Genomic DNA, 57671 nt, shown 5'->3' with positions numbered 1-57671 from the left:
TGGTTCCCGACCTATCTCGCCACCGAGCGCCACATGGCCTGGCTCAAGATCGGCTTCTTCGCGATCATGCCGTTCATCGCCGCCTCGATTGGCGTGATGTTCGGCGGCACCTTCTCCGACTGGATGCTGCGACGCGGCTTTTCGGCCAACGTGGCGCGCAAGCTGCCGATCATCGCCGGGCTGCTGCTGGCCTCGACGATCATCCTGGCGAACTTCGTCGAGAGCAACGTGACGGTGATCGTGATCCTGTCGATCGCGTTCTTCGCGCAGGGCATGGCGGCGCTCGGCTGGACGCTGGTGTCCGATATCGCGCCGGCCGGCATGCTCGGCCTCACGGGCGGCATCTTCAACCTGGCGGCCAATCTCGCGGGCATCATCACGCCGCTGGTGGTTGGGCTGATCGTGGGCGCGACGGGCTCGTTCGTCTGGGCGCTGGTGTTCATCGGCGTGATCGCGCTGATCGGCGCGGCGTCGTATATCTTCATCGTCGGCGACATCAAGCGGATCGAGCTGGCCTGAAGCACGGGGCGGGCGCGGCGGCATCGCAACATCGATGCCGCCGTGCCGAAAGCTTCCGAAATCGCGTGCTGAAATCGCGCGCCGAAAGCGCGGTGCAACATCGACGAAAACCCGGCGAAATCTCGCCGAAATGCGGATGAAAAGCGGCGGCCGAACCGCCGCGATTCGCACGCAACGCAGGCGCGCCAGACAGCATCGGCAACACCGGCCGGCTTCGCCCGGTCAGGCGGGACGCGGCGCCCGCCATGCTAGAATCGGCCGCATCCCTCCCTCCCTGCGGTCCACAACAACGATATGGCAAGACCGGCGGCTTCGCCCGAACGCAACGACGCTCAATCCGAAAGTCGGCGCAAGTACGATCCCGAGCAGACCAAGCGCAACATTCTGGAAGTGGCGACCGCCGAGTTTTCGGCGATGGGGCTCTCGGGCGCGCGCGTGGACGCGATCGCCGAGCGCACGAACACCACCAAGCGCATGCTGTATTACTACTTCGGCAGCAAGGAAGGGCTGTACGAAGCGGTGCTCGACAAGGTCTACGGCGACATCCGCGCGCTCGAGCAAGACCTGCACATCGACGAACTCGCTCCCGAGGAAGGCCTGAAGCGCCTCGTCGAATTCACCTTCGACTACCACGACCGCCATCGCGACTTCGTGCGCCTCGTGACGATCGAAAACATCCACGGCGCCAAGTACATCGAGCGGCTCAAGACGTTCCGCACCCGCAACGCCAGCGTGATCCGCACGATCGAGGATCTGCTCGCGCGCGGCGTGGCGGCGGGCGTGTTCCGCACCGACATCGATCCGATCGACCTGCACCTGCTGATCAGTTCGATGTGCTTTCACCGCGTGGGCAACCGCCACACCTTCGGCGCCGCGTTCGGGCGCGATCCCTCGCATCCGCGCCTGCGCGCGCGTCATCGCGAGATGGTCGTCGACGCCGTGGAGCGCTTCGTGCGCAAGGCCTGATCGAGCGCCGATCAATCGTCGAGCAGACATCGATCAAGCGCCGATTCTGGCTCGATCGCGCGCCGATCCCGCCCGGATCAGCGCCGATTTTCCTGCCGATTGCGCACCGCGAGCGCGCCAACCGCGCTCCGCCGCTGTATCGAAAAACGCGACAACCGTTGCCAGGCCGCCTCGCCTGGTAATCGCCTCATCGCATAAAAGTGCTCAAACGCATTACACTACGCCCCGGAAGCCCGTGTGACGGGCCTTCGCCGGGGCGTCTGTACGCTCGCGCACCTTGCGCGTCCGGCAAACGCCGCCTCTCGCCGCCAACCGGAAAAGCCCAAGCCTAATGAGCACAGCCATGCCCCGTTCCGGCTCAGCCGGCCTGCCGCGCCAGACCCAGGGTCGCTACACACTCGGGACACGCATCGTCGTGAGTTTCGGCCTGCTGTTCGTGCTGATGCTCGCCACGGCCGCGATCTCGTGGGAGCGCCTGCGCGCCATCGACGACGAAGCCCTCAGCCTCACGCACGATTCCGTGCCGGGCCTGTTCTATGCGACTTCGTTGCGCGCCTCCGCCAACCAGACTTACACGCTCGTCGAGCGCGCCGCCTTCGTGGAAACCGATCCGGCCGGCGTGGCGCGCGCGCTCGCGCAACTGCCGGCGGCCGTCAATCAGACCGAGCAGAACGCCGGGCATTACGAGGCCTCGGTGTTCAGCGCCGACGACCGCGCGCGCTTCCAGCGTTTTCGCGACGCCTACGGCCGCTATCTGCCGCAATTGATGGCGATCGTGCGCGAGCTGCCCACGCAGCGCGCCGCCGCGCAGGCGCAGTTCGTGCAGCTCGACGGCACCTGGCGCGAGGTGATCGACGCGGCCAACGCGGTCGTCGACGAGAACCGCAAGCGCGCCGACGAGTCCGCGCTCGCGATCCGCAGCTCGGTCACCGGCACCGAAATCACGCTCGCCACGGCGCTCGGCATCGTGCTGCTGGCCTCGCTCGGGACCGGCTATCTGCTCTATCGCGCGATCACGCGGCCGATGGGGCGGCTCGTCGAAGTGCACGATGCGATGCGCATGGGCAATCTTTCGCAGCGTCTGGAACTGGGACGCCAGGACGAATTCGGCGTGCTGGAGGACGGCTTCAACCGCATGAGCGACGAACTCGCGAGCCTCGTCGCGCAGGCGCAGAAGTCGTCGCTGCAGGTGACGACCTCGGTGGCCGAAGTGGCCGCGACCTCGAAGGAGCAGCAGGCGACCGCGAGCGAGACGGCGGCGACCACGACCGAGATCGGCGCGACCTCGCGCGAAATTTTCGCCACGGCGCGCGACCTCGTGCGCACGATGGGCGAGGTGGCGACCGTGGCCGAGCAGTCGGCGGCGCTCGCCACGACGAGCCAGAGCGGCCTCACGCACATGGAGGACACCATGCGCAGCGTGATGGAAGCGGCGGGCTCGGTGAACGCCAAGCTCGCGATCCTCAACGAGAAGGCCGTGAGCATCAACCAGGTCGTGGCGACCATCACCAAGGTCGCGGATCAGACCAATCTGCTCTCGCTGAACGCGGCGATCGAGGCCGAGAAGGCCGGCGAATACGGCCGCGGCTTTGCCGTGGTGGCGACCGAGATCCGCCGTCTGGCCGATCAGACGGCGGTGGCGACCTACGACATCGAGCAGACCGTCAAGGAGATCCAGTCGGCGGTCTCGGCGGGCGTGATGGGCATGGACAAGTTCGCGGAGGAAGTGCGCCGCGGCATGCACGACGTGCAGCAGGTGGGCGCGCAGCTTTCGCAGATCATCGGCGCGGTGCAGACGCTCGCGCCGCGCTTCCAGGTCGTCAACGACGGCATGCAGGCGCAGGCCACCAGCGCCGAGCAGATCACCCAGGCGCTGATCCAGTTGTCCGAGGCCGCGCAGCAGACGGCGGAGTCGCTGCGCCAGTCGTCGCAGGCGATCGACAATCTGACGCTCGTGGCGAACGAGCTGCGCACGGGCGTGTCGCGTTTCAGGATCGAGGCGTGATGCCCATGACGACGCACGCGACGATGCCCACGACAGCGCGCCGCTGACCGGAGCCGCGATGCTCTTTCTCGTCTTCGAGCTGGATGGCGAACGCTACGCGCTCGACGCGCGCGAGATCGTGCGCGTGCTGCCGCTGCAGCCGGTGCGCGCGTTCGCGGGCACGCCACCGTATATCGCGGGCGTGATCGACCACGACGGCGCGCCGGTGCCGGTCGTCGATCTGGCGATGCTGGCGCTCGGGCGGCCGTCGCGCGCGCTGATGTCGACGCGGCTCGTGCTGGTGAACGACCGTGACGGTGCGATCGCTGCGTCGGGCGTCGATAGGTCGAGTGCCGATACGTCGGGCGTCGATACCTCGCCGCGCTGCCTCGCGCTGCTGCTCGAAAGCGCGACGCGCACCCAGACGATCGCCGCCGAAGCCTTCGCCGAAGGCGGCATCGCCACGCCCGAGGCGCGCTGGCTCGGCCCCGTGGCCGGCGACGCGCACGGCTTCGTGCAATGGGTGAAGGTCGATCAGCTGCTCGACGCACGCGTGCGCGCGCTGCTGTTTCCCGATCCGCCTTCGTGGCGCGGCGCGGCCACTCCCGGCGAGTTTGCGCGATGAAGGCCACCGATCCGCGCTTCGCGACGTGGCTGCTCGACGAGACCGGCATCGACGCCGAATCGCTCGGCTCGCACGCACTCGCGCGTGCGGTGGCGTCGCGCGCGGCGGCGATGATCGCGTCGATGCTGGCGGCCAGCGAGGGCAGTGACGTTTCCGCGCCGGATCACGCAGTTCATCACAGCGCGCATCACGGAACCCATCACGGCGCGCATCGGACCTCGCATCACGGCAAGGATCGCGCGTCGCACACGCACACGCCCGCGCCCGTTCCCGCGCAATGGGAAGGCGGCCTCGCGCTGCCCGAAAAAGTGCGCGACGCCTACTGGACTTACCTGACGACCGCGCCCGCCGAACGCCAGGCGCTGATCGACGCGCTGGTCGTGCCCGAAACCTGGTTCTTCCGCGAACGCGAGGCCTTCATGGCGCTCGCGCGCATCGGCGCCGAGCATCTGGCGAAGCGTCCGGGCGAGGTGCTGCGCGTGCTCAGCGTGCCGTGCTCGACGGGCGAGGAGCCGTATTCGGCGGCGATGGCGCTGCTCGACGCCGGGCTTTCGCCCGCGCAGTTCGGCATCGATGCGCTCGACATCAGCGCCGCTTCGATCGAGGCTGCCGCGCACGCCGTGTACGGACGCAATGCGTTTCGCGGCGATGCGCTGTCGTTTCGCGAGCGCTATTTCCACGCGGGCCCGGACGGCTGGCGGCTCGCGGACAGCGTGCGCCGCGCCGTGCATTTCGAGTGCGCGAATCTGTTCGAATGGCTCGCGGCGCATCCGGTGCGCTACGACTTCATCTTCTGCCGCAACGTGCTGATCTATTTCGACCGCGCCGCGCAGGACCGCGCGATCGGTCTGCTGCGCGGGCGTCTCGCCGATGGCGGCATGATCTTCGTCGGCCCCGCCGAGACCGGGCTGATGATGCGCCACGAATTCCAGTCGGCGTATATCCCGCTCGCGTTTGGTTTTCGCGCGCCCGACACGACGCGCGCCGAGGGCGAGGCGGCGGGCTCGGAGGCGCTGGCGTCGTCGCTGGCGGTGGGCTGTCTGCCGGGCGCGGCCATGACGGCGAGCGCGCGTGCGCCGGTCGCGAGCGCGCCCGGCGCGGTGCCGCCGGCCGCGCTGCGTCCGCTGCACGCCGCGCCGCCCGCGCGCGCGGCCGGGATCGTCGGCGTGGTGCCGGGCGGAGCCGGAGCGTTGTCGTTGACGGCACGCGCGGGTGCGCCGGTCAGCGGTTTGCCGCCCGCGAACGCGCCATCCAAAAACGCCGCGCCGCTGGCATCGTTTTCCGCGCTCGCGACGCGCACGCAGCCGAGCGCGCCGACGCCCGAGGCGGCCTTGCGCGAGGCCCAGCGTCTGGCCGACGCGGGCGCGCTCGACGACGCGCTTCGCCTCGCGACCCAGGCCGCCCAGGCCGCGCCGCACGATGCGCAGACGTGGTATCTGCTCGGTCTGATCGCCGACGCGCAAGGCAACGGCGCGCTCGCCCAGGAACACTATCGCAAGGCGGTTTATCTGGAACCCGGTCATTACGAAGCGCTCACGCATCTGGCCGCGCTGCTCGAAGTGCAAGGCGACGCCGAGGGCGCGCGCCGCCTGATGCGCCGCGCCGAACGCGCCGCGCAGCGCGCGCCGGGCCGAGGAGACGCCGATGCGTGAAGCACACGCGATGGACGATGTGGACGATCTGAACGCGCCGCAAGACGCGTCGCAGCGCGTGCCGTTCGACGCCTGCTGGAAAAGCATCGGCGTGCTCGGCGACAACTCGTGTCCGAAGCTCGCGGAATACATACGCTGCCTCAATTGCCCCGTGTTCGAACAGGCGGCCGCGCGCATGCTCGACCGGCCCGCGCGGCACGATCTGCGCGACGATGTGCGCGATGTACGCGATGTACGCGATGTACGCGATGTACGCGACAGTCATCGGCAGGGCGAATCATCGGGATTGCGAAATAATCATGCGTCGCGCAGTAGCGCAGGGCAGACCGGCTCGCTGGTGTTCCGCGTCGGCGCGGAATGGCTCGCGCTGCCTGCGCAGGCGCTGCGCTACGTGGGCGAATCGCGGCCCGTGCATTCGTTGCCGCATCGGCGCAGCCCGGCCGTGCTGGGCGTCGTGAACGTGCGCGGCGTGCTCACGCTCGCGGCGTCGCTGGCGGAGTTGCTGCATATCGACGCCAGCGCATCGGCGACGACGTCGGCAACCGCGGCGCGCGCGGCCACGCCCCGTCTGCTCGTGACGGAATGGGGCGGCGAGACCACGGCGTTTCCCGTCGACGATGTCGACGGTGTCGCGTGGTTCGGCGCGGAGGAACTGCTGCCCGCGCCCGCCACGCTCGCACACGCGGCGGGCCGTCACGTGCGCGGCGTGTTCGTGTGGCGCGGCCGCTCGGTGGGCGTGCTCGAACCCGACGCGCTGTTCGGCGCGCTTGCGAGGAGTCTGCGATGAGCGGCCACCACGACGATCCGAACAACGACAGCGCCGACGACCTGAGCCGGCGCTCGCTGCTCGACCTCTTTCACGAGGAAGCGCAGACGCAGACGCGCACGCTGTCCGCCGGTCTGCTCGCGCTCGAAGCGGCGCCCACGGATGCGTCCACGCTCGAAGCCTGCATGCGCGCGACGCACTCGCTCAAGGGCGCGGCGCGCATCGTCGGGCTGCCCGAGGCGGTGGAGGTGGCGAGTGCGATGGAGGATTGCTTCGTCGCGGCTCAGCATGACGTGCTGACGATCGGCGCGGCGCACATCGACGCGCTGCTGGTCGGCATCGACATGCTGCTCGCGGCGGGCGACCCGAATGCGCCGCCGCTCGCGCGCGACGCGGTCGAGGCGTTCGTGACGCGGCTCGTGGGCGCGGCGCAGGTTCAGCCGGAGCCGCGGGCTTCGAACGTGCCGCAAACCGAAACGCGAGGAACGCAAGAAGCGCAAGAGGCGCAAGCGCGGAAGGCCGCCGCGCCCGGCGATGCGGAAGCGCTGCTGGCGGCGAGCATCGCGGCGCTGCAATCGACGCAAGCGACGCAAGCGACGCAAGCGACGCAAGCGACGCAAGCCGAACACGCGGATGAACAGGCGCCCACGCCGCCCGATGCAGCACACGCCATAACGAACACGGCATCGATAGAAACCGCGTCGCCGTCGCCGTCGTCATCGGCATCGAATGCAGCGTCAGGCGCGCCCCACGAAAGCCACCGCATGCTGCGCGTGCGCGCGGGCACGCTCGACCGGCTGCTCGGGCTCGCGGGCGAGTCGCTGGTGGAGTCGCGCCGCATTCGTCCGTTCGCCGACGGCCTGCTGCGCGTGCGCCGCGCGCAGAACGGCGTGCTGGCCGCGCTCGGCCAGTTCCACGAACGCCACGGCGACACGCTCGACGCCGACGCGCGCGCCTCGCTCGCCGACGTGCGCGCGGCGCTCGGCGCGCTCGAACGCCAGCTCGCCGAACGTTTCGACGACCTCGACCGCATCGACCGGCGCGGCACCCAGCTCGCACAGCGTCTCTACGACGAAGCCCTGCAATGCCGCATGCGTCCGTTCGGCGACGCGGCCCACGCCTGGCCGCGCATGGTGCGCGACCTCGCGCGTTCGCTCGGCAAGCGCGTGCGTTTCGTCGTCGATGGCGAAACCACTCAGGTCGATCGCGACATCCTCGAACTGCTCGACGCGCCGCTCGGCCATCTGCTGCGCAACGCGCTCGATCACGGCATCGAAGACCCGGCCACGCGTGCGCGCGCGGGCAAGCCCGAGGAAGCGCGCCTCACGCTCGAAGCGCGTCATAGCGCGGGCAAGCTGCTGATCGCCGTGGCCGACGACGGCGCGGGCGTCGATCTCGACGCGCTCAAACGCGCGATCGTCGCGCGCGGGCTCGCGCAGGCCGAGGCCGTGGCGGTGATGTCCGAGCCGGAGTTGCTCGACTTCCTGCTGCTGCCTGGCTTCACGATGCGCGAGCGCGTCACCGATGTGTCCGGGCGCGGCGTGGGTCTGGACGCCGTGCAGAATTTCGCCAAGGCCGTGCACGGCACGGTGCGCATCGAAAGCGCGGCGGGGCGTGGCACGCGCTTCGTGCTGCAATTGCCGCTCACGCTGTCGGTGGTGCGCAGCCTGATCGTCGATGTCGCGGGCGAGGCCTATGCGTTCCCGCTCGCGCACGTGCGGCGCGCCTTGCGCGTGCCGCGCAGCGCGATCGAAATGCTCGAAGGCCAGCAGCACATCGCCTACGAAGGACGGCCCGTGGGCCTCGTGACCGCGCGTCAACTGCTCGGCGCCGATGGCCGCGGCATCGCCGAAACGGACGCCGACGACGTGAGCGTCGTGCTGGTCGGCGACGGCGCGGGCCACGAAGCCGCGCTCTACGGCGTGGCCGTCGACGCCTTCGCGGGCGAGCGCACGCTCGCGGTGCAGCCGCTCGACGCGCGCCTGGGCAAGGTGCGCAACGTGGCCGCCGCGTCGCTGCTCGAAGACGGCACGGTGGCGCTGATCGTCGACGTCGAGGATATCGTCGCGTCGGTCGGTCGGCTCGTGCGCGACGGGCAGCTCGCGGGCGTGGCGCGCGGCGCCCAGGCCACGGCGCGCGAACGCAAGCGCATTCTGGTCGTTGAGGACTCCTTGACCGTGCGCGAGCTGGAGCGCAAGCTGCTCGAAGAACGCGGCTACGCGGTGACCGTGGCGGTGGACGGCATGGACGGCTGGAACACGCTGCGCAACGGCCAGTTCGATCTCGTCATCACCGACGTGGACATGCCGCGCATGGACGGCATCGAACTCGTCACGATGATTCGCAACGATGCGCAGCAGCGCGCGGTGCCCGTGATGATCGTCTCGTACAAGGACCGCGAGGACGACCGCCGGCGCGGTCTCGACGCGGGCGCCGACTATTACCTGACCAAGGGCAGCTTCCACGACGAGGCGCTGCTCGACGCTGTGAACGACCTGATCGGAGAGGCGACCTGATGAACATCGGCATCGCGAACGACATGCCGCTGGCCGTGGAGGCGTTGCGTCACGCCATCGCCAGGCGGCCGGGGCATCGTGTGTTGTGGGTGGCGCAGGACGGCGAGCAGGCCGCGGACTTTTGCGCCGCGCAGCCGCCCGACGTGATCCTCATGGATCTCGTCATGCCGAAGCTCGACGGCGTGGAAGCCACGCGCCGCATCATGGCGCGCTCGCCGTGCCCGATCCTGATCGTCACGAGCAGCGTCGGCGCGAACGCGTGGCGCGTGTACGAGGCGATGGGCGCGGGCGCGCTCGACGCGGTCGATACGCCCACGCTCGCGGGCCCGGACGCGCGCCGCACGATGGACCTGCTGCTCGCGAAGATCGAACAGATCGGCCGCGTGAACGTGGTGAGCGACGTGGCGCGCGCGCCGGGCGCGGGCGTCGTCGGCACGGACGCGCGCACGCCGCTGGTGGCGATCGGCGCGTCGGCGGGCGGCCCCACGGCGCTCGCGACCGTGCTCGGCGCGCTGCCGGCCGGCTTCAACGCGGGCATCGTGATCGTGCAGCACGTCGACCAGTCGTTCGCGGCGGGCATGGCCGACTGGCTCGACGGCCAGACCACGCTGAAGGTGCGCGTCGCCAACGAGGGCGACCGGCCCACGCCTGGCGAGGCGCTGCTCGCGGCCACCAACGACCATCTGTGCATGACAGCGGTCGGCAAGCTCGCTTACACTCGCGAGCCGGCGGACACGCCGTACCGGCCTTCCGTCGATACCTTCTTTCACAGCGTGGTGGAGCACTGGCGCGGGACCGCGATCGGCGTGCTGCTGACCGGCATGGGCCGCGACGGCGCGATCGGCCTGAAGGCCATGCGCGCCAAGGGCTATTACACGATCGCCCAGGACGCCGCGACGAGCGCCGTCTACGGCATGCCGAAGGCGGCCGCCGCGCTCGATGCCGCGCGCGCGATCCTGCCGCTGCCCGCCATCGCCGCCGAACTGCGCCATTGCGTCGGGTTGCCCGGCGCGGGGCGCCCCGAGTAACGAGAGAACCGGAGCCGAGGCGCGTATCGATGCCTGACTCGACCCAATTCATGCGACCGAAATCATGACCGAGAAGCCGAACCCGACACCCGGAGCCGAGTCCGCACTGGCCGATGGCGGCCCCGACGAGGCTTCGCTCGAACGGGCGCTGGACGCCGTGCGCAACGCGCTCGCGCAGCCCTTGCCGAACGCGGACGTGCCGATGATGGTGCTGCTCGTCGACGACCAGGCGATCGTCGCCGAGGCCGTGCGGCGCGCGCTGGCCGCCGAGCGCGAGATCGATTTCCACTACTGCGCGCATCCCGACCAGGCCGTGCGCATGGCCGAGGAAGTGCGCCCCACGGTGATCCTCCAGGACCTCGTGATGCCGGGCACCGACGGCCTCACGCTCGTGCGCGCCTACCGCGCCAACGACGCCACGCGCGACGTGCCGATCATCGTGCTCTCGACCAAGGAGGAGCCCGCGATCAAGAGCGCGGCGTTCGCGGCGGGCGCGAACGATTACCTCGTGAAGCTGCCCGACAGCATCGAACTGATCGCGCGCATCAAGCACCATTCGCGCTCGTTTGTGAACATGCTTCAGCGCGACGAGGCGTATCGCGCGCTGCGCCGCTCGCAGCAGGAACTGCTGAAGGCGAATCTCGAACTGCGCCGCCTCACGCATTCCGATGGCTTGACGGGGCTGTCGAACCGCCGCTATCTCGACGAATTTCTCGGCGCGGAATGGCGCCGCGCACAGCGCGAGAGCACCGAGGTGTCGCTGCTGATGATCGACGTCGATTACTTCAAGCCCTATAACGACACCTATGGCCACGTGGCCGGCGACAACGTGCTGCGTTCCGTGGCCACGACGATCCGCCGCGAGGTGAAGCAGCCGCGCGATCTGGTGGCGCGTTTCGGCGGCGAGGAATTCGCCGTGGTGCTGCCGGGCGCGGGCAGCGTGTTCGCGCGCATGGTCGCGGAGAAAATGCGCCGCGACGTGGCCGCGCTGCAACTGCCGCACGTGGGCTCGAAGGTGAGCGAGCATCTGACGATCAGCGTGGGCGTGGCGACGCTGACGCCCACGGCGGGCGTCGCTGAGACCGCGCTGATCGAGGAAGCCGACGCCGCGCTGTATCGCGCCAAGCGCGAAGGGCGCAACCGTGTGGTGTTTTCGACGGGCGGAGCAGGGCGCGGATGATGCGTTGATTGACGTTGCTTTGTTTTGTTGCTTTGTTTCATTGCGTTGGCAACGAGACATTGCGATGAAAGAAAAGCCCGCATTTTGCGGGCTTTTCTGTTTGCGCGAGGTGCTCGCACGCGTATCAGGCTTTGTCCGCGAATGCCTTCGCGAGCGCCTGCAAGCCATCGCGATAGATGCCTTCGAACAGCGCGCTCGCCTCGGCGTCGCTCACGCCGACGGGCGTGAATTCGCCGAACCATTCGACCTGCGCGGCGCGGCCGTCTTCGATCTCGCGCACCTGCAAGGTCGAGCGATACGCGGTGACCGGAAACGGCGCTTCGAGAATCGGATAACTGTAGCTGCGCGCGCGCTGATCGAACGCTTCCAGACGCTCGACGATCACGTCGCCGCCCGGCGTCGCGAGACGGCGCACGCGGCCGCCTTCGCTCAATTCGCTCGACGGAATATAGGGCAGCCAGTCGGGCAGCGAATTGAAGCCGCCGATCAACTGCCACACGGCGTCGGGCTTGGCGGCAATGCGGATGGACGATTGGGCTTGTGCCATGGCGCGCTCCTTATGCGTTGGCGTGGGCGTTGGCGTTGGCGTTTGCATCGGCATCGCCCGGCAGCGGCGCGTTCGCCGCCACGAGGTTTTGCTCGCGCAGATCGCGCCAGAAACCGGCGGGAATCGCTTCCTTCACGGCGGCGTGATCTTCCGCGATGCGCGCGGGCTTGCTCGCGCCCGGAATCACCGCGGCGACCACCGGATTGGCGAGCACGAATTGCAGCGCGGCTGCCTTCACGCTCACCTGATGACGCTCGGCGATGGCCTTGATCTTCGCGACCCTGGCGAGAATTGCCGGCGACGCCTTCTGATATTCGAAGTTCGCGCCGCCCGCGAGCACGCCCGAGCTATACGGCCCGCCCGCGACGATCTCCACATCTTGCGCGGCGGCGGCCGGCATCAGGCGTTGCAGCGCGCGTTCGTGATCGAGCAGCGAATAGCGGCCCGCGAGCAGGAAGCCGTCGGGTTTCGTTTCGGCGAGATCGAGCAGCAGTTCGCACGGTTCGACGCGGTTCACGCCGAGTCCCCACGCCTTGATGACGCCTTCGTCGCGCAGACGGGACAGCGCGACGAACGCGCCTTTGCGCGCGGTCTCGAATACGCTCAGCCATTCGTCGCCGTAGAAGTCCTGCGCAACGTCGTGCACCCAGACGATATCGAGCCGGTCGGTCTTGAGGCGCTTGAGGCTGTCTTCGACCGAACGCAGCGTGGCGTCGGCCGTATAGTCGTTGACGATTTTGTTAGGACGGCCAAATGCAAAGACGCCGCCTTTTTCGCCGAGATCGCGTGCGCTCGCGTCCTCGATTTCATCGAGAATCACGCGGCCCACTTTCGTGCTCAGCACGTAGTCGTCGCGACGGTAGGCGGCGAGCGCGTCGCCCAGACGCATTTCGGAGAGACCCGCGCCGTAAAGCGGGGCCGTATCGAAATAACGCACGCCCTGGTCCCAGGCGGCCTTGACGGTCGCCAGCGCCTCGTCTTCGGGGATGTTGCGGAACATGTTGCCCAGCGGCGCCGCGCCAAAGCCCAGAAGGGTTCCCGCCGGCAATTTATCCTTGATACTCATCGACTTGCTCCTTGTGTTCGAGTCGTTAGGGCAAGTCTAGGTTGGCGAGTTGAGTCTGTCTAAGACATAATTCGACACAGTTGAGTCCTGAGAGGTCTGATATGTTGGACATTCGCCAGTTGCATTATTTCGTGGCGGTCGCGGAGGAAGAACACGTGGGCCGCGCGGCCGAACGGCTGCATATTTCGCAGTCGCCGCTGAGCCGCCAGATCGCCCAGCTCGAAGAGAACCTGGGCCTGACGCTGTTCGAGCGCTCGCAGCAGCGCATTCGTTTGACGACCGACGGGCGCACGTTTCTCGCCGAGACCCAGGCGTTTCTCACGCACGCGAAGCGGCTCGAATCGCTTGCGCGGCGGCTCGGGCGCGGCGACGAGGGCGGGCTGTGCATCGGCTATCTGGAGAACGCGATGCATTCGGGCGTGTTGCCGGATGCGTTGCGGCATCTGCGTGCGCAGCGGCCCGACGTGCATATCGCGCTCTACAACCAGCATTCGGAGGAGCAGTTGACGGGGCTGCGTCAGCGCAGTCTCGACGTTGCGCTGGTCTGCGATCCGCCCGCCGCGGACGATCCCGATCTCGAAGCCGCGCAGGTGCTCGACGATCCCATGCTGCTCGCGATCCCGCAGGGGCATCCGCTCGCGCATGCCGAAGCGATCACGCCCGGCGATCTGGCCGCGCAACAGTGGATTGGCGTGACGCATACCGAAGGCGCGCTGCGTCATGACAACTTCGTCGCGGCGTGCGCGAAGGCGGGCTTCACACCCACGATCGCGCTCGAAGCGACGGAGCCGCTGGCGGCGCTCGGGCTGGTGGCGGCGGGACTGGGTTTAACGATGATCCAGCAGAGCTTGCGGCATCAGGCGCCGGCCGGCGTCGTGCTGCGCGAGCTGTCGTGGTTCAGCTATCGCACGGCGTTGTGGGCCGCGTGGCATCGGGTCAATCTGCGGCCGCTCGTCGAGCACTTCCGCACGACGTTGCTGGATAACGGCGCGCCCGGCGCGACAATTCCAGGCTGATTGAAACACTGCACCCGCGCGGGCGGTTAGGCTTTCGCATTGCCCGCGCATTCTCCGAATTTTTTACCGGCGCATATTGTCACGCATATTGTCATTCAGCGCCATTCAAAGCCGTTCTTTCACGCGATAAACAAGCGTTTCGCATACGCCGTGCCCTGTCAATTTTGCAGGGCGCGGCTTTATATATTGGCGCTTTTACCGTCTTTTAATCCAGTGCGCAAAAAAACATTTAAATCTGGATTTAAAGCTTGAAGTAAGCAAGCTTTTGTCTATGCTCTGGATGACAGTCAATGATGTGAACAAATCATCCATGAGAATACACCGGGAGGCATCCTCCATGAAACCGCGCACCAGCCCATCCTGATTCGTGCGGCGAGTGTTGCAGGCTCGTTGCACGCTTGTTCCTCGCTCGCCGCCCGCTATCCGTTCGTCCCGATCGCCGATCGTCGTTCGCCCGCAAAGCGCCCGTGCGCCTTGCGCCGCGTGCCCGCGCGCGTCGCCTTGATGGCTGACGCTTGCGCGCGCAACCATCGGCTTTCAGATCGACTCGCGCCTGCCGCCTGTGCGGGGTGGATTGGCACGCGCTCGCGAAACGGATATCGACGCGGATGCTTGAACAAGACCGCTTGAACAAGGCAGAGGCCGATTCACGATCTTCTAAGGGGAAAGGGCGTGAGGGAATCGAACGGTATTGGCGCGCCACGCGCAATTAACTGGCCTGTTTTATATGGCGTTATTGTTGCCGCGATGGCGGTGTTTTTATGCCTGATGGCGCCAGGCCGCGCGCAGGCGACGACTTGCACGACCGCGGGTTCCACGGTGTCTTGCACCGGCGCCGCTAATCCACTCGCGCCGAACTATGCCAATACGAACAGCAACATCACCGTTAACGCCGATTCCACCAGTACCTTTGGCGTCCTGCTCGGCGTGGGCGGCACGGCGGTTTCACTCACGGGCAGCAACGTCACCTTCAACAACAGCGGCGTTATTGATCCTTCTCTTTTAGGCATCCTGAGCGTGTTGTCGAACGGCACGGTGATCGGCAACAGCAGCGCGAGCACGATCAACGTGACCAACAACGGCACGATGAACGGCACCGCGCAGCTCGTCACAGTCAATCTGTCGAATCTCACCGGGCTCGCGCTCGCGGTGCAGAACGGCGCGGGCGGCGTGAGCACGATCGTCAACAACGGCACGATTGGTTCGAGCGCCATCGCGGGCGTGACGGTCGCGCCCGCCGACCGCGTCACGGCGGCGGTGTACGGCGGCGGCCAGGTCAACTTCACCAACAACGGCACGATCTCGGGCCGCGTGGGTTTTCAGGCGTCGACGGCGGGCAACATCTTCAAGAACACGGGCAGCGTGATCGGCAGCGTCTCGATGGGCGCGGGCAGCACCAACAACTTCTATGCGTACACGGGCTCGTCGGTGTCGGCGGGCGCGGGCGCGTCCGTGGGCGTGCTGGGTGTCGTCGGCGTGAATCTGGGTTTCGCGCAGGCCGGTTACGTCGATGGCGGCAGCGGCGGCAACAACACGTTGCATCTCGCGCAGGTCGCGGGCGGCCCGGCGGCCGGGCAGGTCACGCTCTCGAACTACATCAACTTCAATCACCTCGCGCTCGAAAGCGGCACGTGGACGCTCAACGGCCCCTCGGGCGCACTCGACGCGACGCTCGCGAGCGGCGCGACGGCCATCGTCGATAACGCTGCGAGCCTCGGCACCGGCACGATCACGGCGACGGGCGGCGCGCTGGAGGCTGCGGCGGCGGGACTGACTATCGCGAACACGATTTCGCTCGGCACGGGCGGACTCGTCGCGCAAGGCAGCAATGCGTTCACGCTCTCGGGCGTGCTTTCGGGCAGCGGCGCGTTGACCAAGAGCGGCACGTCGGCGCTCACGCTCACGGGCACGAACACGTACTCGGGCGGCACGAACCTGAACGGCGGCTCGCTCGTCGCGGGAACGTCGGCGGCGCTCGGCAGCGGCGCGCTCAACGTGGGCGGCGCGGCCACGCTCGACACGGGCGCGGCGGGCCTCACGCTCGGCAACGCCATCAATCTGGGCGCGAACACGCTCACGCTCGGCGGCAGCAACGCGGCCACGCTTAGCGGCGTCATCGCCGGGACTGGCGCGCTGGTGAAGAACGGCGCGGCCACCGTCACGCTCACGGGCCTCGATACCTACACAGGCGGCACGACGATCAACGCAGGCACGCTCGCGCTGGGCGCGGGCGGCGCGCTGGCGTCGACCGGCGCGGTCAATCTGGCGAGCACGGGCGCGGCGCTCGACATCAGCGGATCGGGCGCGAATCAGACGATCGGCGCGCTGTCCGGTTCGGGCAACGTCGTGCTCGGCACGCGCAACCTCACGTTCGGCGACGCGACCGCGCAGACCTTCAGCGGCGTGATCGGCGGCACGGGCGGCGTGACGAAGCAAGGCAGCGGCACGGCGACGCTCACGGGCGTCAACACTTACACGGGCGGCACGACGATCAATGCGGGCACGCTCGCGCTTTCGGGCGCGGGCGCGCTGGCGTCGACGGGCGCGCTCACGCTGGGCGCGAGCGGCGCGAATCTCGACCTCAGCGGCGCGACGGGCGCGCGCACGGTCGGCGCGCTCGCGGGCGTGGCGGGCAGCACGCTCGCGCTCGGCGCGAACACGCTGACCTTCGGCGATGCGACGAATCAGACCTTCGCGGGCGCGATCAACGGCGCCGGTGCGCTTGTGAAGCAGGGCAGCGGCACGCAGACGCTCAGCGGCGCGAACACCTATACGGGCGGCACGACGGTCAACGCGGGCAAGATCGCGCTCGGCGCGGGCGGCTCGCTGGCCTCGACGGGCGCGCTCACGCTCGCGAACGCGGGCACCGGCTTCGATATCAGCGGCGCGACGGGGGCGCAGACGATCGGCGCATTGAGCGGCGTGAGCGGCACGACACTCGCGCTCGGCGCGAATGCGCTGACGTTCGGCACGGCGACGAACCAGACCTTCGCGGGTGTCATCAGCGGGACGGGCGGGCTCGTCAAGCAAGGCGGCGGCACGCAGACGCTCACGGCCGCGAACACCTACACGGGCGGCACGACGATCAACGCGGGCGCGCTCGCGCTCGGCGCAGGCGGCTCGCTGGCATCGACGGGCGCGGTCAATCTCGCGACCAGCGGCGCGGGCTTGAATATCAGCGGCGCGACGGGCGCGCAAACCATCGGCGCATTGAGCGGCGTGAGCGGCACGACACTCGCGCTCGGTGCGAACGCGCTGACGTTCGGCGATGCGTCGAATCAGACTTTCGCGGGCGTGATTGGCGGCACGGGCGGCGTCGTCAAGAACGGCAGCGGCACGGAAACGCTCACCGCCGCGAACACCTACACGGGCGGCACGACGATCAACGCGGGCACGCTCGCGCTCTCCGGCGCGGGCGCGCTGGCGGCGAACGCGGCTTTCACGCTCGCCAACGCGGGCAGCGTCCTCGACCTCAGCGCGGCGAATGGCGCGCGCAGCATCGGCGTGCTCAACGGCGTGACGGGCAGCGCGATCAACCTCGGCGCCAATGCGCTGACGCTCGGCGGCGCGGCCAACGGCGCGTTCGCGGGCGCGATCAACGGCACGGGCGGCATCGTCAAGCAGGGCGCGGGCGTCGAAACGCTCACGGGCGCGAACACCTACACGGGCGGCACGACGATCAACGCGGGCACGCTGGCGCTCGGCGCGGGCGGCTCGCTCGCCGCGACGGGCGCGGTGAATCTCGCGACGGCGGGCGCAGGCTTCGATATCAGCGGCGCGACGGGGGCGCAGACCATCGGCGCACTGAGCGGCGTGAGCGGCACGGCGCTGTCGCTCGGTGCGAACGGGCTCACTTTCGGCGATGCGTCGAATCAGACTTTCGCGGGCACGATCGGCGGCACGGGCGGCCTCGTCAAGAACGGCAGCGGCACGGAAACGCTCAGCGGCGCGAACACCTACAGCGGCGGCACGGCGCTCAACGCGGGCGGGCTCGTGCTCGGCAACGCGTCGGCGCTCGGCTCGGGCGTGCTGACCATCGGCGGCCCGGCCTCGCTCGATAACACGAGCGCGATCACACTCGCCAACGGCGTCGTGCTCAACGGCGCGCTCACGGTACTCGGCTCGAACGCGCTGACGCTCGCGAGCGGCCTGAGCGGCACCGGCAGCCTGACGAAGAACGGCGCGGCCGCGCTCACGCTCAACGGCGCGAACACCTTCACGGGCGGCACGACGGTCAACGCGGGCACGCTCGCGCTCGGCGCGGGCGCGACGCTCGGCGGCAACGTCGCGCTGAACGGCACGGGCGCGACGCTCGATCTGAGCGGCGCGGGCGGCAACCAGACGCTCGGCGCGCTCGCGGGCGTGGCGGGCAGCACGCTCGCGCTCGGCGCGAACACGCTGACTTTCGGCGATGCGAGCAATCAAACCTTCGCGGGGACGATTACCGGCGCGGGCGGTCTCGTCAAGAACGGCGCGGGCATCGAAACGCTGACGGGCGCGAACACATACAGCGGCGGCACGACGTTGAACGCAGGCGGCCTCGTCGTCGGCAACAATGCGGCGCTCGGCACGGGCGCGGTTACGGTGGCCGGTCCGGCCTCGCTCGACAGCAGCGCGGCGACGACGCTCGCGAACGCCTTCACGCTCGACAACACGCTGACCGTGGGCGGCTCGAACGCGCTCACGTTGAACGGCGTGCTCTCGGGCGCGGGCGCGCTGACGAAGAACGGCGCGGCCACGCTCACGCTCGGCGGCGCGAACACCTACACGGGCGGCACGACGATCGACGCGGGAACGTTGGCGCTGGGCGCGGGCGGCTCGCTCGCTTCGACGGGCGCGGTGAGTCTCGCGGGCGTCGGCGCGGGCCTCGATATCAGCGGCGCGTCGGGGGCGCAGACCATCGGCGCGTTGAACGGCGTCGCGGGCAGCACCGTCACGCTCGGCGCGAATGCGCTGACCTTCGGCGACGCGAGCGATCAGACTTTCGCGGGCGTGATCGGCGGCACCGGCGGCATCGTCAAGCAGGGCAGCGGCACGCAAACGCTCACGGGCGTGAACACGTACACGGGCGGCACGACCGTCGATGCGGGCACGCTCGCGCTCGGCGCGGGCGGTTCGCTCGCTTCGACGGGCGCGGTCAATCTTGCAGGCACGGGCGCGGGTTTCGATATCAGCGGCGCGACGGGCGCGCAGACCATCGGCGCGTTGAGCGGCGTCGGCGGCACGGCCGTCACGCTCGGCGCGAATGCGCTGACTTTCGGTGACGCGACGAATCAAACCTTCGCGGGCACGATCGACGGCACGGGCGGCATCGTCAAGAACGGCACGGGGACGGAAACGCTCACGGGCGCGAACACGTATAGCGGCGGCACGACGCTGAACGCGGGCGGTCTCGTCGTCGGCAACGATGCGGCGCTGGGGACGGGCGCGGTCACGGTGAACGGCGCATCGACGCTCGACAGCAGCACGGCCACGACGCTCGCCAACGACTTCGTCCTGAACAGCGGCCTCACGGTGGTCGGCAGCAACGACGTCACGCTGAACGGCGTGCTCGCGGGCACGGGCGGCCTCACCAAGAACGGCCTCGCCACGCTCACGCTCAACGGCGCGAACACCTATACCGGCGGCACCAACATCAACGCGGGCACGCTCGCGCTCGGCGCGAACGCGAGCCTCGCGGCGACAGGCATCGTCGATGTGGCGACCGGCGCGACCTTCGATCTTTCGGCGGGCAACGGACAGCAGCAGTTCGGCACGCTGATCGGCGGCGGCACAGTGCTGCTCGGCGGCAATTCGCTCACGCTCGGCAGCGACGTCGACGGCACCTTCAGCGGCTCGATCGGCGGCACGGGCGGGCTGCTGAAAATCGGCAGCGGCACGGAGACGCTGACGGGCGCGAACACGTACACGGGCGGCACGACGATCGACGCGGGCACGCTCGCGCTCGGCCTCGGCGGCTCGCTGGCGGCGACGGGCGCGGTCGATCTCGCCAACGCGGGGACGGGCTTCGATATCGGCGCGGCGGGCGCGAATCAGACCATCGGCGGCCTGAGCGGCGCGGGCGGCAGCACGGTGACGCTCGGGGGCAATACGCTGACGTTCGGCGACGCGGGCAACGAGACGTTCGGCGGCGCCATCGCCGGCACGGGCGGCATCGTCAAGCAAGGCAGCGGCACGGAAACGCTCACGGGCGCGAATGCGTACACGGGCGGCACGACGATCGATGCGGGCACGCTGGCGCTCGGCGCGGGCGGTTCGCTGGCTTCGACGGGATCGGTGGCGCTCGCGGGCGTGGGTGCGGGCTTCGATATCAGCGGGGCGTCGGGCGCGCAGACCATCGGCGCGTTGAGCGGTGTCGATGGCACGAGCGTGTCGCTCGGCGCGAATTCGCTCGCGTTCGGCGATGCGGGCGATCAGACGCTTGCGAGCGCGATTAACGGCACGGGCGGCATCATCAAGCAGGGCAGCGGCACGGAAACGCTCACGGGCACGAACAGCTACACAGGCACCACGATAATCAACGACGGCACACTGGCGCTTTCAGGGAGCGGTACGTTGTCTTCGTCGAGCGACGTTACGCTGGCGAATGTCGGGACGTCGCTCGATGTGAGCGCTTCGACGATTGCGCCGACGATTGGCGCGTTGAATGGCGTGAGCGGTTCGACGGTCGCTTTGGGCGGCAACACGCTGACGCTCGGTAGTGCGAACGATGGCACGTTCGCGGGCAGCATCGTCGGCACGGGCGGCATAGTCAAGAACGGCACGGATACGGAAACGCTCACCGGCGCGAACACGTACACGGGCGGCACGACGATCAACGCGGGCACGCTGGCGCTCGGCGCGGGCGGCTCGCTGGCTTCGACGGGATCGGTGGCGCTCGCAGGCGTGGGCGCGGGCTTCGATATCAATGGCGCGACGGGCGCGCAGACGATCGGCGCGTTGAGCGGCGTCGATGGCACGACGATTTCGCTCGGCGGCAATGCGCTGGTCTTCGGCGACGCGAGCGATCAGACGTTCGCGGGCGCGATCAACGGCACGGGCGGCATCGTGAAGCAGGGCCGCGGCACGGAAACGCTCACGGGCGCGAATACTTATACCGGCACCACCACGATCAACGACGGCACACTCGCGCTTTCAGGGAGCGGCACGTTGTCTTCATCGAGCGACGTCACGTTGGCGAACGCGGGGGCGTCGCTCGACGTGAGCGCTTCGACGATTGCGCCGACCATCGGCGCATTGAATGGCGTGAGCGGATCGACGGTTGCATTGGGCGGCAACACGCTGACGCTCGGTAGTGCGAACGATGGCACATTCGCGGGCGTGATCGGCGGAACGGGCGGCATCGTCAAGAACGGTACGGATACGGAAACGCTCACCGGCGCGAACACGTACACGGGCGGCACGACCATCGACGCGGGCACGCTCTCGCTCGGCGCGGGCGGCTCGCTCGCGTCGACGGGCGCGGTCAATCTCGCGAACGCAGGCGCGGGCTTCGATATCAGCGGCGCAACGGGCGCGCAGACGGTCGGCGCGCTGGCGGGCGCCACGGGCAGCACCGTGAATCTCGGCGCGAATTCGCTGACCTTCGGCGATGCGAGCAATCAGACCGTCGGCAGCACGATCGAAGGCACGGGCGGCATCGTCAAGCAGGGTAGCGGCACGGAGACGCTGACCGGCGCGAACACGTATAGCGGCGGCACGACGCTGAACGCGGGCGGCCTCGTCGTCGGCAACGATGCGGCGCTGGGTACTGGCGCGGTCACGGTGAATGGCGCGTCGACACTCGATAGCACCGCGCCCGTTACGCTCGGCAACGACATCACGCTCAACGACGGCCTCACGGTGCTCGGCAGCAACGACCTCACGCTGAACGGCGCATTGAGCGGCGCGGGCGGACTGACGAAAGACGGCGCGGCCACGCTCACGCTCAACGGCACGAACACCTACACGGGCGGCACGACGATCAACGCGGGCACGCTCGCTTTGGGCGCGAACGCGAGCCTCGCGGCGAGCGGCATCGTCGATGTGGCGAACGGCGCGACCTTCGATCTCTCGGCGGGCAACGGCCAGCAGCAATTCGGCACGCTGATCGGCGGCGGCACCGTCAACCTCGGCTCGAACGACCTCACGCTCGGCAGCGCCACCGACGGCACCTACACCGGCAGCATCGCGGGCACGGGCGGCCTGACGAAAGTGGGCAGCGGCACCGAAACGCTGACGGGCGCGAACACCTTCACGGGCGGCACGACCATCGACGCGGGCACGCTCGCGCTGGCCGCGGGCGGCTCGCTGGCCTCGACGGGCGCGGTCACGCTCGCCAGCTCGGGAACGGGATTCGATATCAGCGGCGCCGACACGAGTCAGACCATCGGCGCGCTGGCGGGCGTGAGCGGCAGCACGGTCACGCTCGGCGCGAATTCGCTGACCTTCGGCGACACGACCGATCAGACCTTTGGCGGCACCATCGACGGCACGGGCGGCATCGTCAAGCAAGGCAGCGGCACCGAAACGCTCACGGGCGCGAACACGTACACGGGCGGCACGACGATCGATGCGGGCACGCTGGCACTCGGCGCGGGCGGCTCGCTGGCTTCGACGGGCGCGGTCAATCTCGCGAATAGCGGCGCGGGTTTCGATATCAGCGGCGCGTCGGGCGCGCAGACCGTCGGCGCATTGAGCGGCGTGGATGGCACGACGGTGTCGCTCGGTGCGAATTCGCTGACCTTCGGCGACGCGAGCGATCAGACGCTCGCGGGCACGATCACGGGGACGGGCGGCATCGTCAAGCAAGGCACGGGAACGGAAACGCTGACCGGCGCAAACACGTATAGCGGCGGCACGACGCTGAACGCGGGCGGTCTCGTCGTCGGCAACGACTCGGCGCTGGGGACGGGCGCGGTTACGGTGAACGGCGCGTCGACGCTCGACAGCACCGCGCCCGTCACGCTCGGCAACGACATCACGCTGAACAACGGCCTCACGGTACTCGGCAGCAACGACCTCACGCTGAACGGCGCATTGAGCGGCGCGGGCGGATTGACGAAAGACGGCGCGGCCACGCTCACGCTCAACGGCACGAACACCTACACGGGCGGCACGACGATCAACGCGGGCACGCTCGCGCTCGGCGCGAACGCGAGTCTCGCGGCGAGCGGCATCGTCGATGTGGCGAACGGCGCGACCTTCGACATCTCCGCGGGCAACGGTCAGCAGCAATTCGGCACGCTCGTCGGCGGCGGCACGATCAACCTCGGCGCGAACACGCTGACGCTCGGCGGCGCCACCGACGGCACCTTCACGGGCGGCATCGCGGGCACGGGCGGCGGCATCGTCAAGCAGGGCAGCGGCACCGAAACGCTCACGGGCACGAGCACCTACACGGGCGCGACGACCGTCAACGACGGCACGCTCGCGCTCGCGGGCGGCGGCACGCTCTCCGACTCGACCAACGTGAATCTCGCCAACGCGGGCACGAGTCTCGACATCAGCGGCAGCGACCCGACGGCCACGCCGACGATCGGCTCGCTTTCCGGCCTCGGCGGCACGAGCGTCGCGCTGGGCGGCAACACGCTCACGCTCGGCGGCGGCTCGGACGGCGACTACGGCGGCACGATCTCGGGCGCGGGCGGCATCGTCAAGGCGGGTGCGGGCACGCAGACGCTGACGGGCGCGAACACCTACAGCGGCGGCACGACGCTCGAAGGCGGCACGCTCGTGGCGGGCAACGACGCGGCGCTCGGCACCGGCGCGCTGACGGTCGCCGCGCCCGCGACGCTCGACGCCTCGACGGCGGTCTCGCTCGCCAACGCCGTCGTGCTCGACGACACGCTGACGATCGGCGGCAGCGCCGATACGCTGCTGTCCGGCGTGGTCTCCGGCACCGGCGCGCTGGTCAAGAACGGCGCGGCCAATCTCACGCTGACGGGCACGAACACCTACAGCGGCGGCACGACGCTCAACGACGGCACGCTCACGGTCGGCTCGAACAGCGCGCTCGGCACGGGCGGCCTGACCGTGAACGGCGGCACGCTCGCGCTCGGCACGGCGGGCGGCGCGCCGCTGGCCGTGACGGTCGGCTCGCTCGACGGCGCGTCGGGTTCGAGCGTCGCGCTCGGCGATTCGAGCCTGACCGTGAACGGCGGCGGCAGCTACGCGGGCGCGCTCACGGGCGCGGGCTCGCTGACCAAGTCGGGTAGCGGCACGCTCACGCTCGGCGGCACCAGCACCTATAGCGGCCCGACCACGGTCGCGGGCGGCACGCTCGACGTGAGCGGCTCGACGGCCAACTCGACGGCCACCGTGCAGAACGGCGGCACGCTCACGGGCACCGGCACAGTCGGCGGCCTGATCGTGCAGAACGGCGGCACCGCGGCGGCGCTCACGCCGGGCCAGAGCCTGAACGTGGCGGGCAACGTGACCTTCGAATCGGGATCGAACTACCAGGTCGCGGCCACGCCGACCCAGGCCGGCAAGATCGCGGCGACGGGCACGGCGACGCTCAACGGCGGCGCGGTGAGCGTGCTCGCGGGACAGGGCGCCTGGTCGCCGCAGACGCAGTATCCGATCCTCACGGCGGCGGGCGGCGTGAACGGCGCGTTCCAGAGCGTCAGCTCGAACCTCGCGTTCCTCACGCCGTCGCTGAGCTATACGCCGAATGCCGTCAACCTGACGCTCACGCGCAACGACCAGCCCTTCACGTCGGTGGCGGTGACGCCGAACCAGAGCAGCGTGGCGACGGCGGTGGCCTCGCTCTCGACGACGGGCGCGCTCTATCAATCGATCCTCGCCACCGATGCCGCGACCGCGCGCCAGGCCTTCAACATGATCGACGGCCAGCTGTTGGCGGATGCGAAGACCGTGTTACTGCTCGATTCGCGCTATCTGCGCGACGCCGTCACGGACCGCTTGCGCCAGGGCCTCGCGCCGACCGATGGGCCGCTTGCGGCGCTGTCATCGGGACCGGCGCTCTGCGATTCGCGTCTTGCGCAAGGCGCGATGTCGGGCGACGGCGTGCACGGCGGCTCGCAGAGCGCGTGCACGAACCGCACGCCGTATCAGCCCGCGGTCTGGGCGCAGGGTTACGGCGCGGATAGCCGTCTCGCGGGCAACGACAATGTCGCGGGCCTCGACCGCACCACGGCCGGTTTCATCGGCGGCGCGGATATGGCGCTGAACGACCAGTGGCGCGTGGGCGTGGCGGGCGGCTTCGCGCATAGCTCGCTGGAGAACGGGCTGAACTCGTCGGCGTCGGTCGATACGTATCACGTGGCGATGTACGGCGGCGCGCAATATGGGCCGATCGGCGTGCGGCTCGGCGCGGCGTACACCTGGAACGATGTGAGCGAGGACCGCTATCCGGCTTTCACGGGCTTCTCCGATCACGACAGCGCGAACTACGACGCGAAGGCCGCGCAGGTGTTCGGCGAGGTGGGGTATGCGGTGCCGTTCGATCGTTTCGCGGTCGAGCCGTTTGCCGGGCTGGCGTATGTGAATCTGCATACCGATGGGTTTTCGGAGAGCGGCGGACAAAGCGCGCTGCATGCCCAGGGCGATACGGAGAATATCGGTTTTTCGACCTTGGGTTTGCGGGTCGCGACGCGGCTGGGCGAACTGCCGCTCGCGAGCGTGAGCGCGCATGCGATGGCGGGCTGGCGGCATGCGTTCGGGAATGCGCAGCCGACTTCGACGCTGGCGTTTATCGACGGTGGCGGCTCGACGTTTTCAGTGGCCGGGGTGCCGATTGCGAGAGATACGGCGGTGGTTGAATTAGGCGTCGATGCGAGTGTCGCGAAGAATCTGACGCTGGGTGTGGCGTATAGCGGGCAGTATGGGGGCGGGTCGCATGACAATGCGATTTCTGGACGGTTGGCGTGGAGGTTTTGAGCGCCTGGTTGCGTCCCTGTGCGGCTACGGGGACGTAAAAACCCCACGTCGTGTTTATCTGCGATTCATAAAGCGCGAGCGATCGCACACGCGTTCGATAAATACGTCATCGATAAAGGATAGCTAACCAACTCCACCAGGATTGCGAATAAAAAATCAAAAAACAAAAATCCACCGCGCCGCAATTCAATACCGCATAATACGATCCGCCGTTGTGGTCGCGGCGCGTTACACCGTTGCGCAGTCAACTAAATGACTCGCGCATGAGTATCAAACAAAAGAACGGGGAATAAAGAACCGGCCACCGATATCGGCAGATGCCACCTGGCATCCCTATCCGATCGTCGACATAAATAAACAAGAAAAAGGAACGGTCATGAGACACACCGTAGGGGTTGTCCGCCTGCTTATGCTCGCGGGCCTGGTCGCCATGCTGAACGCCTGTGGCGGCAGCACGGATTCAGCATCCGCAACGTCTGGCGCCGCGCTAATTTCCGTCGCCGCCGATTCGAACACCACCACCACGCCGCCGACAAAAATCGTCGCGACCTTCAAGGCGCAAGTCACGTCGCTGGCCTCCAGCTTCTTCCAGACCGGCGGCACTTGCACCACGCCGCCCACCGCGCAATCGACGCTCGATGCAACGGGCAAGATCGTCACAGTGACCTTGTCCGGCGGCGTCTGCAATGCCGGTCAGACCTTGACGCTCACACTCGATCCAATCGGCGCGAGCTTCGCCACGGCGGTCGGCCAGAAGGGCGTGCTCTGGACCCGCAGTTATACGATTCCGAACCATGCGCAGAGCGTGGGCGGCAGCGTCTCCGGGCTCGTCGGTTCGGTCGCGTTGCAGAACAACGGCGGCGATACGCTCACCCTTTCCGGCGACGGCGTGTTCACATTCCCGACGCTGATCGCCGCGGGCGGCGCGTATTCGGTGAGCATCAAAACCCAACCCGCCACGCAGACTTGTAGCGTGAGCAACGGCACGGGCACGATCGCGACGATCGGCGCGGCGGCGGTGCAGAACGTCAGCATCGTCTGCTCGACGAACGTCCATACGGTCGGCGGCACGGTCTCGGGGCTCGCTGGGTCGTTGAGCGTTCAGGACAACGGCGGCGACACGCTCGCGATTTCCAGCGATGGCGCGTTCACGTTCCCCACCGCCGTCGCGCAAGGCGGCGCCTACGCCGTGACGGTGCTGTCGATGCCCGCGAACCAGACCTGCACGGTCGGCAACGGCTCGGGCACGATGGGCAGCGCGGCGGTGCAGAACGTGTCGATCGTGTGCTCGGCGATCACGCGGACGGTGGGCGGCACGGTGTCGGGCCTGTCCGGCACGCTCCAGCTTCAGGACAACGGCGCGGATACGCTGAGCCTGTCGAGCGACGGCGCGTTCACGTTCGCCACGCCGGTCGCGCAGGGCGGCGCGTACGCCGTGACGGTGCTGACGCAGCCCGCCGCGCAGACCTGCATGGTCACGAACGGCAGCGGCACGGTGGGGGCGGCCGGCGTGGCGAATATCGGCGTGATCTGCGTGGCGAACCAGACCACGCTTTCGGTGACGGCCACGGGCACGATTCCCGTCAACGGCGGCACGGTCAGCCTGACGGTGACGAACACCGGCAGCTATACCGCGACGAACGTGAGCGCCGCGCTGCCGTCCGCCTGGACGGGCGTGACGCAGGACGCGAGCCACTGCGCCGCGCTCGCTCCCGGCGCGACCTGCACGCTGAATTTCACGTCGAACACGGCTTACGTGGCGCAGGGCGGCATCGCCATTTCAGGCGATAACGTCGGCTCGCCGCCGACTACGGCGATCGCCTTCACGGTCGGCGGCTATCTCGTGTTCGCCGTGCCCGCCGCGAACACGGCCACTGTGGTGGACACGGACGACATCGGCAATCTCGTCGCGTGGGGTATCAGCTCGACGACGGTCGGAGCGGGGGCCCAGAGCCTGACCGACGGCGCGACCAACACGGTCAATACCGTCTACGCGCTCGGCTCCGGCGCGGTCTACGCGGCGCAGGTGTGCTACAGCAGCACGCGGGGCGGCGTGCCGGCGGGCACGTGGTATCTGCCGGCCGTGTGCGAGGCCGGCGAGGGCGACAACGCGGTTTGCCCGGTCGGCACGCCGAATATCGACACCAATCTGCATCAGCTGGGATTCGGCAATTTCGCCGCGACGAACAACACCGTCTACTGGTCGTCGACGGAGTTCGCGTCGAGCGGGGTGGCCGCGTGGTCCACGAACTATGCCGCCAACCCCGCGCAGGCGCTCAGGCTCGACAAAATCCTGTTGCTGCTGGTGCGCTGCGCCCGATCGATCACGTATTGATCACGTATTGAGCTGCGAACCGCCTCACAGCGGCAGCGGCCGGTCCTGAAAAATACTCTTCATGACGAGCGTGGACGTGAGCCGCAGCACGCAGGGCAGCGGCAGCAAACGCCGGTCGTAGAGCGTCTGAAACGCCTTCAGGTCACGCGTCACCACATGCAGCATGTAATCGGGCTCGCCGAACAGGCGCTCGGCGCGCGTGATCTCGGGGATGTCGATGAGCGCGTCCTCGAAGGACTGCACGTTCTCGCTGCTGCCTTCGCGCAGCGTGGCGAAGACGATGGCCGAAAAATTCAGCCCGACCGTGGCCGGATCGATCGTGGCGCGATAGCCGCTGATGACCTCGGCGCTCTCCAGCGCGCGCAGCCGGCGCTGGCACGGCGAGAGGCTCAGCCCCACGCGTTCGCTGAGTTCGGTGATTGAAAGTCGTCCATCTTGCTGAATCTCAGCAAGAATCTTGCGGTCAATGGCGTCCATGCAAGAAATATTAGCGTGCAAGCGCCATGACTGGCAAGAAATAGGGAGCACATTCCGGGGCGCAAACCGTAAGATTTGCGCCCTCGGGCGGTGGCGCCCGCTCTACCGGAAGTACAGCAGTGCAAGTCAGTTTGTTGACGGCGTTCTGGATCGTCTCGTTTTCCCTCGTCATGGTGCCGGGCGCCGATTGGGCCTACGCGATTTCGGCGGGCCTGCGCGGCAGCGTGATCGCGCCCGCCGTCGGCGGCATGCTGCTCGGTTATCTCGCGATCACGCTGGTGGTCGCGGCCGGCATCGGCGCACTGGTCACGAGCGTGCCCGCGCTGCTCTCGGTGCTGACGGTGGTCGGCGGCGCCTATCTGTTGTGGCTCGGCGTGCGCACGCTGATGCGTCCGGCCGAACTCTCGGCGGGGCAGGAACAGGGGCAGCAGAGCCGCTGGGGCTGGTCGATGCGCGGTTTCGCGATCAGCGGCCTCAATCCGAAGGCGATCCTGCTGTTCGTCGCGCTGCTGCCGCAGTTCACGCGTCCCGATGCGGGCTGGTCGGTGTCGGCGCAGATCGTCGCGCTGGGCGTGCTGCATATGATCAATTGCGCGTCCGTCTACTCGGTGGTCGGCTTCGGCTCGAAGGCCGTGCTCGGCACGCGGCCCGCCGCGGCGCGCCGGGTGAGCCAGTTGTCCGGCGTGGCGATGATCGTCGTCGCGATGGTGCTGTTCGCCGAACAGGTGTTCGCTTTTACGCGCTGACTTTTCTCCTTATCTCTCTCCCGATCGCTCTCCCGATCTCGCGCGTGGAATAAATCGCCGGGCAACCTGTTAGCCCTTCGTCTCCATCCACGCAGGCCGACGATCATGATTTCCCAGGGGCCGCCCGACGAGCGGCCGGTGTCCGAGGCCGATATTCAGGCCTACACTGACGGCTCGCTGGCCGGCGAGCACGCCGCGCGCGTGCGCCGCTATCTGGCGCGGCGGCCCGGCGAGTGGCATCGGATCCTGTTCTATCGGCGTCTCAACGCGCAGATGCGCCGTTCGTTCCAGGCCGGCGATGCGTCGCCTCAGGCCGCGCCGGACGCCGCGCATGGCGTGTCCGCGCGGCGTGCCCGATTCCGTCTGCCGGGCGTCTGGCGACGCCGTGCCGCCGCGTTGGCGCTTCTGTGTGCGATGCTCGCGGCGGGCGCGGCCTGGCTGGCGCTGACCGAACCGGACGAGCACGCGCTCAACAACGCCGCCGTCATGGCGCTGATGGAAGCGGCCCCGGCCGCCCCGGCCGCGTCCCTTGGCGCCGCCGATGCCGCTGGTTTCGCCGGTTCGCTCAACGTCGGCGAGGTCCGTGCCGTGCCGTTCGATCTCGCTTCGGCGGGCTTGCGGCTCGTGTCGGCGGGCACGATGGAGCTGGGTCCGTTTGCGCGCGCCGCGCGCTACGTCTACGAAAACGGCGATGGCGCGCCGGTCGTGCTGCTGGGCGCGCGCGCCTGGTTCGCCGCCGACGAGCCGCAGTGGAGCGCGCGCCGCGTCGGCGCGTTGCGTCTGCTGGGCTGGACGTCGCACGGCACGCGCTGGGTGCTCGCGGGCAACGCCGCGACGCATGGCCTGATGCGCGCCGCCGACATCGCCACGCAGCAGCAGGGCGGCGGCGCGCGTGAACCGCGCCGCACGCACGAGTAAAGAGGGCAGACAAGGATGCAACATGGACATCCGTGACGAACTGATCGACCACGTGCCGCGCCTGAGGCGATACGCGCGCGCGCTGATCAACAACCGCGAGCTCGCCGACGATCTCGTGCAGGACACGCTCGAACGCGCGCTCGCGCGCACCGAGCTGTTCCGCGCGGGCACCGACCTGCGCGCCTGGCTGTTCACGATCATGCACAACATCTTCGTGAACCAGGTGCGCAAGTCGGCGGCGCGCGGCACGCACGTTTCCGTCGACGACGAAAGCGTGCCCGAAACCGATTACGCCGTCGCCGCCACGCAGACCGGCGCGCTCGAAGTGCGCGACCTCGACTTCGCGTTGCAGCGGCTGCCGGTCGAGCAGCGCGAAGTGGTGCTGCTGGTGGGCCTCGAAGAAATGAGTTATGCCGATGTGGCGCTCGCGCTGGACGTCCCCATCGGCACGGTGATGTCGCGGCTGTCGAGAGGACGCGAGCGCCTGCGCGCGCTCATGGCCGGCGCGACGCCGCGTGCGAATCTGAAGGTGGTGCGATGAGCGAGCAACAAATTCCCGTGACCGAAGACGAAATTCACGCCTACGTGGACGGCACGCTCTCGGAAGCGCGCCGCGCCGACGTCGAGCGCGAGCTCGAACGCAATCCCGAACTCGCCGCGCGCGTGGGCGACTTCTTTTCGCTGAACAGCCTGCTGCACGAGCGCTTCGACAGCCTGCTCAGCGAGCCGGTGCCCGCGCGTCTGCGCGTGGCGCGCGAGGAACCCGCGCAAGCGGCGAGCGTCGTGAAAGCGCCCGCACGCGCGGCCGCGAACTGGCCGAAGTACGCGGGCATGGCGGCGGCGCTGGTGCTCGGCGTCGGGATCGGCTGGGGCACGCATTACGGCGCGGACTTCCTGCCGGGCGCGCCCGATCGCGGCAATCTGCACACGGCGAGCGCCGATTCGACGATGAACTTCGTGCACGAAGCCGCGCTCGCCCATGTGGTCTACATGCCCGAGGTCGCGCGTCCCGGCACGCTGAGCGGCCATCAGGAGCAGGACTTCGTGCAATGGCTCTCGAACCGGCTCGGCACCGACGTGCATCCGCCGATGCTATCCAGGAGCGGCTTCGAACTGGCGGGCGGGCGTCTGCTGCCCGGTCCCGACGGCGAAGTCGCGCAGTTCATGTATCACAACGCCCAGGGCGAGCGCGTGACGCTGTGCATCTCGCACCGCAAGACCAGCAGCAACACCACGGCGTTCAAGCTCTACGAGGACGGCCCCGTGAGCGTGTTCTACTGGATCGACGGCGACTTCGGCTATGCGCTGTCCGGCGGCATCGACCATAAGGTGATGCTGCAACTCGCGCACGATGTGTATTCGCAGTTGACGCCGCATTGACGTCACGTTGACCTCACGTTAATGGCGCGTTGAGGGGGCATTGATCGCGCCTCGATCGCGTCTTGATCGCGCAAGCGGCGCGCACGGTTCGAGCCGTGCGCGCCGCTTTTTTTCTTCATGCCAACGCCGACGCCCCGCTCATTGCGAGCGGGGCGTCGGCGTTGCACGTCGAACAATACGGCATCGGCGAATCGCGCGAGTCAGCCTCCCGCGTAGATATTGCAGAAGCTCGCCGGACCGACGCACACTTGCGGCGCGCCCGACTCGCTCGTGCCGTGCATCGGCATGCCCATGCCGCTTTGCGCGACGGGATCGGCCTGGGTCTGCGCGACGCGTTGTTGCGTCGGTTGCTGCGCGGCCACTTGATGCGCGAACACAGGGCTCACATCGGGATACGACGTATCGGTGACGAAGCGCGAGCCGTTGGCTTCGGCCTCGATCAACTGCTGGCGCACTTCCTCGCGCGTGAGTCCCTGTGCCGAGGCTTGAGCGGCGGCGCCCACGGAAGCGAGAGCGATGAAGGTGGCGAACATGGCGCGGCGGATAGACATTTCGAACTCCTGATGAGTAGAGGATTTGCGTGGCCGGAATCGATCGTGGTGGATTCATGTCGGCCTGCATGAGGATGAACACACGGCGCGCCGCGCTATTCCGTGCGCGTGTGTATCTTCGTGTAGCGATGTAAGCGGGGCGCCTGTCGGCCCCGGGCGAACCGATACGCGCGATGGCGGCCCGGCATCGGCCCAATATGACGATTTTGTGTCGAACCGCGCGTGCGAGCTTGCCCGCGAAAGCACCGGTATGGCATGCTTGCGGCGATCAAACGGCCACACGACCATGGATCTCGCTTCGTCCATTGCAACTTATGGCGCCGACATGTCGGGCCTGATATGCGGATTCCGCTTCACGCCCGGCCAGCCGGGCCAGTCCGTCACGGGCGCCGAGGTGCTGCGCGGGCTTCAGCACGCGCGCGCCCAGGCGGCTGAAGCCGCCGAAGCGGCCGAGGCCGCGCGGCGCAACGCCAACGCGCTCACGCCCGATTGCGCCCCGGCTTCACCGGAGTCCGCGCAAGCCGAGCCCGCGCAAGCCCAGCCGATCCCCGCCGACGACGGCGCCTTCTACTGGCTGCACTTCAATCTCGCGCACGCCGCGAGCGCCTCGTGGATGCGCTCGCATCTGGACCTGCCCGATGGCTTTTTCGAAATGCTCGTCGAAGGCTCGCACTCCACGCGTATCGAGCACATGGACGGCGCGCTGTTCGCGGTCGTCAACGACGTGATGTTCGACTTCGAGCTCACGCCTTCGCAGATCGCCACGCTCTGGTCCTATACGCACGAACGCCTGCTGGTGACGGCGCGCATGAAGCCGCTGCGCTCAATCGACCGTCTGCGCGGCGACGTGCGCAACGGCGAGACGTTCCGCTCGCCCGCCGAACTGCTGATCCATCTGATGCGCGATCAGGCCGACCTGATGGTCGAAATCGTGCGCCGCACGAGCATCGACGTGGACCGCGCCGAAGACCAGTTCCTCGCCTCGCGCAGTTCGAAAAGCCGTCACGAACTTGCCGCGATGCGCCGTATTCTCGTGCGATTGCAGCGCATGCTCGCGCCCGAGCCCGGCTCGATTTTCCGTCTGCTCGCGCGTCCGCCGCGCTGGCTGCAACCGCCCGACGTGCAGGATCTGCGCGAGGCGACCGAAGAGTTCTCGCTCGTGCTCGGCGACATGGCCGGGCTGGTCGAGCGCATCAAGCTCTTGCAGGAAGAGATCGCCGCGCGCCTCGAAGAACAGAACAACCGCACGCTTTTCACGCTCACGCTGGTGACCGTGCTCGCGTTGCCGATCAACATCGTCGCGGGCTTTTTCGGCATGAACGTGGGCGGCATTCCGCTCGCGGAAAACCATCACGGTTTCTGGCTGATGGTGCTGGTGGTCGCGAGCTTCACGGCGCTGCTCGGCTGGTGGGTGTTCCGGCGGCGCGGCGATAACTAGCGGCGTCATTCGTAGCGTCATTCGTAGCGCAATCCGTGGCGTAATTCGCAACGCGCGACACGTTTCGCGTCGCGGGGGCTAGCGGTCAAAAAACCACGCTATATACTACGCGCTCGATACGCGGCGCCATGCCGTTTTGCCCCTTTTTTTAGCGCCTTCCAGCCAGTCTATTGACGTCATGGCCGTGCCTCCGCCATCCGCCGAACCCGCGACTTTGTCCACCGCCGAGACGGGCGACGACGCGCGCGTTCACGCCACGGCGGACGGCAAGGTGCACGCGCATCGCGCGCCGCAAACATACGACGAATCGTGCGCCGGACCGCACGCCGATTCAGCCGACGAATTGGACAAAACCGCGCACAAAACCGCGCACAAAAGCGCGCCCCCGCAATCCTCCGACGAAACTCCGCTCGACGCCTTGTTGCGCGTGATCGCGCGGCATTTCAACGTGGCCGCCGCCTGCGTGCTGCCCGGCGATGCGGCCTCCGGCGCGCGCGAGTCGTCGTGGCTCGGCGAGAGCGTCGATGCGCCGTTGCGCGAAGCGCTGCTCGAACTGCAGCGCGTCGAACGCATCGGACGCGCGCAAGCAGGCGCGTTCGCAAACGGTCCCATCGTCGTCAGCGATGTTGACAGCGATCCGGCCTGGCAAGCGTGCCTGAACCGTGCGAGCGCGCTGCCGTTCCGCTTCGTCGCTGCGTGGCCGCTGGCGGGCGCGAACGGAACGAACGGAGCGAACGGAACAAGCGGTGACTCGCCGGGCACGCTCTATCTGATCGATCATGCGCCGCGCGAACTGCATGCCGCCGAGCGCGCGAGCCTCGACGATTTCGCGCGCGTGATCGCCACGCTCGCGGAGCAGGGGCCGCGCTCGTACGAGGAATTCGACGCGCTGCGCGCGCGCGAGCGTCTGCTGGCGCTCGCGATCGCGGGCAGCGGCACGGGCATCTGGGACCGCGACGTCGTGACGGGCGAGATCCGCTATTCCACGGGCTGGAAAGCGATGCTCGGTTATGAGGACGACGAAGTCACCAATCGCATCGAAGACAGCATCCTGCGCCTGCATCCCGACGACCGCGACTACGTGAAAGCGACCATGCAGGCGCACTTCGAAGGCCGCACGGCGCACTACGAAGTCGAGCACCGCATCCGCTGCAAGGACGGCAGCTACAAGTGGATCTGCAGCCGCGGCAAGGTCACGGCGCGCGACAGCGAAGGCCGCGCGCTGCGCATGATCGGCACCACGACCGACATTACGTCGATGCGCGAAATGGCCGAGCGTCTGCGCGAGTCGGTGAATCTCGTCACCAATCTCACGAACGAAGTGCCGGGCCTCGTGTTCCAGTGTCATCAGGCGAGCGACGGCCACGTGTCGTTTCCGTATGCGAGCGCGGGCATCGCCGAGATTTACGAACTCACGCCCGCGCAAGTCGGCGCCGACGCAAGCGGCATCGAAGCGCTCGTGCATCCCGACGATCTCGATGCGTATCGCGCGTCGTTCGAGGCGTCGGCGGCCGTGCTTGCGCCGTGGCACCTCGAGTACCGCGTGTGCCTGCCGCAACAGGGCTTGCGCTGGCGTCAGGGCGATGCGAAGCCGCAGCGTCTCGCCGATGGCGCGACCGTGTGGCATGGCTTTATCACCGACGTCACCGAGCGCAAGCGCATCGAAGCCGAATTGCAGGAGTTCGCCACCACCGACGGCCTCACGCGGCTCGCGAACCGGCGTCATTTCATGGCGCGCGTGGAGGCGAAGCTCGCGCTGCTGCGCCGCGTTGCGAGCGCGGCCAGCGTGACGGGCATGAGCGGCATGAGCAACGTCGGCAGCGTGGCGGCGATCATGATGTGCGATCTCGATCACTTCAAGTCGATCAACGACCGCTTCGGCCACGCAGTCGGCGACGACGCGCTGCGCCATTTCGCGGAGATCCTGCGCCGCCATCTGCGCGCGGGCGACGTGGCGGGGCGCATCGGAGGCGAGGAGTTTGCGATCCTGCTCGACGGCGCCGATGTCGACGGCGCGAGCCGCGTGGCGCGCCGCATTCAGGACCGCATCGCCGCCGAGCCGCTGCAAAGCGCCGAAGGGCCGGTCGCGCTGACCGTGAGCATCGGCATCACGCAGATGAACGCCGACGACAGCGCCGCCGAAGCCGCGCTCTCGCGCAGCGACGTGGCGCTCTATCGCGCCAAGAAGGGCGGCCGCAACCGCATCGAATGCGCGTGAGCGGCGCTTGCTGAGATTGCGCGCACAACCGCCGCGTGCCATCGTGCGCTCCTCATTCGGTCCCTTGGTGTAACGTTCCGGCAAGATCCACGCTTTTTCGCGCACGCAGGCTCGCTCGCGAGCCGCGCGCGCGGCGGAGAGGCTTGTGCCGCTGTTCCAGTCCACCCGTTCCGCCGATGCACCCAGCATGCTCGCGAGGCTGGCGAAGCTCGCCGCGCGCGCGGCCGTGATTGCGCTCGCGGCCGCGTTGCCGCTGCTGGTCTGCGCACTGCTGACGCGCTACGAAGCCGTGCGCATCGGGCGCAGCGAGGCCGCGCTGGCCTCGAACTTCGTCGTCAATCAGGTGATCGCGATCGTCGAGCAGGCGCGCAAGGCGGCGCGTTCGGTCGCGCCGCACGCGGCCTTGCCCTGCGAGACGCTGTCGCGCGAGTTGTCGCTTGCCGCCGCGATGCAGCCTTACGTGCGCACGCTCAGCATCGTCGACGGCGACCGCGTGGCGTGTTCGTCGGCGTTCGGCAATCAGTCGTTCTCGATCGAGGCGTTCATGAACGGCAACGCGCGTGCGCCGCGCGGCGACTGGCTGATGATCGTGCCGGGCACGCCGATGGTCGCGAACCGGGCCGCGCTGCTGGTGGCCGTGCGCGCGTCGGGCGGGCGCAAGGTCATGGCGGTGGTGGACTCGCAATATCTGCTCGATCTGCTGCACGCGGCCGCGCCGCATACCGAGTTTCGCCAGGCGACGCTGCGCGTGGGCACCGGCCCGGCGCTGCACGAAATCCCCAATGGAACGGCTGACCACGCGAGCAGCGAGACGAACGACGACAGCCCGATGGAGTCCGCGCCCTTGCTCGCCGACGTGCGCCGCACGCTCGACGGCAGCGTGATCGAACTGCGTCTGCAAGGCCTGCCCGAACGCCTGAACGCGACGTGGCGCCTGCTGCTGCTGCGCTATCTGCCGTGGACGGCGGTGCTCGCCGCGCTGCTCGTCTGGCTCGTGCATCGCGTGCAGCAAAGCCGCCGTTCGCGCCGCGAGCAACTGCTGCGCGGGATCCGCGCGGGAGAATTCCATGTCGAATATCAGCCGCTGTTCGGCGTGGCCAGCGGCCGTTGCGAGGGCGCGGAAGCGCTGCTGCGCTGGGTGCGTCCCGGCATCGGCACAGTGCGGCCCGACGAGTTCATCCAGGCCGCCGAAGAGGAACACGTGATCGTGCCGCTCACCCAGCATCTGCTGAAGCTGATCGCGCGCGATGTCATGAAATGGCCGACGCTGCCGGGTTTTCATCTCGGCATCAACTTCGCGCCCGAGCATCTGTCGAGCGAGGCGCTGCTGCCCGATGTGCGCGCCTTCACGCGCGCGATCGGCGGGCGCGGCATCGAGGTCGTGCTGGAAATCACCGAGCGTTCGCTGGTGCGCAATACCGACGTGGCGCAGCGCAATCTCGTGGCGCTGCGCAGCGAAGGCGTGCGGGTGGCGATCGACGACTTCGGCACCGGTTTCTGCTCGCTGTCGTATCTGGAGAAATTTCCGTTCGATATCCTGAAGATCGATCGCGGATTCGTGCTGACGATCGACGCGCAGGAACGCAGTGCCGTGGTGCTCGACAGCATCATCGGGCTCGCGCACAGTCTCGATGCGAAACTCGTCGCGGAAGGCGTGGCTTCGCAGGCGCAATTCGATTATTTATGCGCGCGCGGAACGCACTGGATTCAGGGCTTTTTCTACGCGAAGCCGATGCCCGCCGACGCGTTCGCGCACTGGTATCGCGGCCCCGGCATGGAGCCGTTTCCCGCGTCGGCGGCGCACGCGCATGCGCAGACCTGAACCGATTTTCAGGCGCGCAAAAAAACGGGCGGCCTCGACAGGCCGCCCGTTCGCGTGTTGACCTTCAGCGCATGAATCAATGCGGCGAAGTCCAGCCCTTGTAGCTGCCGACGTTGTCGCGCGTGATCAGCGCGGGCGTCATCTGGATCATCGGATCGGCGGGCTTCTTGCCGTTCATGATGCCGTAGCCCACTTCCACGGCGGTTTGCGCCATCTTCCACGGGTCCTGGCTCGCGGACGCCTGCACGAGCGTGTCGCCCTTGAGCGCCGCTTCGATATCGGGCGCGCCGTCCACCGAGGTGATCACGATATTGCTGCGATGCAGCTGCTTCGCGGCGAGGTCGGTGCCGATCGCCTGCGGATCGTTGATGGTGAACACGCCGTCGAGCTTCGGAAAGCGCGTGAGATAGCCCTGCATCGTGTTCATGCCGCCTTCGCGCGAACCCTTGCCGTCCTGATCGTCGGAGAGAATCTTGATGCCCGGCGACTTCGCGAGCACCTGTTTGCAGCCGTTCACGCGGTCGATCACCGCCGAGACCTGCGGACCGTTTTCGATGATCACGTTGCCCTTGCCGTTGATCTTCTTCGCGAGGTATTCGCAGGAGATCGCGCCGGCTTTCACGTTGTCGGTCTGCACGGTGGCGTCGGCGCCCGCGGCGCTCACGTCCACGGCGATCACCACGATGCCGGCCGCGCGCGCCTTGCGCACGGCGGGCTCGATCGCCTTGGGATCGGAGGCGTTCAGCAGGATGATGTCCACGTGCGCCGAGATGAAGTTGTCGATCTGCGTGAACTGCTTGTTCAGATCGTAGTCGGCGGACACGGCCGTGACCTTCGCGTTCGGATTGATCTGTTTGGCCTTCGCTTCCGCGCCTTGCACGATGGTCACGAAGTAAGGATTGCCAAGCGATCCCACGGTGACGCCGATCGACTTCAGCTGCTTGTCGGCGGCATGCGCGCCCTGCAGGGCGCAGCCGAGCGCGAGGGCGGCAACGGCGCGAGCGGCGACGGCAACGGCGGTTTTCTTCTTGAACATGATGTCTCCTGAGGGTGCCTTCGAGTTATGTCGTGAGTAATGTCAGCGTGCTGCGTGTTGCAGGGGAAACCGATGTATCAGGTGCGTGCCGAGCCGCGCTGGCGATAGCGGTCGAGCGCCACGGCGCCGACGATCACGAGGCCCTTGATGATGTATTGCCAGATGTCCGAGACGCCGAGCAGCACGAGGCCGTTCGAGAGCACCGCGATGATCAGCGCGCCGATCAGCGTGCCGACGATCGAGCCCACGCCGCCCACGAAGCTCGTGCCGCCCAGAATCACCGCGGCGATCGCATCGAGTTCATACGACTGGCCGAGTTGCAGGCCGTTCGCGGCATAGAGGCGCGCCGCCGACATCACCGCGCCGAGTCCCGCGAGCAGGCCCGAGGCCGCGTAGACGAACATCTCGATCGCCCACACCTTGATGCCCGAGAGGCGCGCCGCTTCCGGGTTGCCGCCCACCGAGTAGATATGCAGGCCGAGCACCGTGCGGCGCAGCACGAACCACGACGCGGCCACCACCACGAGCGCGATGATCACGAGCCAGGGCACGCCGAGCACCGTGCCGTTGCCGATGAAGGCGAACGAGAGCTGCGGATTGAAGAGAGTGGTGTCGTGGCCCATCAGGCGCGCCACGCCGCGCACGGCGGTCAGCGAGCCGAGCGTGACGATAAAGGGCGGCAGGCGCAGCAGCGAGATCAGCGCGCCGTTGATGAGGCCGAAGCCGAGACCCACGCCGAGCGCGGCGGGAATGCCGAGCCAGCCCCAGCCGACGATGGTCGAGCCGAGCATCGCGGCCACGGCGGAGGCGGCGAGAATCGAGCCCACCGAAAGGTCGATGCCGCCCGTGAGAATCACGAAGGTCATGCCCGCTGCGAGCACGATGTTGATCGACGCCTGCTGCGTGACGATCGACAGGTTTTCGAGCGTGAAAAAGCCGTCGTTGAGCAGGCCGAAGCCGATGCACAAGAGCACCAGCACGGGCAGCATGCCCGCCGTGCGCATGATCGACTTCATGCGGGCGCGATGGCCGTCGACGGTCTGTCCGCGCGTGGATTGCGTGCCCTGGGTGGACGTGGCCTCGACCGGGTGGTGGGGAAGAATGCTTTTCATGATGTCGTGCTCCTCAATATCTCTTTGACGGTGGCGATGCGCGTCGAGCGCGGCGCTTACGCGGCTTCGTCCAGCGCGCCTTGCGAGCCGGTGGCGAGTTCGATGATGGCTTCCTGGCTGATGGGTTTGCCGGTGTAACCGCCCAGTTCTCCGGCGAACCGGCCTTCGCGCATGACGAGCACGCGGTCGGCCACGCCGATGATTTCGGGCAGCTCGCTCGAAATCACGATGATGCCCACGCCGGTTTTGGCGAGGTCGTTGATGATGCGGTAGATCTCCGACTTCGCGCCGATATCCACGCCGCGCGTCGGTTCGTCGAGGATCAGCACGCGCGGCTTCGTTTCGAGCAGACGCGAAAGCAGCACCTTCTGCTGATTGCCGCCCGAGAGCGCGCCCACGTTCACACGTGGACTCGGTACGCGTATCGTCAGCGCGCGGATCGACTCCTTCGCACGCGACGAACCGCGCGCGAGATCGAGCACGCCGAAGCGCGCGTCGCGGCCCGCCACGGACACGTTGATGTTGTCGCGCACGCTCATGTCGAGAAAGAGGCCCTGATGCTTGCGGTCCTCGGTCAGATAGACGAGACCCGCGTTGATCGCATCGCGCGGCGTATGCACGTGCAGCGTCTTGCCGTCGATGGCGATCTCGCCGCGCACGCGCGGTTCCGCGCCGAAGATCAGGCGCGCGAGTTCCGTGCGGCCCGCGCCCACAAGCCCCGCGATGCCGAGCACTTCGCCCGCATGCAGATCGAGGCTGCAACCGCGCACGCGCTTGTCGTCGGCGACGTCGCGCACGGTGAGCACGGCCTTGCCCGGATCGTAGGGCGCGTGCGCCTTTTTGTAGAAGCCCGAAATATCGCGGCCCACCATCATGCCGACGAGGCTCTCGGCGCTCAGCGCGTCGCGCATCAGCGTGCCGACGTAACTGCCGTCGCGCAGCACCGAAACACGATCGGACAGCTCGTAGATCTCGGCCATGCGATGGCTGATGTAGATGATCGCGAGACCTTCCTCGCGCAATTGCAGAATGAGCTTGAAAAGGAACTCGGTTTCGCGCGAGGAGAGCGGCGTGGTGGGTTCGTCCATCACGATGATGCGTGCTTCGGTGTGCACGGCGCGCGCGATTTCCACAAGCTGGCGTTCGGCGATCGAGAGCGAACCGACCAGCGTGGTCGGGCCGAACGTGGCGCCGAGGCGTTGCAGCACGTCCTCGCAGCCGCGTTCCATCGCCGCGCGATCGACCATGCCGAAGCGCGAGTTGCCGCGCCGCAGTTCGCGGCCCGCATAGATGTTTTCGGCGACCGAGAGATTGGGCGCGAGGCTCAGTTCCTGATAGATCACGGCCACGCCGAGTTCGCGCGCGGCGAGCGGACCGTCGATCGTCACCGGCTGGCCTTCGATGAGAATTTCGCCGCCCGGATCGGCCTGATACGCGCCCGAGAGAATCTTCATCAGCGTGGACTTGCCCGCGCCGTTTTCGCCCATCAGCGAATGCACTTCGCCGGGCCAGACCGAGAGGCGCACGTTATCGAGCGCGCGCACGCCGGGAAAGGTCTTGCTGATGCCGCGCATTTCCAGCAGCGGCGGCGTCGTTTCAGAGCTCGACATGGCTCTCCTCCTGCGCTTGTACGTTGGTTTGTGCGCCGGCGCCCATCAGGATGCCCGCACGCGGCGAAAAGTTGAAGAACATCGGCAGCGTGGCCGCGCCCAGCGCGCCCGCGTCGGGGCCGAAGGTGCCGCGCACCAGCGCGGGCGTGCCGCGCGCCTCGGGCGCGGTGGCGGCGACCGCCACGCGCAGGCGCTGCATGAGCGTGTCGATCAGGCCCGCGTCCACGTCGGCGTCGAGCACCACGGCGGGCACGTCCAGCACGCAGAGCGCGGAACGCAGCGCGGGCGCGAGCGCGTCGATGCAGTCGTCGAGCCATTCCTCCACGGCCGGATGCTGGCGCGCGATGCAGGCTTCGAGATCGGCGCGGCTGTCGACGGTCTCGCCGCAATATTGCAGATGGCGGCGCAGCGCGATCAGCGAGGCGCGCGAGAGCAGGATGTCCCACTTGCCCTCGGGTTTGTGCGCCGAAGGCAGATTGCCCGGCGGCACCGGCATCACCGCGAAATCGCCCGCGTTGCCGGTCAGGCCACGCACGCAGTCGCCGTTGATGGCGACGCCGCCGCCGATCGCCGGGCCGAGAAACAGATAGAGGAAGTCGTCGCGCTGACGCCCGCAGCCGTAGAAGATTTCGGCGATGGCGGCGGCGTTGCCGTCGTTTTCGCTGAACACGGGCAGGCCGGTCGCGCGGCCCAGTTCGGCCGCGAAATCGACATCGCTCCAGACGCGGAAGGTGTCGGCGGGCAGGCCCAGTTCGCGCAGCCAGCTACCGAGGTTATACGGCTGCGCCACGCCGATGCCCGCGAGGCGGCGGCGTTCGTCCTTGTCGAGCAGTCCTGACAATTCGCCGATGTCGCGCTGCACGATTTCCTGCGCTTGCGCGGGTTGCGGCAGCAGCATGTCGTGCGAGCGGCGGCCGATCATCTGGCCCGCGAAGTCGACGAGCACGGTTTCGATATTGGTCCGGTCCAGACGCACGCCGATGGCGAACGCGCCGCGCGGCGAGAGGCGCAGCAGCGAAGCGGGCTGGCCGCGTCCGCCGTCGAGGCGGCGGCCGCTCATTTCGATCAGACCATTCTCGATCAGCGACGTGATGATGCTGCCCACCGCCGTGCTGGTGAGATTCGCGAGGCGCGCGAGGTCGGCCTTCGACGCCTCGCCGGCGCGCCGCAGCGCTTGCAGCAGCAGGCGCTCGTTGAAGCGGCGGACATTGGCCGAGTTGCTGCCCTGACCGACATGCGGACTTCTCACGCGTCTCCTCCGTAAATATCGAGGTGGTGCCAATGCTTGCCGACCGAACGGGTGTGCTGCTTTCGTCGGCGACTAAATAAATCAAGTTGATTTATTTAATGCCGGATTCTGCGCCGTGTCAGCCTGGGGAAATCCCGGCGCGGGGCGGGCATGGGCTTTGTCGGGCCGCGGCGTCGCTTTTGTCTGGGTTTTGCGGCGCATCGGTTGCTGCATCGGTTGCGATTCACGGCGCATCGCGCGTCGCGCTGGGCGCCCGTTGGGAGCCTTCTCCTGCGCTATCCTTTCGTTGCCTTTCGCCGCTCCAGACAAACATCCCTGACTCGCCTAGCGGAGACACGTCACCCATGGCATTCATGCTGCTCATCGCCGAGCCGCGCGGCCAGCGCGACACGCGCACGCCCGCCGAAGGCGAGGCGCTCTACGCGCGCATGCTGCGTTTCGCCGACGACCTTGCCGCGCGCGGCGTGCTGATTGAGGCGCAATCGCTGCTCTCCGATACCCATGCCGTGCGCGTGCAGGTGCGCGAAGGCCAGTCGAGCGTGACCGACGGCCCATTCGCGGAAGCCAAAGAAATGATAGGCGGCTTTTTTCTGCTCGACTGCGCGACGCGCGAAGAAGCGCTCGCGATCGCGCGCGATTGCCCGGCGGCGCAGTGGGCGAGCGTGGAAGTGCGCGAAACGGGGCCGTGCTTTCGGTGAATGAAGCGCGCGGCCTGGGACTTTCCCCAGGCCGCAAAAATAATCATCGCGGCTTGTCGATTTGCACGCGCCTCGCGCGTCGTCTTGATGAGCGCGTCATCCGATGCCGCTTCAATCCCCATCGAAGATCCACACCAGGAGCCCGCAATGCGATTCATGATCATGGTGCGCGCGAACGCGCAGAGCGAATCGGGCGAGATGCAGCCCGACGAATCCCTCTTCGCCGCGATGGCGAGTTATCACGAGGCACTGGCGAAGGCGGGCGTGCTGCTCGACGCGTCCGGCTTGCAGCCGAGTTCGCGCGGCTTTCGCGTGCATTACCACGACGGCAAGCCGACCGTCATTGACGGCCCGTTTGCGGAAACCAAGGAATTGATCGCGGGCTACACGCTGATTCAGGTGCGCACGCGCGACGAAGCGCTCGAATGGGCGCGCCGTTTTCCGGCGCCGTTCGGAAAGCAGATCGACGGCGCAATCGAAGTGCGTCAGCTCTACGAACTGGAGGACTTCGAACCTTCCGCCGAGATCGAGCGCTTTCGCAAACTCGAAGCCGAGCGCAACGCTTCATCGTCGAATTAAGGCCTGTTCAAACGCACTCAAACCTCACAGGACACGATCATGCACAAGCACATCTTCGTCAATCTGGGCGTGCGCGATTTGAAGCGCTCGATGGACTTCTTCGGCCAGGTCGGCTTCACGTTCGAGCCGAAATTCACCAACGAGCAGGCGGCCTGCATGGTGATCGGCGAGAACATCTTCGCGATGCTGCTGACGCCCGATTTCATGCGCGGCTTCACCGATAAACCGCTGGTCGATGCGCGCGAGCAGACCGAAGTGCTGGTTTGTCTCTCGTGCGAGTCGCGCGACGAAGTGAACACGCTGACCGACAAGGCGCTCGCGGCGGGCGGCACGTCGAAGCGGCCGCCCACCGAATATGGCGACGCCATGTACGGCCGCAGCTTCGAAGACCCCGACGGCCATATCTGGGAACTGATGTGGATGTCGCCCGAAATGGTCGAGAAGGGCGCGCACGGCTCGTGACGTGCGATAAGCGCTTCGAGCCGGCCAGCGACGGCAGCGGCGACGATGTCCGTGACGCCACGCACCGCGCCATTGCGGCGGTGTGGCGCATCGAGTCCGCGAAGGTGATCGCCCACGCCGCGCGCATCGTGCGCGACGTGGGACTCGCCGAAGACATCGCGCAGGACGCGCTGCTCGCCGCGCTCGAAAGCTGGCCCGCGAGCGGCATCCCCGAGAACCCGGGCGCCTGGCTCATGACCGCCGCGAAACATCGCGCGCTCGACCGGCTGCGCCGCGCGGCCACGCACGCGCGTGCGCACGACGCGCTGGGCGCCGATCTCGATGCGCTCGGCGCGCACGTCGTGCCCGATATCGCCGAAGCCCTGGAAGCCGCGCGCAACGACGATATCGGCGACGATCTGCTGCGGCTCGTGTTCGTTGCATGTCATCCGGTGCTGGCGCGCGAGGCGCGCGTCGCGCTCACGCTGCGTTTGCTTGGCGGCTTGAGCACGGCCGAAATCGCGCGCGCGTTTCTGGTGCCGGAGGCGACCGTCGCGCAGCGCATCGTGCGCGCGAAGCGCACGCTCGCGCAGGCGCGCGTGCCGTTCGAGGTGCCCGATGCGGCAGCGCGTGCGCCGCGTCTCGCGTCGGTGCTCGAAGTGATTTATCTGATCTTCAACGAAGGCTATGCGGCCACGTCGGGCGCGCACTGGATGCGTCCCGCGCTCTGCGAGGAAGCGTTGCGCCTCGCGCGCATGCTCGCCGAACTCGCGCCCGACGACGCCGAAGCGCACGGTCTTGCCGCCTTGATGGAATTGCAGGCCTCGCGTCTGCCCGCGCGTATCGACCGCGAAGGCCGCGCGGTGCTGCTCGCCGATCAGGATCGCAGCCGCTGGGACGCCTTGCTGATCCGCCGTGGCTTCGCGGCGCTCGCGCGCGCCGAGCAATGCGCGCGGCGCTTCGACGGCGGGGCGGTGGGTCCGTATGTGTTGCAGGCCGCGCTGGCCGCGTGCCACGCGCGCGCGCCGAGCGCGGCGCAAACCGACTGGGCGCGCATCGTCGACATTTACGATGCGTTGTTGCTGATCGATGCGTCGCCCATCGTGCGGCTCAATCGCGCGGTGGCCGTGGGCATGGCGCAGGGTCCGCAGGCGGCGCTCGATATCGTCGATGGTTTGCGCGGGGAAGCCGTGCTTCAGCAGTATCCGTGGCTGCCCGCCGCGCGCGGCGATCTGCTCGACAAGCTCGGGCGCGCGCGCGAAGCCCGCGCCGAATTCGAACGCGCCGCCGCGCTCACGCAGAACGCGCGCGACCGCGAAGTGCTGCTTGCGCGCGCGGCGCGGCTTTCCTGATCGTCGTGATAGTCCTGATCGTCACGGGAAACGCGTTCAAACCAGCTCGACGCGCTTGATCTCTTTCACGATCACGAGATAGCTGATCACGGTGATCAGCGCGTTCACGCCCACGAAGGCCAGCGCGCTGTCGAACGAACCGGTCTTCGCCACGAGGTAGCCGATCGCGATCGGCGTGACGATGCCGGCCACGTTGCCGAACATGTTGAAGATCGAGCCCGAGAGGCCGATGGCTTCCTTCGGCGCGGTGTCGGCGACCACGGCCCAGCCCAGCGCGCCGATGCCCTTGCCGAAAAACGCGAGCGACATCAGCAGGACCACGAGCCAGTCGCTGTGCACGTAATTGCAGCCGACGATACACGCCGAGAGCGCCATGCCGCCGACGATGGGCGCCTTGCGCGCGAGGGTGAGCGAGCAGCCCGCGCGGATCAGCGAGTCGGAGATCACGCCGCCCAGCACGCCGCCGAGAAAGCCGCAGATCGCGGGCAGCGACGCCACGAGGCCCGCTTGCAGGATCGTCATGCCGCGCGCCTGCACGAGGTAGATCGGGAACCACGTCAGGAAAAAGTACGTGATCACGTTGATGCAGTACTGCGCGAGATACACGCCCAGCAGCATGCGGTTCGAGAGCAGTTGACGCATGATGCGCCAGCCGTTGCCCTTCGCCTGCACAGCGCCGCCATCGCGCGACTTGCGCTGATGGCCGTTCACGAGGCCGCCGCCTTGTTCGATGTACTCCAGTTCCTGCGGATTCACGCCCGGATGGTTCGCCGGATTCTTCATGACCTTGAGCCAGACGAAGGCCAGCGCGAGACCGGCCACGCCCATCATCAGATAGACGTGGTGCCAGCCGTAGGCGTGCGTGACCCAGGCCATCAGCGGCGTGAAGACGACGGCCGCGAAATACTGCGCCGAATTGAAGATCGCCGACGCCGTGCCGCGCTCCTGGGTCGGGAACCAGCTCGCCACCACTTTCGCGTTGGCCGGGAAGGCGGGCGCTTCGGCCGCGCCCATCACGAAGCGCAGCGCGAACAGCGCCGTGACGGCCGCCGCCGTGCTGCCGAGCACGCCGATCGTGCTTTGCAGCAGCGTGAACAGCGACCACAGGAAGATGCTGGTGGCGTAGACGCGGCGCGCGCCGAAGCGGTCGAGAATCCAGCCCGCGGGCAGCTGCGAGAGCACATAGGCCCAGCTGAACGCCGAGAAGATATAGCCCATGCGGATGGCGTCGAAGCCGAACTCCGCGCGCATGGCCGAGCCGGTGACCGAGAGCGTCGCGCGATCCGCGTAGTTGAGGGTGGTGATGACGAAGATCAGCGCAAGGATGACGTAGCGGACTTTCGTGCGGCTCGCGGCATCGGCTGCGCTGGCGGCCGGGCTGGCGGTACGGCTCAACGGCATGGGTTCACCTTGGTTCGTGCGCGGAGGAACGGGCGAGCGTTTCCGCGGAATGTCTCCGAGTGGCCCGAGTTGTCAGACATCGAGCCGACTTGTCAGAAGGCATCCTACAATGTCTTACGGCGGCGGAGCAATCGTCTCGACGCATGTTTCGCTAGAATTCAGGGTAAACGTGGTATTGAGGGTGCCGCGCGAGTATGGAATTGTTCGCCAAGTTGTTCGACAACATGACGGGCGCCGCGATCGAGATGTTAACAGCGGCGCCCCTGACTACGAAAGCCCGGGGAGGCGAATTTGAACAGGAAGAAAATGGTGCAAGGGATGATGGGCGCGGTGCTGGGCATCGCAAGCGCGGTTGCGGCGCACGCGGCGACCTTCGTGTATGTCTCGAATGCCGATAGCCAGGACATTTCGGTGTTCCGCGTCGACGAAAACGCGGGCACGCTCGCGGCGGTCGAGACGGTGCCGGTCGGCGGCACGGTCATGCCGATGACGTTCTCGCCCGATCATCGCCGTCTGTACGCCGGTCTGCGCTCGCAGCCGTACCGCGTGGTGAGCTTCGCGATCAATCCGCTCGACGGGCGGCTCGCCGAACTCGGCCGCGCGCCGCTCGCCGAAAGCATGGCCTATCTCTCGACCGACGCGACGGGGCGCTATCTGCTCTCGGCCTCGTATGGCGGCAACCAGCTCGCGGTGAACCGCATCGGCGAAAACGGTGTGGCGGGCGACGTGCAGCAGACGATCAAGACCGGGCCGATGGCGCACGCGATCCGCACCTCGGCGGACAACCGTTACGCGTTCGCGTCCGTGCTGGGTTCCGATGCGTGGCTGCGTCTGCGCTTCGATGCCGCCACGGGCCAGTTGACCGAGGACGCCGCGCCCGCGTATGCGCTGCCCGAAAAGTCGGGCCCGCGCCATTTCGTGTTTTCGTCGGACAGCCGCTTTGTGTACCTGATCGACGAACTCGACGGCAAACTGCACGTGCTCGCGTTCGACCGCACGCACGATACGGTCAAGCCGATCCAGACCATTTCGATCCTGCCCGCCGATTTTCACGGCGACAAACCGTGGGGCGCCGATCTGCATCTGACGCCCGATGGGCAATTTCTTTATACGTCGGAGCGCACGTCGAGCACGCTGGGTGCGTATCGCGTCGATCGCGCCACGGGCAAGCTCGCGCGCATCGGCACTTATGCCACGCAGAAGCAGCCGCGCGGCTTCAATATCGATCCGTCCGGGCGCTGGCTGTTCGCGGTCGGCCAGTTGTCGCCGCAGATGAGCGTGTACCGCATCGACGCGAAAACGGGCGCGCTCGAAGAGACGGGGCAGGTGCCGGTGGGTAAGGGCGCGAACTGGGTGGAAGTCGTGCGTTACACGGGGTCGAACGAGTAAAGCAGCCGACGCGCGTTGAATGCGCTGCGTCCGCGCCGGTTTTCGTGCGCGGACGCAACCCGGCTCTTTAGCGCAGCGAGCAGTTGAGCCAGTGATTGATGCGCTCGCCGTCGAGGCGCGAGCCTTCGGCGCTGGCGCTGCCGAGCATCGTGACGATCACGGGGCGGTGGCCGTGCACCATCACGCGCATGACCATGTTGTGGCCCGACTCGTTGATGAAGCCGGTCTTTTGCAGGCTCGCCTGCACGCGGTTGTAGCGCACGAGGCGATTGCTGTTCACATATTGAAGCTGCCCGCGCCCGGTGGGCACGCGTTCCTGATGATCGGTCGAATAGCGGCGGATCAGCGGATAGCCGTTGGCCGCGCGCACGAGCCGCGCGAGTTCGCGCGCCGTCGAAACGTTCTGCGGCGAAAGCCCCGTTGCGTTGACGAAGTGCGTGTTCGGCATGCCGAGGCTCGCGGCCTTGGCGTTCATCGCCGCCACGAAGGCGGGCTGGCCGCCCGGATAGTCGCGCGAGAGCGCCGAGGCCGCACGGTTCTCCGACGACATCAGCGCGATATGCAGCATGTTCGCGCGCGAGAGGCTCGACCCGACGGTGAGGCGCGAGTGCGTGAACTTGAGCGTGTCGAGATCGGCGTCGGTCACGTCGAGGCGGCGCGCGAGCGGCGCGTCGCGCTGATCGAGCCAGACCACGGCCGTCATCAGCTTCGAGACCGAGGCGATCGGCACGACCGAATCGGCGTTGCGCGCGAACAGCGGCGTGTGCGTCTGCTCGTCGACGATGAACACCGAGTGCGAGAACAGATGCTTGCGCGAGGCGGGCGTGTAGCCGCAGCGCGCCAGCAGATGCGGACCTTTTGCGTTCGACGCGGCGGTGTGCGGCTCGACGTAAGGGATGATCTGCGGGGTGAAATTCGCGGCGCTGGCCTGCGCGTTTGCTGCGGGCGGGTTCGTGTGCTGCTTGAGCAGCGCTTTCGGCTTCGGTGTGGCATGCAACTTCGCGTGCGCTTTAGCGTGCAGCTTCGCGTGCGGTTTTGCATGCGCCTTTGCGTGCGGCTTCACGTGCGCGATAGCGCTGTGGGGGGCGCTGTGCGCGCCGTGCCCATGCGGCACGGGCTTCGCTTTCGTGCGCTTGCCGCGGCGCTTCGCGTCGGGCGTTTTCGTCGTGGCGAGCGCGGGCGCGGTGCGTTGCGCCGAGCGCGGCTTGCGGGTGATTTTCTTCTTCTTGGCGACCGCGTGCACATGCGGATCGGCGCGATGCCGATGCGTGGTGGCGGCGAAGCTCGCGGTGGCGGTGAGGCCGGCGAGCACGAGCGTGGAAACGAGGAGCGAAAGTCGAGAGAGGGAAATCACCGGCAGAAAAATTGAGGCGGGTAGTTCGAAAGAGGGCGACGAGAAACGACGAAAAGCGATGAGAAGCGATGAGAAACAACGAAAGCGCGGCGGCGCGACGCGAGGCGTTTCACCGCGCGCGAGGCCTCAATGGTACAGGTAGAACGCGCCGCCGCGCGCATTCTTCGCGTTTTTCCGTCGATATCGCTGCAAATTGGCGCATGAAGCGTTGAAAAGGCGGCTGCAAAAGCGATCGCAAAAGCGCCGTCTCGCGAGCCAGGGTTGAGCCTGTTTCGCGCGCATGTTACCGGTCTCAGGGTTATCGCGAATGGCTGCGTTCGCGCACCGATTTGTATGATGGGCCAGAACATGCCGATGCTCCCGCCCATGCGTTCCGGCTGCGCAGTCGTCGCTGCCGCGTCGAGCGTGGCGGTGCAACGCAGGCTCATGAACACGCTCACTCCCGCCCCCGCTTCCTTGCTCGTGCATTCGCTCCGCCGTCGCGCCGAGGTCTTCACTGACGCCGCCAATCTCGCTAGCATGCTGGATTGCGCCCGCATCCGTTACCGGAGTGTCTAGATGCCTCGCTTCGCCGCGAATCTCACGATGATGTACAACGAGCACGCGTTTCTCGACCGCTTCGCCGCCGCCGCGCGCGATGGGTTCGACGCCGTGGAATATCTGTTTCCGTATGACCATCCGGCCGCCGAAGTGAAGGCGCGGCTCGAAGAAAACGGGCTCACGCAGGCGCTGTTCAACGCGCCGCCCGGCGACTGGGCCGCGGGCGAGCGCGGTCTCGCCTCGCTGCCGGGCCGCGAGGACGAATTCCGTCGCGGCATCGACAAGGCGCTCGATTACGCGCGCGTGCTCGGCAATCGCAAGCTGCACGTGATGGCGGGCATCGTCGCGTCGGAGGCTACGCGCGCGCAGCAGCGCGAACTGTATCTCCAGCATCTCGACTACGCGGCGCAGGCCGCGCGCGGCGAGGGCATCACGATCCTGATCGAGCCGATCAACACGCGCGACATGCCGGGCTATCTGCTCAATCGTCAGGACGACGCGCACGCGATCTGCGCCGAAGTCGGCGCGCCGAATCTGCAGGTGCAGTTCGATTGTTACCACTGCCAGATCATGGAGGGCGACCTCGCGGTCAAACTCAAGCGCGATATCGCGCGAATCGGGCATATTCAGGTGGCGGGCGTGCCCGAGCGGCACGAGCCCGATAGCGGGGAACTCAATTATCCGTGGCTCTTTTCGCTCATCGACGAACTGGGCTACACGGGCTGGATCGGTTGCGAATACTGGCCGCGCGCGAAGGCGTCGGACGGTCTTGGCTGGATCCGGCCTTATATGAAAATGCGATGAACATGCGATGAAGGCGCGCGCCTGAGGCAGTCGTTCGTGCGTGCGCGGTATGCGGTGCATTCCATCAGGCTTGAACGGAGCGTTCGACTATGAAAGTGCTGATTACCGGCGGTGCAGGATTTCTCGGCCAACGACTCGCGGGTGAATTGCTCGCGCGCGGGACGTTGAAGATCGGCGGCGTGGCGCAGCGCATCGACGAGATCGTGCTGCTCGACGTGACGCGCGCGACGGGACCCGACGATCCGCGCGTACGCATCGAGGAGGGCGATATTGCCGAGCGCGCCGTGCTGGAGCGCGTGATCGACGGCGAAACGGCCGTGATCTTCCACCTCGCCGCGATGCTGAGCGCGGAAGCGGAGGCGGCGTTCGACGAAGGCATGCGCATCAATTTCGACGCCACGCGCGAACTGCTCGAAGTCTGCCGCGCGCGCGGCCATGCGCCGCGACTTGTGTTCACGAGTTCGGTGGCGGTCTATGGCGGCGATATTCCCGAAGAAGTGCAGGACGACACGGCGCTGAATCCGCAATCGTCGTATGGCGTGCAGAAGGCGATGGCCGAATTGCTGCTCAGCGATTATTCACGGCGCGGTTTCGTCGATGGGCGCGTGCTGCGTCTGCCGACCATCAGCGTGCGGCCCGGCAAGCCGAATGGCGCGGCGTCGTCGTTTGCGAGCGGCATCATCCGCGAGCCGCTCAATCGCGAGATCAGCGTGGTGCCGGTGAGCGGCGCGACGCGCGTCTGGCTGCTCTCGCCGCGCATCGCGATCGAAAACATCGTGATGGGTGCGGAAATCAACGCGGCGGCGCTCGGCCATTCGCGTGTGGTGAATCTGCCCGGCGTGTGCGTGACCGTCGACGAAATGGTCGAGACGCTGAGCCAGTTCGCGGGACCGAAGGCGGTGGCGCGCATCGAATGGGCGCCGGACGAGACGATCGAGCGCATCGTCAGCAGCTGGCCGGCGAGCTGGAATCAGCGCCACGCGAAGAAGCTGGGCTTCAGCGGCGAGACGACGTTCCGCGCCATCGTGCAGACCTATCTCGAAGACGAACTGCATATTCTGCCCAAACGCGATCACGGGCATCATTAGACGCGCATCGTTGTTTGAAAGCGCGCGATCAGTCAGGATGACGAATGAATAAAAACGAGTATGAAATCCACGATGCGCGCTTTCGCTGGCTGATTCAGGCGAACGCACCTTTGCAGAAGATCGCGGGCGATTGTCTCTGGAACGAGGGGCCGGTGTATTTTCCGGCCGCCGATCATCTGCTCTGGAGCGACATCCCGAACAATCGCATGATGCGCTGGGCGCCCGGCGTGGGTGTCGGCGTGTTTCGCGCCAATGCGAATTTCAGCAACGGCAATACGCGCGATAACGAGGGCCGTCTCGTGACCTGCGAGCACGGACGGCGCTGTATTTCACGCACCGAACACGACGGCAGCGTGGTGGTGCTCGCCTCGCATTATCAGGGCCGCCGTTTCAATTCGCCGAACGATGTGATCGTCGATTCGCGCGGCACGATCTGGTTCAGCGATCCCGACTACGGGATCATGAGCGATTACGAAGGCTTTCGCGCGGAAGGCGAGATCGGCGGCTGTCACGTCTATGCGCTCGATCCGGGCGCGAGCGAGGCGCGCCGCGTGACGCACGATTTCGTGAAGCCCAACGGGCTTGCGTTTTCGCCCGATGAATCGCTGCTGTATATCGCCGATTCGGGCGCGTCGCACGTAGACGGCGGGCCGCGCCATATCCGCGTGTTCGACGTGCGCGATGGCGCGTTGTCGAATTCGCGCGTGTTCATGTCGATGCAGAACGGCGTGCCCGATGGCTTTCGCGTCGATGAGCAGGGCAACGTCTGGACCAGCGCCGAAGACGGCGTGCATTGTTATTCGCCGCAAGGCGAATTGCTCGGCAAGATCCTGCTGCCCGAAGTGGTGTCGAACCTCACGTTCGGCGGGCTCCATCGCAACCGGCTGTTCATTACGGCGACGTCGTCGGTGTACGCGCTGTTTATGGGCGTGCGCGGTGCGGGGCGATGAAGTTGCGCTGACGCGAGCGCCGTTGCACGGTCAGGCCGTGGTCGAGATCAGTCCGCCCGTGCTCTGGCCGCTCGCCAGCATCAATTGAACCAGTTCGGATTGCGCCGTCTCGATCGCGGCTTCGATCTGGTTGGCCGCGCTGAGCGTCGCGTCCTGGCTCGATTTCGCGGAGCCGCTGGCGTTCGTGGATGGCGATGCGCCGGTGGGGCTGCTGGAGGTGTCGCCGTTCGAATCGGCGTTCGTGCTGTTGTTCGTGCTGTTGTTCGTGCTGCTGTTCGTGTTGTTGTTCGTGTTGTTGTTCGCGCCGTTGCTGGAACTGCTCGCCGCTTGCGCCGCGCCGCCGTTTTTCGGCAGCGAAGCGAGTTGCGATTCGAGCGCCTTGATCAGCGCCTTGAGCTGGTCGATGGCCGTCGTGGTGCTGCTCGAACTCGACGACGACGAACCGCCGCCACCGCCTCCACCACCACCGCCTTTTGACGTCGAAGAAGTCGACGTCGTGCCCGACGTGCTGCTCGACGTCGAACTGCCCGATGACGAGGAATCGCCCGTAGCACTCGTAGCGCTCGACGAAGCCGCGCTGTTATTGGCGTTCGACGTGCTCGAACCGGTCGTGGCGGAGCCGCTGGCGGTCGTCGCGATGGGGGCGATGGCGGAACTGGTGGCTTGGATCTGCATGAAGGCCTGTCCTCGGCGTTGAGCGATGCGGCGAAGGTGTCCGGGCATCGTCTGCGGCGCGCATAAGAAACCCCTAAGTGCAATAACGGCAGCGCGCGCCCAATTCTTTAGGGGCAGTCGCCCTGGGGTGCCTTACATGCCCTTGAAGCGGTCCGCTTAAATCTGGCTCAGGATCAGGGCCGTATCCCATCGAAAAGGGCGCCAACAGGTAAAATCGATGCCGGACGCCGCCACCGGCGCGACCCTCCACCCGAACGATTCGAAACGACTCCGCTCCGGCGCCCACGCCGGATCGACCTGGCATGCAATTACCCGGCTCCACCGTCCCGATCTCGCTTGTTCTCGGTTTTCTCGCCGCCGCGCGCGCGCGGCCGGAAGTGGTCGAGCGTTATCTGCGCCAGGCGGGCATTCCCGAGGAATTGCTGGACGAACCCGGCGCGCGCGTGACCGAGGAGCAGTTCTCGACGCTCTATCGCATGCTCGCGATCGAACTCGACGACGAAATGCCCGGCATCTTCAGCCGTCCGTTCCGCAGCGGCACGCTGAAATTCCTCTGCCTGAGCCTGCTCGACGCGCGCAATCTGGAAACGGCGCTGCATCGCTTCGGCCAGTTCTTCCATATCGTGCTCGACGATTTCCGCGTCGAGTCGCGCCGCAGCGAACTCGTCGCCCAGGTCGAACTGCGTCCGCATCCGGCTTTCGGGCCGATCGGCCCGCTCGGCCAGGAACTGATGCTCAAGCTCGCGCATGGCGTGTCGTCCTGGCTCATCGGGCAGAAGATTCCGCTGCTGCAAGTCGAACTGGCGTGCGCGCGCCAGCCGCACGCCGCCGATCATCGCTACTTCTTTTCCGGGCCGGTGCGCTTCGGCTGCGAAGCGCCGCTGCTGCGCTTCAGCGCCGCCTATCTCGACATGCCGATCCGCCAGAGCAAGCGCAATCTGCGCAAATTTCTGGCGCGCTCGCCCGGCGACTGGATCTTCGAGTCGTTCAGCGAACAACTCGTGAGCCATCAGGTGCGCCAGTATCTCGCGACCACGCTGCCCGATCTGCCGACCATCGAGGCGGCGTCCGATCATCTGCATTGCTCGGTGCGCACCTTGTGCCGCAAGCTCGCCGCCGAGGACACCGCGTTCCAGGCGCTCAAGGACGAACTGCGCCGCGATATCGCGATCCAACGTCTGACCGACACGCAGGACACCATCGCGGCCATCGGCGCCGATATCGGTTTCGACGACCCGAGCGCGTTCCATCGCGCGTTTCGCCACTGGACCGGCAGCACGCCGGGCACCTATCGCGGGCGCGCCTGAGTCTCGATTGCGCATGGAAGCGCATCCGGGTTGACCCTGGGATGTCTTGCGCTGCATGGTGCGCTGCGTCACGCGGTGGCAAGATTTGTCACTAGATGGGCCGGATCGGACAGTCCCCGCCTGCGCCTTTGACGCTACGATTCGATGAACATGACCGGCCTGCGCCGGGCGCTGAGCCCAGCCGTCGCGGTCTTTCTCATTCAACGCGTGATCGAAAGGTTTGCCATGAGCTTTAACGCCCCCGTCAAGGACATGCTGTTCGTGCTGAAAGAGCTCGCCGGCATCGACACCATCGCTGAACTGCCGGGCTATGACGACGCCGGTTTCGAAACCGCGCAAGCCGTGCTCGAAGAGGCCGCGAAGCTGTGCGCCGAAGTGCTCGCGCCGCTGAACGTCGAAGGCGACCGCAATCCCAGCAGCTGGCACGACGGCGAAGTGCGCGCCACGCCCGGCTTCAAGGAGGCGTTCAAGCAATTCGCCGAAGGTGGTTGGCAAGGTTTGCAACATCCGGGCGAGTACGGCGGCCAGGGTCTGCCCAAGCTGATCGGCACGCCGTGCAACGAAATGCTCAACGCGGCGAACCTGTCGTTCGCGCTGTGTCCGCTGCTGACCGACGGCGCGATCGAGGCGCTGCTCACGGCGGGCAGCGAGGAACAGAAGCAGCGTTACGTGCCGAAGCTCATCTCGGGCGAGTGGACCGGCACGATGAACCTCACCGAACCGCAGGCGGGCTCCGACCTCGCGCTGGTGCGCTCGCGCGCCGAGCCGCAGGCGGACGGCTCGTACAAGGTCTTCGGCACGAAGATCTTCATCACGTGGGGCGAGCACGACATGGCCGAGAACATCATGCATCTCGTGCTGGCGCGCGTGCCGAACGCGCCCGAAGGCGTGAAGGGCATCTCGCTGTTCATCGTGCCGAAGTTCCTCATCAACGAAGACGGCTCGCTCGGCGCGCGCAACGACGTGCATTGCGTCTCGATCGAGCACAAGCTCGGTATCAAGGCGAGCCCCACGGCGGTGCTGCAATACGGCGACAACGGCGGCGCGATCGGCTATCTGGTCGGCGAGGAAAATCGCGGCCTCGAATACATGTTCGTGATGATGAACGCGGCGCGCTTCGGCGTGGGCACGCAAGGCATCGCGATTGCCGAACGCGCCTATCAACACGCGCTCGGCTACGCGAAGGAGCGTGTGCAAAGCCGTCCGGTCGACGGTTCGGCGAAGGCGTCGGTCACGATCATTCATCATCCCGACGTGCGCCGCATGCTGGCCACGATGCGCTCGCTGACCGAAGGCGCGCGCTCGCTCGCCTACGTGGCGGCGGCGCATGGCGACATCGCGCATCAGCACGCGGACGAAGCGGTGCGTGCGCGTCATCAGGCCATCTTCGAATTCCTCGTGCCGATCGTGAAGGGCTGGAGCACGGAAATGGCCAACGATGTCACGAGCCTCGGCGTGCAGGTGCATGGCGGCATGGGTTTCATCGAAGAGACGGGCGCCGCGCAGCACTATCGCGACGCGCGCATTCTTGCGATCTACGAAGGCACGACGGCCATTCAGGCGAACGACCTGATCGGCCGCAAGACGGCGCGCGACGGCGGCGCAGTAGCGAAGGCGCTGCTCGACGAAGTCGCGCAGACGGTGGAAGCGCTGGGCAACGTGAGCGGCGCGGCGGCGGCATCGATGCGCGCGCAACTTCAGCAAGGCGCGAACGCGCTCGCGCATGTCGTGGACTTCGTGGTGCAGAACGTCAAGCGCGATCCGAACGCGGTGTTCGTCGGCAGCGTGCCGTATCTGAAGCTCGCGGGCATCGTGTTGTGCGGCTGGCAACTCGGGCGCGGCCTGCTCGCGGCGCAGCGCAAGCATGAAGAAGACCCCGCGTTTTACGGTGCGAAGATCGCGATGGCGCATTTCTATGCCGAGCACGTGCTCTCGCAGGCGGGCGGTCTCGCCACGGCGGTGCTGGGCGCGCAAGACGGCGAAGGCGTGCTCGCGCTCGCCGAGGACCAGTTCTGATACTGGCCGTCGCGAATGAGCCTGGCAGAAAAAGAAAACCCACGAGACACAGCATGAATGCGAATGAACTGGTCGCCCAATACGGCCCACGCGAGTCGATGGAATACGACGTCGTGGTCGTCGGCGGCGGCCCGGCCGGGCTTTCCGCGGCCATCCGCCTGAAGCAGCTCGCAGCAGAAAAAGGCGTCGACATTGGCGTGTGCGTCCTGGAGAAAGGCTCGGAAATCGGGGCGCATATCCTCTCGGGCGCGGTCATGGATCCGCGCGCGATCGACGAGCTGATTCCCGACTGGAAAGAGCAAGGCGCGCCGCTGAACGTGCCCGTCACCGAGGACAAGTTCCTTTTTCTTTCCGAAACTGGGGCTAAGGCTGTGCCGAACTGGGCGCTGCCGGACAACTTCAAGAATCACGGCAATTACGTCATCAGCCTCGCGAAT

At 67.3% G+C, this 57671-nt stretch carries 42 protein-coding genes (1 of these 42 running past the window's edge); 30 read left to right on the top strand and 12 right to left on the bottom strand.

Features of this window, described 5'->3' with window-relative positions:
• From U4Y88_RS31940 to U4Y88_RS31900, 9 genes are all read left to right on the top strand, one after another.
• Positions 1-519, top strand: partial view of an MFS transporter gene (locus U4Y88_RS31940; RefSeq protein WP_321788934.1) — the final stretch only. The gene continues 810 nt to the left of window position 1, outside the view; only the last 519 of its 1329 coding nucleotides appear in the window; its start codon lies beyond the left edge, outside the window; the stop codon is at positions 517-519.
• A gap of 294 nt (positions 520-813) precedes the next feature.
• On the top strand, positions 814-1485 hold the full coding sequence (locus U4Y88_RS31935; RefSeq protein ID WP_310633632.1) for a TetR/AcrR family transcriptional regulator: 672 nt from the start codon (positions 814-816) through the stop codon (positions 1483-1485).
• Positions 1486-1816: 331 nt separating this feature from the next.
• Entirely contained in the window at positions 1817-3490 is a 1674-nt protein-coding gene (locus U4Y88_RS31930) for a methyl-accepting chemotaxis protein (RefSeq protein WP_321788790.1), read from the top strand.
• A 58-nt stretch (positions 3491-3548) separates the two neighbouring features.
• Complete coding sequence (locus U4Y88_RS31925) at positions 3549-4094, top strand: chemotaxis protein CheW (RefSeq protein WP_321788788.1); 546 nt, start codon at positions 3549-3551, stop codon at positions 4092-4094.
• Positions 4091-5746, top strand: a complete 1656-nt coding sequence (locus tag U4Y88_RS31920; protein WP_321788786.1) for a CheR family methyltransferase — start codon at positions 4091-4093, stop codon at positions 5744-5746. The genes U4Y88_RS31925 and U4Y88_RS31920 overlap by 4 nt, the downstream gene beginning before the upstream one ends.
• Positions 5739-6533 carry a chemotaxis protein CheW gene (locus tag U4Y88_RS31915; protein ID WP_415774526.1) on the top strand — a complete coding sequence of 265 codons (795 nt, stop codon included), beginning with the start codon at positions 5739-5741 and terminating at the stop codon, positions 6531-6533. The genes U4Y88_RS31920 and U4Y88_RS31915 overlap by 8 nt, the downstream gene beginning before the upstream one ends.
• Positions 6530-9028 carry a hybrid sensor histidine kinase/response regulator gene (locus U4Y88_RS31910; RefSeq protein ID WP_321788784.1) on the top strand — a complete coding sequence of 833 codons (2499 nt, stop codon included), beginning with the start codon at positions 6530-6532 and terminating at the stop codon, positions 9026-9028. Before U4Y88_RS31915 ends, U4Y88_RS31910 begins: the two co-directional genes overlap by 4 nt.
• On the top strand, positions 9028-10056 hold the full coding sequence (locus U4Y88_RS31905) for a chemotaxis response regulator protein-glutamate methylesterase (protein WP_224009817.1): 1029 nt from the start codon (positions 9028-9030) through the stop codon (positions 10054-10056). Before U4Y88_RS31910 ends, U4Y88_RS31905 begins: the two co-directional genes overlap by 1 nt.
• Before the next feature lie 64 nt (positions 10057-10120).
• Entirely contained in the window at positions 10121-11236 is a 1116-nt protein-coding gene (locus U4Y88_RS31900) for a diguanylate cyclase (protein WP_405044982.1), read from the top strand.
• Positions 11237-11360: 124 nt separating this feature from the next.
• Here the strand turns inward: U4Y88_RS31900 and U4Y88_RS31895 are convergent, their stop codons facing one another.
• Both U4Y88_RS31895 and U4Y88_RS31890 read right to left on the bottom strand, forming a co-directional pair.
• Positions 11361-11783 (bottom strand): SRPBCC family protein, encoded by a 423-nt coding sequence (locus tag U4Y88_RS31895; RefSeq protein WP_321788782.1) that lies wholly within the window; start codon positions 11781-11783, stop codon positions 11361-11363.
• Positions 11784-11793: 10 nt separating this feature from the next.
• Positions 11794-12849: an aldo/keto reductase gene (locus U4Y88_RS31890; RefSeq protein ID WP_321788780.1), complete on the bottom strand. Its 1056-nt coding sequence runs from the start codon at positions 12847-12849 to the stop codon at positions 11794-11796.
• Between the two features lie 101 nt (positions 12850-12950).
• Between U4Y88_RS31890 and U4Y88_RS31885 the strand changes: the two genes are divergently transcribed.
• From U4Y88_RS31885 to U4Y88_RS31875, 3 genes are all read left to right on the top strand, one after another.
• Entirely contained in the window at positions 12951-13865 is a 915-nt protein-coding gene (locus U4Y88_RS31885; protein ID WP_321788779.1) for a LysR family transcriptional regulator, read from the top strand.
• Positions 13866-14684: 819 nt separating this feature from the next.
• Positions 14685-25748, top strand: coding sequence for an autotransporter-associated beta strand repeat-containing protein (locus U4Y88_RS31880; protein ID WP_321788778.1), 11064 nt, complete (start codon positions 14685-14687; stop codon positions 25746-25748).
• Positions 25749-26124: 376 nt separating this feature from the next.
• On the top strand, positions 26125-28083 hold the full coding sequence (locus U4Y88_RS31875) for a hypothetical protein (protein WP_321788776.1): 1959 nt from the start codon (positions 26125-26127) through the stop codon (positions 28081-28083).
• Between the two features lie 24 nt (positions 28084-28107).
• Here U4Y88_RS31875 and U4Y88_RS31870 read toward each other — a convergent pair whose 3' ends face one another.
• Positions 28108-28560 carry an Lrp/AsnC family transcriptional regulator gene (locus U4Y88_RS31870; protein ID WP_065063530.1) on the bottom strand — a complete coding sequence of 151 codons (453 nt, stop codon included), beginning with the start codon at positions 28558-28560 and terminating at the stop codon, positions 28108-28110.
• Positions 28561-28679: 119 nt separating this feature from the next.
• Between U4Y88_RS31870 and U4Y88_RS31865 the strand changes: the two genes are divergently transcribed.
• From U4Y88_RS31865 to U4Y88_RS31850, 4 genes are all read left to right on the top strand, one after another.
• Entirely contained in the window at positions 28680-29306 is a 627-nt protein-coding gene (locus U4Y88_RS31865) for a LysE family translocator (RefSeq protein ID WP_310630023.1), read from the top strand.
• Positions 29307-29411: 105 nt separating this feature from the next.
• Positions 29412-30224 (top strand): transcriptional regulator, encoded by an 813-nt coding sequence (locus U4Y88_RS31860; RefSeq protein WP_321788774.1) that lies wholly within the window; start codon positions 29412-29414, stop codon positions 30222-30224.
• A 22-nt stretch (positions 30225-30246) separates the two neighbouring features.
• Complete coding sequence (locus U4Y88_RS31855; protein ID WP_310630025.1) at positions 30247-30765, top strand: sigma-70 family RNA polymerase sigma factor; 519 nt, start codon at positions 30247-30249, stop codon at positions 30763-30765.
• Complete coding sequence (locus U4Y88_RS31850; protein WP_224009831.1) at positions 30762-31604, top strand: anti-sigma factor family protein; 843 nt, start codon at positions 30762-30764, stop codon at positions 31602-31604. The genes U4Y88_RS31855 and U4Y88_RS31850 overlap by 4 nt, the downstream gene beginning before the upstream one ends.
• Before the next feature lie 200 nt (positions 31605-31804).
• Here U4Y88_RS31850 and U4Y88_RS31845 read toward each other — a convergent pair whose 3' ends face one another.
• Entirely contained in the window at positions 31805-32155 is a 351-nt protein-coding gene (locus U4Y88_RS31845; protein WP_321788772.1) for a DUF4148 domain-containing protein, read from the bottom strand.
• Between the two features lie 286 nt (positions 32156-32441).
• Between U4Y88_RS31845 and U4Y88_RS31840 the strand changes: the two genes are divergently transcribed.
• The 3 genes from U4Y88_RS31840 to U4Y88_RS31830 all read left to right on the top strand — a co-directional run bounded on the left by U4Y88_RS31840 (position 32442) and on the right by U4Y88_RS31830 (position 37633).
• Positions 32442-33593 (top strand): transporter, encoded by a 1152-nt coding sequence (locus tag U4Y88_RS31840; protein ID WP_321788770.1) that lies wholly within the window; start codon positions 32442-32444, stop codon positions 33591-33593.
• A 214-nt stretch (positions 33594-33807) separates the two neighbouring features.
• The gene (locus U4Y88_RS31835) at positions 33808-35811 is read left to right on the top strand and encodes a diguanylate cyclase (protein WP_321788768.1); all 2004 of its coding nucleotides are present in this window, start codon (positions 33808-33810) and stop codon (positions 35809-35811) included.
• 187 nt (positions 35812-35998) lie between these two features.
• Positions 35999-37633 carry an EAL domain-containing protein gene (locus tag U4Y88_RS31830; RefSeq protein WP_310630399.1) on the top strand — a complete coding sequence of 545 codons (1635 nt, stop codon included), beginning with the start codon at positions 35999-36001 and terminating at the stop codon, positions 37631-37633.
• Between the two features lie 76 nt (positions 37634-37709).
• On the opposite strand, the gene U4Y88_RS31825 is transcribed toward U4Y88_RS31830, so the two are convergent.
• The 4 genes from U4Y88_RS31825 to U4Y88_RS31810 all read right to left on the bottom strand — a co-directional run bounded on the left by U4Y88_RS31825 (position 37710) and on the right by U4Y88_RS31810 (position 42640).
• Positions 37710-38669: an ABC transporter substrate-binding protein gene (locus U4Y88_RS31825; RefSeq protein ID WP_321788766.1), complete on the bottom strand. Its 960-nt coding sequence runs from the start codon at positions 38667-38669 to the stop codon at positions 37710-37712.
• Positions 38670-38746: 77 nt separating this feature from the next.
• Positions 38747-39781, bottom strand: coding sequence for an ABC transporter permease subunit (locus U4Y88_RS31820; RefSeq protein ID WP_415774525.1), 1035 nt, complete (start codon positions 39779-39781; stop codon positions 38747-38749).
• Positions 39782-39837: 56 nt separating this feature from the next.
• Positions 39838-41391, bottom strand: coding sequence for a sugar ABC transporter ATP-binding protein (locus tag U4Y88_RS31815; RefSeq protein ID WP_310631852.1), 1554 nt, complete (start codon positions 41389-41391; stop codon positions 39838-39840).
• Complete coding sequence (locus tag U4Y88_RS31810) at positions 41378-42640, bottom strand: ROK family transcriptional regulator (protein ID WP_321788764.1); 1263 nt, start codon at positions 42638-42640, stop codon at positions 41378-41380. Before U4Y88_RS31810 ends, U4Y88_RS31815 begins: the two co-directional genes overlap by 14 nt.
• Positions 42641-42984: 344 nt before the next feature.
• Between U4Y88_RS31810 and U4Y88_RS31805 the strand changes: the two genes are divergently transcribed.
• The 4 genes from U4Y88_RS31805 (at position 42985) to U4Y88_RS31790 (ending at position 45710) form a co-directional block, all read left to right on the top strand.
• Positions 42985-43338, top strand: coding sequence for a YciI family protein (locus tag U4Y88_RS31805; RefSeq protein WP_321788762.1), 354 nt, complete (start codon positions 42985-42987; stop codon positions 43336-43338).
• Positions 43339-43485: 147 nt separating this feature from the next.
• The gene (locus U4Y88_RS31800) at positions 43486-43917 is read left to right on the top strand and encodes a YciI family protein (RefSeq protein ID WP_310629814.1); all 432 of its coding nucleotides are present in this window, start codon (positions 43486-43488) and stop codon (positions 43915-43917) included.
• A 39-nt stretch (positions 43918-43956) separates the two neighbouring features.
• Positions 43957-44379, top strand: a complete 423-nt coding sequence (locus U4Y88_RS31795; RefSeq protein ID WP_224009859.1) for a VOC family protein — start codon at positions 43957-43959, stop codon at positions 44377-44379.
• Positions 44376-45710, top strand: coding sequence for an RNA polymerase sigma factor (locus U4Y88_RS31790; RefSeq protein WP_321788761.1), 1335 nt, complete (start codon positions 44376-44378; stop codon positions 45708-45710). Before U4Y88_RS31795 ends, U4Y88_RS31790 begins: the two co-directional genes overlap by 4 nt.
• Positions 45711-45746: 36 nt before the next feature.
• Here the strand turns inward: U4Y88_RS31790 and U4Y88_RS31785 are convergent, their stop codons facing one another.
• The gene (locus U4Y88_RS31785) at positions 45747-47111 is read right to left on the bottom strand and encodes an MFS transporter (RefSeq protein WP_224009863.1); all 1365 of its coding nucleotides are present in this window, start codon (positions 47109-47111) and stop codon (positions 45747-45749) included.
• Between the two features lie 306 nt (positions 47112-47417).
• On the opposite strand from U4Y88_RS31785, the gene U4Y88_RS31780 reads away from it, so the two are divergent.
• Complete coding sequence (locus U4Y88_RS31780; protein WP_321788930.1) at positions 47418-48500, top strand: lactonase family protein; 1083 nt, start codon at positions 47418-47420, stop codon at positions 48498-48500.
• Positions 48501-48567: 67 nt separating this feature from the next.
• On the opposite strand, the gene U4Y88_RS31775 is transcribed toward U4Y88_RS31780, so the two are convergent.
• Complete coding sequence (locus U4Y88_RS31775) at positions 48568-49854, bottom strand: serine hydrolase (protein WP_321788759.1); 1287 nt, start codon at positions 49852-49854, stop codon at positions 48568-48570.
• The gene (locus U4Y88_RS31770; RefSeq protein WP_321788757.1) at positions 49851-50288 is read right to left on the bottom strand and encodes a hypothetical protein; all 438 of its coding nucleotides are present in this window, start codon (positions 50286-50288) and stop codon (positions 49851-49853) included. The genes U4Y88_RS31775 and U4Y88_RS31770 overlap by 4 nt, the downstream gene beginning before the upstream one ends.
• 124 nt (positions 50289-50412) lie before the next feature.
• Here U4Y88_RS31770 and otnI point away from each other — a divergent pair, with 124 nt between their 5' ends.
• From otnI to U4Y88_RS31755, 3 genes are all read left to right on the top strand, one after another.
• Complete coding sequence (otnI, locus tag U4Y88_RS31765; RefSeq protein WP_321788755.1) at positions 50413-51198, top strand: 2-oxo-tetronate isomerase; 786 nt, start codon at positions 50413-50415, stop codon at positions 51196-51198.
• A gap of 89 nt (positions 51199-51287) precedes the next feature.
• Entirely contained in the window at positions 51288-52286 is a 999-nt protein-coding gene (gene denD / locus U4Y88_RS31760; protein WP_310632381.1) for a D-erythronate dehydrogenase, read from the top strand.
• 44 nt (positions 52287-52330) lie between these two features.
• Positions 52331-53236: an SMP-30/gluconolactonase/LRE family protein gene (locus U4Y88_RS31755; protein WP_321788753.1), complete on the top strand. Its 906-nt coding sequence runs from the start codon at positions 52331-52333 to the stop codon at positions 53234-53236.
• 30 nt (positions 53237-53266) lie between these two features.
• On the opposite strand, the gene U4Y88_RS31750 is transcribed toward U4Y88_RS31755, so the two are convergent.
• Complete coding sequence (locus tag U4Y88_RS31750; RefSeq protein ID WP_321788751.1) at positions 53267-53911, bottom strand: hypothetical protein; 645 nt, start codon at positions 53909-53911, stop codon at positions 53267-53269.
• 302 nt (positions 53912-54213) lie between these two features.
• Here U4Y88_RS31750 and U4Y88_RS31745 point away from each other — a divergent pair, with 302 nt between their 5' ends.
• From U4Y88_RS31745 to U4Y88_RS31735, 3 genes are all read left to right on the top strand, one after another.
• Complete coding sequence (locus U4Y88_RS31745; protein ID WP_224009875.1) at positions 54214-55218, top strand: AraC family transcriptional regulator; 1005 nt, start codon at positions 54214-54216, stop codon at positions 55216-55218.
• A gap of 225 nt (positions 55219-55443) precedes the next feature.
• Positions 55444-57234: an acyl-CoA dehydrogenase gene (locus U4Y88_RS31740; protein ID WP_321788749.1), complete on the top strand. Its 1791-nt coding sequence runs from the start codon at positions 55444-55446 to the stop codon at positions 57232-57234.
• A 53-nt stretch (positions 57235-57287) separates the two neighbouring features.
• Positions 57288-57671 (top strand): NAD(P)/FAD-dependent oxidoreductase (locus U4Y88_RS31735; RefSeq protein WP_321788747.1); only part of this gene is annotated, 384 nt, incomplete at its 3' end.

Origin of the sequence: Paraburkholderia sp. J94 (assembly GCF_905220285.1) — a bacterium.
GTDB lineage: Bacteria > Pseudomonadota > Gammaproteobacteria > Burkholderiales > Burkholderiaceae > Paraburkholderia > Paraburkholderia tropica_A.
The sequence above is the reverse complement of the archived record's forward strand: the minus strand, read 5'-3'. Positions and strand labels throughout refer to the sequence as shown.

Coding starts and splice junctions, on each gene's coding strand:
- U4Y88_RS31850 (WP_224009831.1), top strand. CDS start 30,762: ATGAGCGAGCAACAAATTCCCGTGACCGAAGACGAAATTCACGCCTAC.
- U4Y88_RS31820 (WP_415774525.1), bottom strand. CDS start 39,781: ATGAAAAGCATTCTTCCCCACCACCCGGTCGAGGCCACGTCCACCCAG.
- U4Y88_RS31740 (WP_321788749.1), top strand. CDS start 55,444: ATGAGCTTTAACGCCCCCGTCAAGGACATGCTGTTCGTGCTGAAAGAG.
- U4Y88_RS31895 (WP_321788782.1), bottom strand. CDS start 11,783: ATGGCACAAGCCCAATCGTCCATCCGCATTGCCGCCAAGCCCGACGCC.
- U4Y88_RS31815 (WP_310631852.1), bottom strand. CDS start 41,391: ATGTCGAGCTCTGAAACGACGCCGCCGCTGCTGGAAATGCGCGGCATC.
- U4Y88_RS31925 (WP_321788788.1), top strand. CDS start 3,549: ATGCTCTTTCTCGTCTTCGAGCTGGATGGCGAACGCTACGCGCTCGAC.
- U4Y88_RS31870 (WP_065063530.1), bottom strand. CDS start 28,560: ATGGACGCCATTGACCGCAAGATTCTTGCTGAGATTCAGCAAGATGGA.
- denD (WP_310632381.1), top strand. CDS start 51,288: ATGAAAGTGCTGATTACCGGCGGTGCAGGATTTCTCGGCCAACGACTC.
- U4Y88_RS31915 (WP_415774526.1), top strand. CDS start 5,739: ATGCGTGAAGCACACGCGATGGACGATGTGGACGATCTGAACGCGCCG.
- U4Y88_RS31755 (WP_321788753.1), top strand. CDS start 52,331: ATGAATAAAAACGAGTATGAAATCCACGATGCGCGCTTTCGCTGGCTG.
- U4Y88_RS31780 (WP_321788930.1), top strand. CDS start 47,418: ATGGTGCAAGGGATGATGGGCGCGGTGCTGGGCATCGCAAGCGCGGTT.
- U4Y88_RS31890 (WP_321788780.1), bottom strand. CDS start 12,849: ATGAGTATCAAGGATAAATTGCCGGCGGGAACCCTTCTGGGCTTTGGC.
- otnI (WP_321788755.1), top strand. CDS start 50,413: ATGCCTCGCTTCGCCGCGAATCTCACGATGATGTACAACGAGCACGCG.
- U4Y88_RS31840 (WP_321788770.1), top strand. CDS start 32,442: ATGGATCTCGCTTCGTCCATTGCAACTTATGGCGCCGACATGTCGGGC.
- U4Y88_RS31935 (WP_310633632.1), top strand. CDS start 814: ATGGCAAGACCGGCGGCTTCGCCCGAACGCAACGACGCTCAATCCGAA.
- U4Y88_RS31905 (WP_224009817.1), top strand. CDS start 9,028: ATGAACATCGGCATCGCGAACGACATGCCGCTGGCCGTGGAGGCGTTG.
- U4Y88_RS31750 (WP_321788751.1), bottom strand. CDS start 53,911: ATGCAGATCCAAGCCACCAGTTCCGCCATCGCCCCCATCGCGACGACC.
- U4Y88_RS31920 (WP_321788786.1), top strand. CDS start 4,091: ATGAAGGCCACCGATCCGCGCTTCGCGACGTGGCTGCTCGACGAGACC.
- U4Y88_RS31745 (WP_224009875.1), top strand. CDS start 54,214: ATGCAATTACCCGGCTCCACCGTCCCGATCTCGCTTGTTCTCGGTTTT.
- U4Y88_RS31800 (WP_310629814.1), top strand. CDS start 43,486: ATGCGATTCATGATCATGGTGCGCGCGAACGCGCAGAGCGAATCGGGC.
- U4Y88_RS31885 (WP_321788779.1), top strand. CDS start 12,951: ATGTTGGACATTCGCCAGTTGCATTATTTCGTGGCGGTCGCGGAGGAA.
- U4Y88_RS31930 (WP_321788790.1), top strand. CDS start 1,817: ATGAGCACAGCCATGCCCCGTTCCGGCTCAGCCGGCCTGCCGCGCCAG.
- U4Y88_RS31785 (WP_224009863.1), bottom strand. CDS start 47,111: ATGCCGTTGAGCCGTACCGCCAGCCCGGCCGCCAGCGCAGCCGATGCC.
- U4Y88_RS31805 (WP_321788762.1), top strand. CDS start 42,985: ATGGCATTCATGCTGCTCATCGCCGAGCCGCGCGGCCAGCGCGACACG.
- U4Y88_RS31795 (WP_224009859.1), top strand. CDS start 43,957: ATGCACAAGCACATCTTCGTCAATCTGGGCGTGCGCGATTTGAAGCGC.
- U4Y88_RS31830 (WP_310630399.1), top strand. CDS start 35,999: ATGCTCGCGAGGCTGGCGAAGCTCGCCGCGCGCGCGGCCGTGATTGCG.
- U4Y88_RS31910 (WP_321788784.1), top strand. CDS start 6,530: ATGAGCGGCCACCACGACGATCCGAACAACGACAGCGCCGACGACCTG.
- U4Y88_RS31825 (WP_321788766.1), bottom strand. CDS start 38,669: ATGTTCAAGAAGAAAACCGCCGTTGCCGTCGCCGCTCGCGCCGTTGCC.
- U4Y88_RS31860 (WP_321788774.1), top strand. CDS start 29,412: ATGATTTCCCAGGGGCCGCCCGACGAGCGGCCGGTGTCCGAGGCCGAT.
- U4Y88_RS31875 (WP_321788776.1), top strand. CDS start 26,125: ATGAGACACACCGTAGGGGTTGTCCGCCTGCTTATGCTCGCGGGCCTG.
- U4Y88_RS31845 (WP_321788772.1), bottom strand. CDS start 32,155: ATGTCTATCCGCCGCGCCATGTTCGCCACCTTCATCGCTCTCGCTTCC.
- U4Y88_RS31855 (WP_310630025.1), top strand. CDS start 30,247: ATGGACATCCGTGACGAACTGATCGACCACGTGCCGCGCCTGAGGCGA.
- U4Y88_RS31900 (WP_405044982.1), top strand. CDS start 10,121: ATGACCGAGAAGCCGAACCCGACACCCGGAGCCGAGTCCGCACTGGCC.